Here is a 57,671-nt window from a genome sequence, read left to right on the forward strand (position 1 = left end):
CACCCCCCGGATCATCAACAACAGGAGGGGGAAGTCATGCCGGACCCGAAGGCCGGTAGCCCCATTGCGGAGCCACGAAGAAGGTAACGGGGGGGGCAGGCGCCGGATCGCGCTGTCGTCGCCGGCTCGATAGCGAGGTCGGCCTGGACGCTCGATATCAGCGCGGCTGCCCGCGCCTGCCCTGCGGCCCCGCCGCCACGGCCCGCCGGTGGCCGGCCTTCCACACGAAGAACCCCGTCACGGTGCCGCCCGAGATGACCGGCCCGGCGGCGATCAGGGCGATCCCCCACTCACTCATACAGCCGATCCTCTCACCCGTCCCACCTGTCACGACGGCTGGATTTACGCCCTTGTGGCCGGACTTGGGGCCCCGCCACATTCGGTAGCGACATCCGTGTCGATCGCGAGGGGGACCCGTTGGCCAATCCGACCGCACCCGCACCCCGACCCATCACCCTCTGGACCGGACGCATGCTCCTGCACTGGGCGCGTCTTCTTCAGCGCACGGTCGCGTCCCGTGATCGTCGCCGGGCTCTCGTCGCCCGCCGGAACTCCTTCATGCGTGCCGCGCACGCGCGTGGTGTCGACAGGGACACGATCGCCCGCGCGATCGGGCTGAGTCCGGCCCATGTCGGCCAGGCGCTCCGCGGGGAACTCACCCCGGAGTAGCTGCGGGCACGTTGCCGGTGGTGGTCTCGTGCCTGACGGGCGGGGCCACCACCCCCGCGTCGGCGTCACTGCTCCGGCCCCGGCACGTCAGGAGCGCATGACCGACCCCCTCGAGTGCCACGAGCTGCTCCTCGGACCCGAGGCCATGGCGTACGTCCAGGCCGAGGCCGCTACCGCTCCGCCACCGCCGCCCGAGCTGGTCAACGAGCTCCGCCGGATCTTCCCCAGCCCGCCGCCCGCAGCGCCGTCATGCTCCGAAGCGTCGGCACGGGCCGCTGCCTCCACCAGCAGGACAACGGCTACTACCGCACTGTCCGCCGCGACCGAGGCGCCCAGAACCAGCGCTTCGCCATCGGCTGAACGGATCTCTCGACCGGTGCTTCGGTCCGGACGGCCTTGGAGCCCGCCCTGACCGAGAAAGCCTCCCAGCGTCACCGGTCCAGTTCGTCATTCTGCGCCCGACGCCAGAAACCGATCCGCGGCTACTACGAGAGAGGCAGCAGCCGCTTCGAGCGCGGCCAGTCCGTCCACCCGCCTGGTACCTGCGTGAGGAAGCCACCGCCCGCACCCGGCCCGTGCGCCTGAGAACAAGATCGGCCCGCGGGAACGGAGACCTCGGCGATCCGTTCCGTCGCCAGCACCACGGCGGTCAGGGCGATACCCGATCAGCGTCGCCGATCCGAACCGGTCGGCCTGACGGCGCCGAGCTCCTCTGCGTCGAGGCCGAAGAGATCCGCGCGGAGATCGACCGCCGGGACGCCGAGATCGAGTCCATCGTCTCCGCGTCGCTCAGTCGATTCGGTGAAGACCCTCGGTCGGGGAACGTCCCCCTGCGCTAGCCTCGAGGGCGTAACCGAGCAGCGAGGAGGCCGCCGTGGCGCACCTGATCTTCGACGAGGACGAGGCGCAGCAGCTGCGCGATTCCGCCCGCGAGCATGCCGCGGCCGGCGAGGGCATGCTCGCCTACGCCCTCGCGCAGCTCGCCGCCGAGGGCATCGACCTGTCCAAGGCCACCCCGTACGCCGACATCCAGGCCCGGTACGGTCTCGGCGACCAGGATGCCGACCGGACCCCGGGCGCCGCCTGATGCCGCCCAAGCACGGTCCCTGGCGGGCGCACATCGTTCTCCACGACGTCGCCGAGCGGCAGATCGAAGCGATGAGCGACGCCGACCGTGAGGTACTCGACGCCGCGATCGTCCGGCTCTCCCTCGACCACCGGGTCGGCACCCGCGTGGAGGGCAAGCTCGAGTGGGAGTACCGCGACGATCGGGTCCGGATCGTCTACATCCCCACCGTCGTCGGCACGATCATCCTCGTCGCCTACGTCGAGGTCGACTGAACTCGGACCCCTCTCGTCGACGTGCTGGTCACCATCGGCGTTGCTCGGTGACTCCTCCTGGTCATCCTCTCGTCGACCCAAGCCACGGTGCCGCGCAGGCCCTACGGTGGTGGTTCCTGGTGAGCGTGCCGACCGGTCGTCGGCCGTCCCCCGTGTGACCCGTCTCGACCGGCGGAGCACAGTCAGTTCCAGGAGCCCACGGCTACGGGGCGGGGGAGGAGTGGACGACGGTCGACTCGCAGGCGTCCGCACTCGTCGCGATCGCCCGGCACGACCGCGGTGACCAGCGCGGCGCACATCGCTGGTTCGCCACCGCGCAGCGGGCCGCCCGTGAGTCCGGGGACCGGCGGATGACCGCCTGGCTCTCCGTCCGTGATGACCCGGGCGCTCCTGGCCGTGGTCACCGCCGCGTGTCTGCGCGCGGACGGCGACCCCATGCCGGCGGCCGAGACGGCCGCCGGCGTACTCGACCGGCTCCCCGGCCCCTACCGCGACGGCCTGGTCCGCTCCCGGGTCGAGGCCCTGCACCGGCAGCTCACCGGCCCCCACCCACACGACCACCTTGGCCGGGCCCTCGCATGGCGGTGCCTCGGGTCACAGGGCCTTCGGCCCCGCATCCGTCCCGCGACATGCCGGTGCCCCTCCCCGCTCGGCGGGGACGAGGAGGGGCGCCGTGGGCGAACCGGTCCGTCCGATGCACGGACAGCGCTCAGGCAACGTGGTTGTAGGAGCGGCCCTGGTACTTGTACAGGCTCGTCGTTCGACGGCTGAAGGGGGCGGTGACACTGCCCGTCGAGCGGTAGACGTACGCGCCGTACTCGCCGCTCGTCCCGTACGCGATCAGGTCCGGGCGCCCGTCGTTGTCGAGGTCCCCGGCACCGACGAGCTGGGAGAAGGCACCCCAACCGCCGCCGATCTTCACGCGGGGGGCGAACCCGCCGCGGCCGTTGCCCTGGTAGAGCCAGAGGGTGCCGGCGGTGTCGCGGGCGACCATGTCCCCGGCGGCCGTGCCGGCGATGTTCCCCACGGCGGTGATGTGGTTGTAGATCTGCCAGCCGCCGCCGAGGCTCACCCGGGGCGCGTACGGCTTGGCGTAGTTCCCGGTGCCCTTGTAGAACCACAGGGCGCCGGCGCCGTCCGTGGCCACCAGGTCGGGGCGGCCGTCGCCGTCGAGGTCCGAACCGCCGGCGATCTTGTTGTAGATCTGCCAGCCCGTGCCGACCTTGACCCGGGGGGCGAAGGTGCCGTCGCCCTTGCCGAGGTAGAGCCACTGCACGCCGGAGCCGTCGACCGCGATCAGGTCGCCGGGGGCGGCGCCGCCGGCGTTGCCGACGGCCTCGATCTGCTTGTACACCCCCCAGCCCGAGCCGAGACGAGTGGTCTTGGCGGTCCAGATCTCGCCGTAGTACGGCCGGTCCTGCAGGTCGTCGCGCCACAGCACACCGTTGGAGTCCCGGGCGAGGACGTCGGTGGAGCCGTTGTCGTTGAAGTCGTGCGGGTTGTACGTCCGGGTGATGTCCATGAACCAGCCCTGGTGGACGGGCTCGCCCGTGCCGTCGAGGAGCGTCGCCTCGGCCTCGACGGCGTACTTGCCGTTCGGCGCGTCCACGAAGCTGATCTCATCCGGCGTCGCCTCCTCGAAGACGGCTTCCCAGTCGAAGGAGAACTCAGTGCCGCTCGTGGGTGCGGCCAGACGCTTGGCGAACTCCTTGCCGGTGGCGATGTGCGTGAGCGTCACGTCCACGTAGGCGTCGGCACGCGACAGCGTCCAGCCCAGGGTCACCCGGCCGTGGGACTTGTCGAGGTTCGCCACGCCGGGAACGTGGACCTCGTCGATCTCCAGCGGGATCACCGGCTTGCCCGGCTCCGCGACCTTGGTGACGGTCGGGGTGCCGTCCTGCCCGGCCGCGACGCGGAACAGCCCGTCGTCGGAGGCGGGATTGCCCTGCAGCAGCGCGGTGTTGTCGGCCGAGGACGCCCAGGCCGAAGCGGTGATGCCGAGGTCGCGGGTCTCGCCGCTGGTCAGGGAGACGGCCCGGACGGGCGTCCAGGGTTCGCCGTACACCAGCCAGTCGCCGACGAGCACGTAAGACCACTCGCCGTAGAGGTCGCCGAGAAGGGTCCGCCTCTGCTCGCCCGTCCTGCGGTCGACGGACGAGATGTACAGGCCGGTGCTGTCCGTCTGGTCGGGCCAGGCCACGTGCGAAGCGGAGAACACCAGGCCGGCAGAGCCGTACCAGGACGGGACGGCGGAGTAGGTCGCGGACACCGTCCCCGCCGCCACGTCGATCAGTGCCCGGCCGTAGGTCCGCTCGTCCTCCGGGCCCGTCACGTACCCGACGAGAACGGAGCCGTCGTGGACCGTCGAGCCGGCGAAGTCGGTGGCCCCCTCCGGCAGGCCCGCGATCTCGCCACTGGTCGTCGTGGTCCCTGCCTTGGTCACGACGTGAAGTTCCGACGTGCCGTCGTCCTTCCTGATCTGCGCGAGCACGCTCGTCGGGCTCACGACGGCCAGGTAAGTGCCGCTCAGCGCACCGAGGTCGATGTCAACGGCCGGCGCGGAGGGGTCGGCCATGTTCCGCAGGGTGAGCTTGCTCATCTCGTCGGTCCGGTCCGCGTCGCCGATGACGACCACGTCACTGCCGGCCACGGTGGAACCACCGTTCTCGGGTACCTTCAGCCGGGTCGACATCCCGCCGTCGAACGGCGTCCACAGCACGGTCTTCGTCCCGACCCGGTCGTAGGAGTAGCTGAGGAAGCCGGAGGTGCCCGCGCCCGCGAGGTCGGCGCCCTCGGGGAAGACGGGAAGAGCGGCGTCGGCCTGCCCGGACGGGGCCGACGTCGCCGCGAACGCGGCCGGGGCGGCCGCCGGCGCGCCGACGCCGAGGGCGGTGACCGCGAGGACGGCCGTGACGGCGGTGGCGAGACGGCTGCGGTTGGTGCGGAGTTGCAAGGTGGAGCCCCCACGAGTCTGAGTCGGCACGGAAAGGCCGTGTCCGACTCGGACTCGCGAGCAGCTCGAATGGTTGTACGGGAAGCTCGGGGGTTGGGTCAGTGCCCAGCCGGGCCGTCTTCGCCCCTCCCGCAGCGTGTGCTCGACCATGCCGTCATGGGCAGGGCGTCGATCGCCCGGTGCCCCCCTCGAAGCCCCGGGCGACGGCGGCCCCGTCGGGCCGGGAGTCGAGGATGCCGAGCCCCGCCACCTCCTTCACCCGGTCGTCGGTCCCCTCGCGGTCCCTGGCGAGTTCCAGCAGCGTGCAGCCGGTGAGCGTCGCGACCGCGAGCGCGGTCGCCAGAGCAGGGACATAGGGCGGGTCACACCTGTCCGCAGGGGCAGAGCGGACTCCATGGTGAAGGACGGGGCGGAGGAAGGGCGGGGCCACCAGGCAGGAGGGTCATCCGCGCCGGCTCCGGAGCGGGCACGGCCCAGTTTCTACCAGCAGCCATTCGACCAGGACGGTCTGACAGGTCCTGGCGGGCTGCCCCCGGAGCTTCTGCGGACGGGCCGCGGTGAGCGGATCGGCCCGGTTTCCGATTCCCCTTCGGGTGCGCGTGAAATGCGTGGCGGTCCGGGTACGCGCAGCATTGCCAGGGACTTGGAATCCCTCACGAAGGAAGTGTTCCCATGCCCAGAGGAAGCAGCTCCAAGCGCGAGCGCCAGTACGAGCACATCAAGGAGTCCGGTGAGAAGCGGGGCATGTCCGAGGGGCGTGCCAAGGAGATGGCCTCCCGCACCGTGAACAAGGAGCGGGCGCGGTCGGGCGAGAGCAAGTCGGCCGGCCGCAGCTCGACCTCGGGCAAGTCCGCCTCGCAGCGCGGCGGCGAGAGGTCCGGGGGCGGCGACTCGTCCGAGCGCACCAAGGACGACCTCTACCAGGAGGCGAAGAAGCGCGGCATCGAGGGCCGCTCCACCATGACCAAGCAGCAGCTCAAGAACGCCCTCGGCCACTGAGACACCAGCGGTACGGCGCTCGGAGAGCCGATCGCTGGTGACGAGGAGCGAGGCCTTGCCGGTTCTTTCCAGGAGGACACGATGAGCAAACCCCAGCAGCCCGAACAGCGGCGCAGCGGCAGGGGAGCGGCCACGCCGGAGGATGTCGCGGCCCTCAAGGCGCGGCAGAAGCAGGAAGGCGCGGAGAAGTCCTCCGGCCCGGCCCACGGCACCGACAAGGGCGACCGGGGCGGCGGCGAAGGGGGCGGCACCCCGCCCGACCAGAAGGGCGCGGGCGCCTGACCGAAGGGCCACGACGACAGGCACGGACGACAGGAACGGGCGGCAGGCGCGCCCGACAGGCACGGCCGCAGCCCCGCTGCCCGCTCCTCGGCGGGCGGGCGCGGGTTCTGCGGCCTGGTCGTGCGCCCGTGACGGAGGACTCCACGGTGACCCCACGCCGTGGCGCCCGTCTGTCGACGTGGAGTGCCGGATGACGAGCCGAGAGTCCTGAGGAGCGCGAGTGTCACAGATACCGGAGTCCCTGTACGCCCGTATCAGGCAGGAGGTGGCGGCCCGTGCCGACCGGTTGTGGGAGGTGAGCCTGGCGCTGCACCGCGACCCGGAGACGGCGTACGAGGAGCACCGGGCGGCCCGGCTGTTGGCGGGTGAGCTCGAACAGGAGGGCTTCGAGGTGCAACGGAGGGTGGCCGGCCTGCCGACCGCGTTCGTCGCCCGCACCGGTTCGGCCGTCAGCGCCCGGGAGGGGCCTTCCGTGGCCCTTCTGATGGAGTACGACGCTCTGCCGCTCCTCGGGCACGCGTGCGGCCACAATCTGATCGCGGCGGCGGGCCTCGGTGCCGCGCTCGCCCTGCGCGCCGCGCTCGGCGTGGTCGAGGGGACGCTGCTGGCCGTCGGGACGCCCGCGGAAGAACGCGGCGGTGGCAAGGTCGCGGAGGTGGCGGCGGGACTGTTCGAGGGAGTGGACGCGGCGCTCATGTTCCATCCGGGCGTCCACGACTGGACGTGGGCGCCGCTGACGGCCAGCGCGCAGGTACGGGTGGGGTTCCACGGCCGCGCCGCGCACCCGACCGGCAGCCCGACCGAGGGGATCGACGCGCTGGGCGCGCTGATCCAGCTCTTCAACACGCTCGGTGTCCTGAGCAGGCGGCTTCCCATGGGGTCGCACATCCAGGGCATCGTGACGGAGGGCGGCCGGGCGACGAACCTCGTCCCCGCCTACGCGGAAGGCCTCTTCGGGCTGCGCGGGGAGACCACGTCGGCCCTGGAGCAGCTGGTGGAGGAGCTGCGGTCGTGTGCGCAGGGCGTTGCTCTGGCCACCCGTACCGGAGTGGAGGTGACCGACGTGGGAGGGCGGTACGAGCACTTCCGTGACAACGAGGTGCTGTCGACCCTGTTCGCCGGGCACCTCGACCGGGCCGGCATCCGTCTGTCGGAACCCACGGCGGGCGTGTACCTGGGGTCGTCCGACATCGGAAACGTGAGCACGCGGGTGCCCGGCATCCACCCGTGGATCGCCATCCTGGGTCCGGAGGCCTCCGACCACACGCCCGAGTTCGCGGAGGCGGCGGCGGGGCCGAGAGCCCGGCGCGTGATGTCCGCCGCGGCGGAGGCGCTGGCCTGCACGGCGGCGGACGTCCTGCTGCGTCCGGACGTGCGCGAGCAGGCCTGGGCCCGTCTGCGGGCGAAGGCCGCAGCGGGGCGGTAGGGGCCCGCGTCAGGGCAGTGGCGACAGGACCTCCGCCGGGCGCCGGTGCGTCGGTGACCGGAGAGTACGGTCGATCCGATGGGGGCGCGGATCCAGGGGGCGATCCGACGGCCGCCGGTACCGAGCGTGCTGACGTCGATGACGGCCGGGAGAAGGACGAGACGACGGGCCGCACGGCCTGGACCCCGGGATCCGTCGCGCCCGTGGGCGTACGGCCCGTCGGCCCCGCCGGTCCGCGCCCCGCCCCTGCCTGTGGCCCGGCCGACCTCGCCTCAGCCGAGGAGCCACCGCTGCATCCACGCCGCAGCGGTGCGGCGGAACAGCCGCCGGTTGTCGGCACGCCGGAAGTCATGGCCCTCGCCGCGCAGCAGCAGCAGTTCCGCCACCAGCCCCCGTGCACGTGCGGCGTTGACGATCTGCTCGGATTCCCCCGGGGGGACATTGGTGTCGTGCTCCCCGTGCACCGCGAGCAGCGGGACGCGCAGCTCGTCCACGCGGCTCATGGGCGACAGCGCGCGCAGGAGGGCCCGGTCCCGTTCGGGATGACCGTATTTGTGAGCGGCCGATTCCGCGAGCCACGGCTCGGTGCCGGCGAAGAAGGTGGCGAAGTCCGACATCCCGCACACGGTGATGCCCGTGCGAAAGAGGTCCGGGTGCCACACGAGAGAGGCCAACGTGAGGTAGCCGCCGTAGGAGTGCCCCATCACGGCCAGGCGACGAGGGTCGGCGAGGCCTGACGCGACCGCGTGCATCGCACAGTCCGCGACGTCGTCGATCGCGGCGAAACGGCCCTCGCCCAGGTCGGCGTCGACGAAGGAACGGCCCCAGCCGGAGGAGCCGCGGACGTCGGGGGCGAAGACGTCCAGGCCCCGGCCGAGCAGTTCCTGGAAGAGCGGGTCGAAGACCGGGCGTTCCTGCTCCTCCGGGCCGCCGTGCAGATGCAGGACGCAGGGCGCCGGTTCACCGGGCCCCCGGCCCGGGGCCCGGTGGTACCAGCCGCCCAGGAGCAGTCCGTCGCGGGCGGTCGCGCGCAGGGGAACGGGCCGGACGGGATCCATCCCCTGCGGTACGGAGTCGCGGTCGCGCGCCGACCACGGGGTGCGGGCGGGCGGCGCGGAGGGCGTCACGGTCCACACGCCGGGACGGCGGCGGGAACCCGAAAGCGCGATCATCATCCCGCCCGGCCCCGCCGGCGTGACACGGGTGACCACCTCGTGGGCCAGTTCCACCCGGCGGGGCGGCGGGCTGGCCCACCCGTCGGTCAGGGGAATGGTCTCGAGCCGGCTCACTCCGCCGTCGTTCCAGGCCAGGGCCGCCCGCCGGCCGTTCTCCACGACAGCGAGCAGTTCGAGGTCGTACGCGTCGTGTGCGGCCACCACGGAGAGCTCCTTCTGCCCGTCGGCGCCGTCCAGGCGGAGCGCCAGCAGCGCCGCGAACTCCCGGTCGTGGTCGCTGCGCAGCCACACCGTGCGGGCGTCGGACGAGAAGCGGCCGATCCAGGGATCGCCGTCCGCCACCCGCAGGACGCACGTCGGTGTCCGGTCGGCCCGACGCATGACCACGGCCTCGCGCCTTCCCCGGGGTCCGCGGCGCAGCAGGGCCAGGCGCCCGTCCTGGCTGAGGTCGCACACGCGGAGCGTCGCCGCCTCCGTCTCGTCCGCCAGGAGTTCGGGCGCGGTCGTCCCGGCGGGATCGAGGAGATAGGCCGTGAGCCGGTCACGGGCCGGCGGCCGGTCGCCCGCCGCCGAGCCGGGACGGGGAGCGTCGAGGAGGGTGGCGTGCCCGTCGCGTTCCGTCCAGCCGGCGGGTGGGTCGGCGTCGACGAACGGGTCCCCGTCCTGCCGGAGGGGCTCGGCGACCGTCACCGCCAGGGCCGATCCGTCCGGCGCCCAGCACCCCAGATAGGCCGAGCTCCCCGGCTCCGCGCCCGCCAGGACCCTGCGGTCCGAGCCGTCGGGGCGGACGCAGAGCACCCGGGTGTGGCCGCTTCCGCCGGGGGCCGCGGTGTACGCGATCCACCTGCCGTCCGGGGACCAGGAGACCTCCGTGACGTGATCCGGGCCGGTGTCCAGGAGGTGGGCGTCGTCGGCGGCGACCGGGCCGGTCCAGAGCTGCGGTGCGCCGTCGCGGTCGCAGATGAACGCCACGTGCTCGCCCCGCGGGTCGGAGGACGGGTACCAGCAGCCGTGGGCCACCCGCGGCCGCGGGGCGTCCCGAGGGCCGGCGGCGTCGGCCAGCGGCTCCACCAGGGGAGCCGCCGGCGCGAGGGCCGCGTTCAGTTGATTCCGTGCGTCTGCAGCCATATCTCCAACAATGCCGCCTGCCACAGGGCGTTCGCCCCTCGGTTCGTGCGGTGTTCGTCGGGTGCCGCCAGCAGGGAGGCGACGTACTCGTCGCGGAACAGCCCGCGTGCCCGGGCCTCGGGCGCGGACAGGGCGTCCCGTACGCGTTCGAGGACGGGACCCGCCATGTGGCGGACGGCCGGGACCGGGAAGTAGCCCTTGGGCCGGTCCACGACGTTGCGCGGCAGCACCGTGCGCCCCGCTCGCTTGAGCACGCCCTTGCCCCCCTCCGCGAGCTTCAGATCCGGCGGGCAGGCGGCCGCGAGTTCGACCAGTTCGTGGTCGAGGAACGGCACGCGCGCTTCGAGTCCCCAGTCCATCGTCATGTTGTCGACCCGCTTGACCGGGTCGTCCACGAGCATGACGTGGGTGTCGAGGCGGAGTGCCGCGTCCAGCGCGGTCTCGGCCCCCGGCGCGGCCATGTGCGCGTGGACGTACTCCGCGGACACGTCGTGGTCGGGCAGCATGTGCGGTTGCAGGATCTTCGCGAGATCGGCGTGCGAGCGGTCGAAGTAGACCTCCTCGTAACGGCGGGGCTCCTGGTCCCGCTCGACGGACGCCAGGTCGGGGTACCAGCCGTATCCGGCGAAGACCTCGTCCGCCCCCTGGCCGCTCTGGACGACGCTGACCTCCTTGGAGACCAGCTCCGACAACAGGTGGAAGGCGACGGTGTCGTGACTCACCATCGGTTCGCTCATGGCGGCGATGGCGTCGCCCAGGGCGGTGGCGACCCGGTCCGAGGGCACCATCAGCTGGTGGTGGTCGGTCCCGAAGTGCCGTGCGACCTGGTCGGAGTAGACGAACTCGTCGCCCTCCTCACCCGCCTCCGACTCGAAGCCCACGCTGAACGTCGCCAGGTCCTTCTGCCCCTCCTCCGCCAGCAGGGCGACGATGAGGCTGGAGTCGAGGCCGCCCGAGAGCAGGACGCCGACGGGCACGTCGCCCACCATCCGTCGCCGCACCGCCGTGCGGAGCGCGTCGAGGACGGCGTCCCTCCAGTCGTCCGGCCCCATCCCCGCGAACGCGCTGCGGCGCGTGTAGGAAGGCTGCCAGTAGCAGTGGTCGCGATGGGTGCCGTCCGGCTGCACCACGCGTACGGTGGCCGGCGGAAGCTTGCGCACGCCGGCCAGGACGGTACGGGGCGGAGCCACGGTCGCGTGCCAGCTCATGTACTGGTGCACCGCCACCGGGTCGAGGGCCGTGTCCACCCCGCCGCCCGCGAGGAGCGCGGGGAGCGTCGAGGCGAAGCGCAGCCGGCCGGGCAGTTCGGCCAGGTAGAGGGGCTTGATGCCCAACCGGTCGCGGGCGAGCACGAGCCGCCCCGTCTCGTGCTCCACCAGCGCCACGGCGAACATGCCCACGAGGTGCTGGACGAAGTCGCATCCCCACTGGCGGTAGGCCTTGATCACCACTTCGGTGTCGGAAGTGGTGTCGAAGTGGTGGCCGAACCCCCGCAGTTCCTCGCGGAGCTGCCGGTAGTTGTAGACGCAGCCGTTGAAGACACAGGTCAGCGCTGCCTCGCTGTCGGTCATCGGCTGGGCGCCCCGCTCGGACAGGTCGATGATCTTCAGACGGCGGTGCCCGAGGGCGACCGCCCCCTGTGACCACACGCCCCGGCCGTCGGGGCCGCGGGCCGCCATCCGGTCGGTCATGCGCTCGACGGCGGCCACGTCCGCCGGTCTCTTGTCGAAGCGGATCTCACCGCTCAATCCACACATGCACAATCTCCTTGACGATCGGACACAGGTACGAAGTTCGTCATGCTCGGGCGGCCTTACGCCGGCACGCCCCACGCCCGGAAGCGGGGCGTCGTGAGAGCGGCGTCCGCCCGCCTGCGTCCGCTCCGGTTCTCACCGCGAGTCTCGGCCAGGAGCAGGTCCACGGCCGCGAGCAGGTCGGCCCCGGCCGCCGCGCGGCGGAGGCGGTGGGCGGCGCTGCCGCGGGCCAGTGCCTCCTCGGCCAGGCTCCGGGCGGTCTCCCAGTCCCCGTACGCCTCCAGCGTCGGACGCAGGTGGCGGAGCATGGCGCGTACGACCTCCGGCGCCGGCGCCGGCCTGCGGGTGACCGGGTCGACCAGGTCCCCCTCGAGGCCGGAGCGGGCTGCCCGCCACGTCGCCGCCCGCAACCACTCGTGTCTGTCGGCGCAGCGCTCGCCGCCCGCGGCTTCGACGCGCGCGCAGGCGTCGACGACGAGCGCCCGGAAGAGGACCGCGACCAGCACCACCGTCTCGACGCGGGGACAGGCGTCGCAGACGCGCAGTTCGAGCGTCGACAGGTGCGCGGAGGGGCGGACGTCGTAATAGATCATCCCCGCGTCGCTGATGACGCCGGAGCCGATCAGCTCGTCGACGGCCGCGTCGTAGTCCGCGGCGCCGGTGAAGCATCCGGCGGGGCCCGAGGTGGGCCAGCGCTGCCAGATCATGCTGCGCCAGCTCGCGTAGCCCGTGTCGGTCCCGAGCCAGTAGGGCGAACTCGCGGACAACGCCAGGAGGGGCGGAACCCAGGGGTTCAGCACGCAGAGCGCCCGGACCGCGGTGTCCCTGTCGGGGACGTCGACGTGCACCTGGGCGCCGCAGATCAGCTGCTCGTCGGCAACCCGGCGGTAGTCCTCCGCCATGGCGAGGTAGCGGGGGGAGTCCGTCGCCCGTACGGCGCCGAGGCGGGCGATCGGGGGCGTCCCCGCCGCCAGGACCGCGAGGCCCTGGGAGGAGGCGGCCGCGTCCAGGAGCCGTCGCGACGCGGAGAGGTCCGCGTACAGCCCGTCGGGGGAGGCGTGCACCCCGCTGTTCGACTCGACGACCGATCGGGGCAGCTCCCGCGTGAACTCGTCCCCGTGCCGGGAAAGCCGTCTGAGGACGGCGTCCGCCCGAGGGGTGAGTGCGCCGCTCTCGGCGTCGATCACATGGAATTCCTCTTCGACGCCCATTCGGACGACCACGGTGACTCCTGGAAAGCTCGACGATTCTCGGACCGGTCGCAATCTGGCTGACGACTCTGCTGGTGCGGGTTCCCCGACGGTCGCGATCTAAGCAAAATCGCTCTCATGATAAGTCAGCCGCTCATTCGAGCATCTCTATCCATGGTGCGGCGTCGGGGGCGGCCCGGCCACTCCGCCCGGTCTCGACGGCCGCGTGACGGGCCGACGGGCCCGGCCCTCGGACACCCGGGTCGGCAGGAGGCCGGGGATCGCGTGGCGACGTCCGGGGGCAAGGCCGAGAATGAGAGTCGGACGGGTTCGCTACGGAACCCCGTGGAGCAGTGGGAGGAGCGACGTTCCCTGCAGGAGCTCTTGGAGCGGCACCGGTGTCCGGCCACGACGGCGGGGTGGACGCCGGCCGGTGCGGCGCCGAAGGAGCGGGAACGTCCCTCTTCGCCGCGCCACAGGGACACAGGTGATCACGCATGTGTCGATGGCTCGCGTATTCGGGAACACCAGTGCTGCTCGACACCATCCTGTACAGACCGACGCATTCCCTGATCGATCAGAGCCGGTTCGCCAGACTCGGCCTCGAGACCACGAACGGCGACGGGTTCGGCGTCGGCTGGTACACGAACGAAAGCAGCACCCCGGCGCTCCTGAGGGACGTCGGCCCCGCCTGGAACAACCGGAACCTGCGGGAACTGGCGGACCACGTCCGGTCCCCGCTCTTCTTCGCCCACATCCGGGCGTCGACCGGGACGGCCGTGCAGCAGTCGAACTGCCACCCCTTCCGGTACGGCCGCTGGATGTTCATGCACAACGGCGCCATCACCGGCTTCCACCTCATGCGCCGCGACCTCATCCTGCTGATAGACCCCTCCCTCTTCGCCCATCTCGAAGGCACGACGGACTCCGAGGTGATGTTCTACCTGGCCCTCACCTATGGCCTGGACCGGGACCCGCCCGCCGCCGTGGCGCGCATGGCGGGGGAGGTGGAACGGGTCGGCCGTGAGCACGGGGTGGAGTTCCCCCTCCAGATGACGCTCGCCATCACCGAGGGGGAACAGCTCTGGGCCTTCCGCTACTCCACCGAACGGGCGTCACGCTCGCTGTTCTACGGCAGCCGGGTGGAGGACTTGCGAGGGCTGCACCCCGACGTCTCCTTCCTGCGGGACATCTCCCCGGAGACGCGCCTCATCGTGTCCGAGCCCCTCGACAACCTGCCCGGCGCGTGGAACGAGGTACCGGAAAGCAGCTACAGATTCGTCCGACCAGGCTCCGACGAACTGCATCCCTTCGCCCCCGCGCCCGCGTAAGGCTGAACCGCGCACGCGGACGGTCCCTACGGCCGCCGGTCCGGTCCGGGCCCCAGGCCCGCGGCCATCCTCACGACCACGCAGAACCCAGAGCCGCGCCCTGGGGTCCTCACCCCCCGGAAGGCGCGAACGGCAGCCCTGGTCCGCGGTGAGGGTCGTCGCGTCCGGGCTCGGGATCGACAGGGCCGAGACGCCGCGCAGGTGAGTGCGGCAGGACCAGATCGTCCCCTGATCCACCTCTTACCCGCGGTGTGACGGCCTCCTTCTCCCGGAGGGGTCGTTCCGTCGGCCTGGCAGAGGAGGCTCTTTGTCCTGGGAGTGGAAGAAGTCTTGTCTGTTTCCTGCTCAAGTAGTTCCCAGGTCGGCGGAGCACTGCTACGTTCCTCTCGAAAGCCCGACGGATCAGCCGCCGCAGACAGGTATTCGGGCCCCCAGCCGGAGGCGGGGGAGGGGAGGGATTCGTGAGACGGATGACTGCTCGACCCGCGAACGTGCACCAAGCGCGGCTGCTGCGCCTGTTGCGCGACGGGGGGCCCAACTCCCGTGCGCAGCTGGGAGATCTGGTGGACCTGTCCCGTTCCAAGCTGGCGGTCGAGGTGGACCGGCTGCTGGAGACGGGGCTGGTGGTCGCGGACGGGCTCGCCGCCTCACGCGGCGGACGACGCTCGCACAACCTCCGCCTCGCCCCGGCGCTGCGCTTCCTCGGGGTCGACATCGGGGCCACCTCGATCGACGTCGCCGTCACCAACGCCGAGCTGGAGGTCCTGGGACACCTGAACCAGCCCGTGGACGTCCGCGAAGGGCCCGTCGCCGTCTTCGAGCGGGTGCTGGCCATGGCGGACAAGCTGAAGGCATCGGGGGTCGCGGAGGGTTTCGACGGCGCGGGCATCGGCGTGCCCGGTCCCGTCCGCTTCCCCGAGGGCGTGCCCGTCGCACCGCCGATCATGCCCGGCTGGGACGGCTTCCCCGTCCGCGAGGCCCTCAGCCAGGACCTCGGCTGTCCGGTGATGGTCGACAACGACGTGAATCTCATGGCGATGGGGGAGCAGCACGCGGGCGTCGCCCGCTCCGTCGGCGATTACCTCTGCGTCAAGATCGGTACCGGCATCGGCTGCGGCATCGTGATCGGCGGCCAGGTCTACCGCGGTACGACGGGCAGCGCCGGCGACATCGGACACATCCAGGTCCAGCCGGACGGACGGGCCTGCGCCTGCGGCAACCTGGGCTGTCTGGAAGCGCACTTCAGCGGTGCGGCGCTGGCCCGCGACGCGGAGGACGCGGCGCGCTCGGGCCGGTCGGCGCAGCTCGCCGCTCGGCTGGAGGCAGCCGGGGAGCTGACGGCCGCGGACGTCTCGGCGGCCGCGGCGGCGGGCGACACCGTGGCCCTGGAGCTGATCCGCGAGGGCGGACAGCGGCTGGGCCAGGTCATCGCCGGGCTCGTCAGCTTCTTCAACCCGGGGCTCGTCGTCATCGGCGGCGGCGTCACCGGGCTCGGCCACACCCTGCTGGCCAGCGTCCGCACCCAGGTCTACCGCCAGTCGCTGCCGCTCGCGACCGGCAACCTCCCCATCGTGCTGGGCGAGTTGGGCCCCACCGCCGGAGTGATCGGCGCGGCCCGCCTCATCAGCGATCACGTCTTCTCACCGGCCTGACCCCGCCGGGCCCCGCCCGGCCCCACCACTCCTTCGGCAGCGGTACGCCGCCCGCCGAAGCACGTACCACCGCATCACCCGGCATCACCGCGTCACCGCACAGGCAGCGTCACCGCACCCCCGCACACCGCACCCCTCGAGACTCACCGCACCACCACACCCCCACACCACGCAACGGTCCCGTGGCTGTCAGCCATGCCCGCTCACCCCGCACGCGCCGGCACGTCCAAGGCCGCGGGGCCCCGAGCCCTTCGCCCGTTCCCTCCCATCTCACGCCGCTCACCGTGTCCCGCTTCGCCCTGCCCGCTCACGGCCGTATCCGCCGAGGGGATCCCGATGGCATCACGCCCACCGCTGCTCACGATGAACCGCATCACCAAGTCGTTCCCAGGCGTCCGCGCCCTGGACGGCGTGGACCTCGAAGTCCACGCCGGGGAGGTCCACTGCCTCCTCGGCCAGAACGGCGCCGGCAAGTCGACCCTCATCAAGGTCCTCGCCGGAGCCCACCAGCCCGACGACGGCGAGATCACCTGGGGCGGCGAACCGGTCTCCCTGACCTCTCCGATCGCGGCCATGCGGCTGGGGATCGCCACCATCTACCAGGAGCTGGACCTGGTCGGCGGGCTGTCCGTCGCCGAGAACGTGTTCCTCGGGAACGAGCCGACCTCCGCCGGGTTCGTCGTGCACGGTGCCCGGGCCCGCGCGGCCGCCGGACGTCTCCTCGAGCGCCTCGGGCACCCGGAGATCGATCCGGCCCGACTCGTCGGCGAACTGTCCGCAGCCCAGCAGCAGATCGTCTCCATGGCCCGCGCCCTCTCCCACAAGGTGCGGCTGATCGTCATGGACGAGCCGTCCGCCGCGCTCGACCCCGACGAGGTCGACAACCTCTTCCGGATCGTCGCCGAACTCACCGCCGACGGCGTCGCCGTCGTGTACATCTCCCACCGACTGGAGGAGATCCGCCGCATCGGCGACCGGGTCACGGTCCTGAAGGACGGCCGCTCCGTCGCCGGCGGCCTGCCGGCGGACACCACCCCGACCCGCGACATCGTCGCCCTCATGACCGGCCGCACCGTCGAGCACGTCTTCCCCGACCGCCCCGACGGAACCGACGGCGCCGCCGCTGCCCGGGACCCCGTCCTCAGGGTCGAGGGCCTCACCCGTGGTGGCGAGTTCGCCCCCCTCGACCTCGAACTGCGGCCCGGAGAGATCGTCGGCCTCGCCGGACTGGTCGGCTCCGGCCGCAGCGAGATCCTGGAGACGATCTACGGGGCACGCAAGCCCGACGCGGGCCGTGTCCTCGTCGACGGCGTCCCGCTGCGCCCGGGCAGCGTCCGCGCCGCCGTCCGGGCCGGGATCGGACTGGCCCCCGAGGAGCGCAAGGCGCAGGCCCTGCTGATGCTGGAGTCCGTCGGCGGCAACGTCTCGGTCTCCACCCTCTCCCGCTACTCCCGCGCGGGCTGGCTCGACCGGCGTGCCGAGCGTGCCGCCACGCACCGGGCGGTGCGCGAGCTGTCGCTGCGGCCCGACGACCCGGACGCGGCGATCAGGACGCTGTCCGGCGGCAACCAGCAGAAGGCCGTGCTCGCGCGCTGGCTGCTGCGCGGTTGCAAGGTGCTGCTCCTCGACGAGCCGACCCGGGGCGTCGACATCGGCGCCCGGGCGGAGCTCTACGCCGTGATACGCCGGCTGGCCGACGAAGGACTGGCGGTACTGCTCGTCTCCAGCGAGGTTCCCGAGGTCCTCGGGCTCGCCGACCGCGTGCTGGTGCTCCGCGAAGGCTCCGTCGTGCACACGGCGCAGGCCCGGGAGCTCGACGAGCACCGCGTACTCGATCTCGTGATGGAAGGGAACCCGACGCCATGACGCAGCCGGCCTCCGCCGCCCGGAAGGACGCGCCGATGTCCGCCGCCACCTCCGACACCGGCGGGAAGGGGATCCACCGACCGGCGCTGATGCGGTGGGACGTGCGCAGCATGTCGCTGCTCGGCGTCCTCGTCGCCCTCGTCGCCGTCGGCGGCGTCACCCAGCCCGAATCCTTCCTCGCCACCAGCAACCTCCAACTCGTCCTGACCCAGGCGTCGGTCATCGGCGTCGTCACCGTCGGCATGACGTTCGTCATCACCAGCGGCGGCATCGACCTGTCGGTCGGTGCGATCGTGGCCCTCGCGTCCGTGTGGGCGACGACCGTGGCCACCCAGGAGTTCGGCTTCGCGGGCGTCCTCTTCACCGCGGTGCTCGTCGGCGTCGGCTGCGGTCTCGTGAACGGGCTGCTGATCGCGTACGGCGGCATGGTGCCGTTCATCGCCACCCTGGCCATGCTGGCCTCCGCCCGGGGGCTCGCCCTCCAGATCACGGACGGCAGGACCCAGATGGTGACCGTGACCGACGTCCTCGACCTCGGCGTCAAGGACGCCTACGTCCTCGGCGTCCCGCCGCTCGTCCTCGTCTTCGCCGCCGTGACCGTCATCGGATGGCTGCTGCTCAACCGGACCACGTTCGGCCGCCGCACCGTCGCCGTCGGCGGCAACGCGGAAGCGGCCCGGCTCGCCGGCATCGACGTGCGCCGGCAGCGCCTCTACCTGTACCTGCTGTCCGGCCTGTGCTGCGGGATCGCCGCGTTCATGCTCATCGTCCTCGCCGGATCCGGCCAGAACACCAACGGCAACCTGTACGAACTCGACGCCATCGCCGCCGCCATCATCGGCGGCACCCTCCTCAGCGGCGGACGCGGCACCATCGTCGGCTCCGTCCTCGGCGTCCTGATCTTCACGACCATCACCAACATCTTCGCCCTCAACAACCTGGAGACGGCGGTCCAGCAGATCGCCAAGGGCGCGATCATCGTGGCCGCCGTCCTCGTCCAGCGCCGCACCCTGCGCGGCGGCGACGCCTGACCCGCCTTCCCGCGCACCCCTCCTCGACCCGACCCGACCCGACCCGACCCGACCCGACCCGGCCCGACCCGGTCCGGTCCGACCCGCCCAGCCGAAGGGTTGATCCGCCATGTCCCGAACCGCCCCCAGCCGCAGAGGACTCCTGTTCGGCACCGCCGCCGTCTCCGCCGGGGCCCTGCTGACCGCCTGCACCAGCAACGAGCCCAAGCAGCAGGAACAGCCGGCCGGCAACGCCCCGGCCGCTGACGAGAAGCCCGGCAAGCCCGTCACCATCGGCTTCGCCGGCCCCCAGGCCGACCACGGCTGGCTCAACGCCATCAACCAGAACGCCAAGTCTCGCGCCGCGAAGTACTCCGACGTCACCCTGGAGATCACCGAGGGATCCAACGACACCGCCGCCCAGATCGGTCAGGTGCAGACCCTCATCAACAAGAAGGTCGACGTCCTCGTCATCCTGCCCGCCGACGGCAAGGCGCTCACCCAGGTCGGTCTCCAGGCGATGCGGGCCGGCATCCCCGTCGTCAACCTGGACCGCGTCTTCGCCTCCCCGCAGGCGTACCGCTGCTGGATCGGCGGCGACAACTACGGCATGGGGCTCAACGCCGGCACCTACATCGGCGAGCAGCTCAAGGACAAGCCGAACGCCAAGGTCGTCGAACTCGCCGGCCTCGACAGCCTCGAACTCACCCGGCAGCGCACCCAGGGCTTCGACGACGCCCTGAAGAACTACCCCAACATCACCAAGGTCGCCCGCCAGGCCGCCGACTTCACCGTCGAGTCCGGCCAGGCCAAGATGGCCCAGCTCCTCCAGGCGCAGCCCGCGTTCGACGCGCTGTGGAACCACGACGACGACCAGGGCGTCGGCGCGCTCCGCGCCATCGCGCAGGCCGGCCGTGACGACTTCCTGATGGTCGGCGGCGCCGGGGCCAGGTCCGCGATGGACGCCATCAAGGCCGGCACCGGCGTCCTCAAGGCCACCGTCCTCTACCCGCCGACCATGGCGGCCTCCGCCATCGACCTGGCCCGCGCGCTCGGCCAGGGCAAGGGCGTGGGCGGTCTGGCGGAGCTGGAGATCCCGTCCTCGCTGACGCTCTACTCCGCCGTCGTCACCAAGGAGAACGTCGACGACTACCTGCCCACCGGCTTCAACTGACCGGATCCGGGCTCCCGGGGGGACGCCCGGCCTCGCAGCACACCGACGAGTCAGTGACTCTCCGACCAGGAGGAACCGTATGGAACAGCGGGACAGCGATGCGACCGCGCCGCCCGCGCTCGGCGTCGGCATGGTGGGGTACGCGTTCATGGGCGCCGCGCACTCCCAGGGCTGGCGCAACGTGAGCCGTGTGTTCGACCTGCCGCTGCGGCCCGTCCTCGCGGCGATCGCGGGCCGGGACGCGGGAGCCGTCTCCGCCGCCGCCCAACGGCACGGCTGGGCGGCGGCGGAGACGGACTGGCGGGCCCTGATCGCCCGGGACGACGTGCAGCTCGTCGACATCTGCACCCCGGGGGACAGTCATGCGGAGATCGCGATCGCGGCGCTGGAGGCCGGCAAGCACGTCCTGTGCGAGAAGCCGCTCGCGAACTCGGTGGCCGAGGCCGAGGCCATGGCCACCGCCGCCGAGGCCGCCCGCGCCCGCGGCCAGGTGGCGATGGTCGGCTTCAACTACCGGCGCGTGCCCGCCCTTTCGTACGCCCGCCGCCTCATCGCTGAGGGCCGGCTCGGCACCCTGCGCCACGTCCGGGTGAGCTACCTCCAGGACTGGCTGGTCGATCCCGACTTCCCGCTGACCTGGCGGCTGGAGCGCGAGCACGCCGGGTCGGGGGCGCTGGGTGACCTCGGGGCGCACATCGTCGACCTCGCGCAGTACCTGGCGGGAGAGCCCGTCGTCGGGGTGTCCGCCCAGACGGAGACCTTCGTACGGGAACGGCCCCGGCTCGCCGCCGCGGCGGCCGGCCTGGCCGCGCCGTCCGGGCAGGCCGCCACCGGCGCCCCGCGCGGGCCGGTGACCGTCGACGACGCGGCCGTCTTCACCGGGCGGCTCGCCTCGGGGGCGCTCGCCGCCTTCGAGGCGAGCCGGATGGCCTCCGGTCGCAAGAACCAGCTCCGGCTGGAGATCAACGGGGAGCGGGGCTCGCTCGCCTTCGACCTGGAGCGGCTCAACGAGCTCTCCTTCCACGACCACCGCGAGCCCGCCGCCACCGCGGGCTTCCGGCGGATCCTCGTCACCGAGGCCGAGCACCCGTATCTGGAGGCGTGGTGGCCGCCCGGCCACACCCTCGGCTACGAACACACCTTCACCCACCAGGCCCGCGACCTGGTCGTCGCGATCGGCGCCGGCACCGACCCGTCGCCGTCCTTCGCCGACGGGCTGCGGGTGCAACGGGTGCTCGCCGCGGTCGAGGAGAGCGCCCGGAAGAACGCCGTCTACACACCCGTCCAGGAAGTGCCGGCCGAGGTCCGCTAGAAGAACGCCCGCACACCGTTTGGAGGCTTCATGCCGCGTCCGTTCACCCTCTTCACCGGCCAGTGGGCCGACCTGCCGCTGGAGGAGGTCTGCAGGCTCGCCCGTGACTTCGGCTACGACGGCCTCGAACTCGCCTGCTGGGGCGACCACTTCGAGGTCGACAAGGCCCTCGCCGACCCGTCGTACCTGGCGGGCCGGCACGCCCTGCTCGACAAGTACGGCCTCACGTGCTGGGCGATCTCCAACCACCTGGTGGGCCAGGCGGTCTGCGACCATCCGATCGACGAGCGGCACCAGGGCATCCTGCCGGCCCGGATCTGGGGCGACGGCGAACCCGAGGCCGTGCGGCGACGGGCCGCCGCCGAGATGCGGGACACCGCGCGCGCCGCGGCCGCCTTCGGCGTCGACACCGTCGTCGGCTTCACCGGATCCTCCATCTGGCACCTGGTGGCCATGTTCCCGCCCGTGCCGGAGCGCATGGTCGAGCGCGGGTACGAGGACTTCGCCGAGCGGTGGAACCCCGTCCTCGACGTCTTCGACGCCGAAGGGGTCCGCTTCGCCCATGAGGTCCACCCCGGGGAGATCGCCTACGACTACTGGACGACGCGCCGCGCCCTGGAAGCGGTGGACCACCGTCCGGCCTTCGGGCTCAACTTCGACCCCAGCCACTTCGTCTGGCAGGACCTCGATCCGGTCGGCTTCCTGTACGACTTCCAGGACCGGATCTACCACGTCGACTGCAAGGAGGCGCGCAAGCGCCTCGACGGGCGCAACGGCCGGCTCGGCTCCCACCTGCCGTGGGGCGACCCGAGGCGCGGCTGGGACTTCGTCTCGGCCGGACACGGGGACGTGCCCTGGGAGGACGTCTTCCGCATGCTGCGGTCCATCGGCTACCAGGGCCCCGTGTCCGTCGAGTGGGAGGACGCCGGGATGGACCGGCTCACCGGCGCGCCCGAGGCGCTGGCCCGGCTGAAGCGGTTCGACTTCGACCCGCCGGCCGCCTCGTTCGACGCGGCGTTCTCCGGCGGCGACCGGTAGGACCTCCCGGTCAGGCCCGGTGGCGAGGGGCGCCACCGGGCGGTCCGGCCTGCCCGCACACGGCTTTGTCCTGGTGCAGGAGAAAGTTCGACCGATCTGCTGCACAAGGGCTTTCCGTCGAGGACGAACGCGGCTACGGTCCCCTCACATCACCACCGCGGCCCCTCGCCCCACCGCACGGCCGGCTCACCGCACAGCCGGCCCGGGAGCGACCCCCCCCCCCCCGCCCGAACCCGTCGGGACCGGGCAAGTGCCCCGCCCCGTACAGTGCCCCGCCCCACACCCGCCCCTCGCACCTCACCGGCGGGCGGCCCGCGCCGCCCGCCGCCGCTGCCCCCCCCCCCCCCCCCCCCCCCCCCCCCCCCCCCCGGGGGGGCGCCCCCCCCCCCCCCCCGCCCGCACCGCAGAGGCACCGCACCCCACCCCCAGCCCTCCACCCCACGCACCCAACGACCTGGCAAGGAGGCAGCCCGTGACTGACACCCACGCACGCACCGGAGTCTGGTTCGCCGGAGCACGCGGCTCCGTGGCGACCACGGCCGTCGCCGGATGCGCCGCCGTCCGCGCCGGCCTCCACCCGGCGACCGGCATGGTCACCGAGACGTCCGCGTTCGCCGGCACCGGGCTGCCGTCCCTGGCCGCGCTCGTCTTCGGCGGCCACGACATCGCGTCCTGCCCGCTCCCCAAGCGCGCCGAGCAACTCACCGGCGCCGGCGTGCTCCCGCACGGGCTCGCCGCCGCCGTCCATGCCGAACTCGCCGCCGCCGACGAGGAGATACGCACCGGCGGCCCCCTCCCGGACGACCCCCGCACCGACGCCGAACTCATCGCCGACCTCGCCGCCGACCTCGTGTCCTTCCGCGGCCGCCACGCACTGGCACGCGTGGTCGTCGTCAACGTCTCCTGCACGGAGCCGCCGCCCGCACCCGACGCCGAACGCCTGCCGCCCAGCTCCCTCTACGCCGCCGCGGCCCTGCGGGCCGGCTGCCCCTACGTCGACTTCACCCCGTCCACCGGGCTGCGCACCCCGGGCCTCTCGGCGGCCGCGACCGCCGCCGGACTGCCCCACGCGGGCCGCGACGGCAAGACCGGCCAGACGCTGCTGCGCTCCGTGCTCGCCCCGATGTTCGTCCAGCGGGCCCTGGAGGTACGGGCCTGGTCCGGCACCAACCTGCTGGGCGGGGGAGACGGGGCGACACTGGCCGACCCCGCCGCCGCGGCGGCGAAGAACGCCGGCAAGGAACGCGTCCTCACGGACACCCTCGGCCACCGGCCGGAGGGCCGGGTCCACATCGACGACGTCCCCGCGCTCGGCGACTGGAAGACGGCCTGGGACCACATCGCCTTCGAGGGCTTCCTCGGATCGCGGATGGTCCTCCAGACCATCTGGCAGGGCTGCGACTCCGCACTCGCCGCACCCCTCGTCCTCGACCTGGCCCGCCTGGTCGCCCGCGCCCACGAAGCCGGGATCTCCGGGTCGCTCCCGGAACTCGGCTTCTACTTCAAGGACCCGGACGGCGGGCCCGCCGGCCTCCCGGAACAGTTCGCCGGGCTGCTGGCCTTCGCCGACCGACTGCGGGAGGCGGAGTGATGCGCCCCGGCCGTCCGGACCGCGCCGAGCGGAGCGGGCCCGAGCCCGAAGACGGAGGCGGCCGTACGGTCGCACCCGTGCTCGGCCCCGAGCCCGCGCCCCCGTCCGGCCCCGCGCCTGCCGTCGGCTCCTTGCCGGTGCCGGTGCCGGTGCCGGTGCCGGTGTCGGTGTCGGCGCCCGCCCCCGAGCCCGGCCTCGTCCCAGGCGGCGGTCAGATCCGGGCCTGGGCCGAACTGCTCCGCCTCCCCGCGCTGTTCAGCGTGCCCGGAGACACGCTCGCCGGCGCCGCGGCCGTCGGCCTGCGACCCGGCCGGGGGACGGCGTACGCGGTCGGCGCATCGCTCTGCCTGTACGAGGCGGGCATGGCGCTCAACGACTGGGCCGACCGCGAGGAGGACGCCGTCGACCGCCCCCACCGCCCCCTGCCCTCCGGCCGGATCGCTCCGGCCGCGGCACTGGGCGCGGCCGGCCTGCTGACCGCCGCCGGCCTCGCCCTCGCCTCCCGCGCCGGCCGCCCGGCCCTCACCGCGGCCACTGCCCTGGCCGGCACGGTGTGGGCCTACGACCTCCGCCTCAAACACACGCCCGCCGCCCCCGCCGTCATGGCCACCGCCCGCGCCCTCGACCTCGTCCTGGGCGCGACGGCCACGGGCCCCGCACCGAGACGGACCGCCGCGGCGCCGGTCCGCCGCGCTCCCGGCCCCGTCGCGTCAGCGCCGGTCGCGCGACGCGGTGCGGCGACCCGCACCGGACTCCGGGTCGCGGCACCCGCGGGCGCGCTCGCCGTGCACACGTACGCCGTCACCGCCGTGTCCCGGCACGAGGCACAGGGCGGTTCGACGCTCGCCCCGCTCGGGGCCCTCGCCGCGACGTCCGCGCTCGGGGCCGTCACCGCCCTCCGGGCGCTCCGGAAGCCGGGCGGCGCGACGGCGCTCGTACCGCTGTTGCCCGCCGCCCTGTACGTCGGCACCACCGCGGTGCCCCTGCTCCACGCCGCGCTCAACCCGTCCCCGCCCCTCACCCAGCGCGCCGTCGGCAGCGGGATCCGCGCCATGATCCCGCTCCAGGCCGCGCTCGCGGCCCGAGCCGGGGCGGTCGGCACCGGGATCGGCGTGCTGGGGCTCGCCCCCCTCGCCCGCGCCCTCGCACGGAAGGTGAGCCCCACATGAACGCACGGCAGCGACTCCGCCTCGGGTACGGCACCAACGGGCTCACCGACCTCCGTCTCGACGACGCCCTCGGGCTGCTCGCGGAGCTGGGCTACGACGGCGTGGGGCTCACGCTCGACCACATGCACCTGGACCCGCTCGCGCCCGGCCTCGCCGCCCGTACCGCCCGGGTCGCCCGCCGGCTCGGCGCGCTCGGACTCACCACGACCATCGAGACCGGGGCCCGGTACGTGCTCGACCCGCGCCGCAAACACGGCCCCTCGCTCCTCGACGCCGACCCGCGGGACCGCGCCGCCCGGGTCCGCCTGCTGCTCACGGCGGTCGGGGTCGCGGCGGACCTCGGGGCGCACGCCGTGCACTGCTTCAGCGGTGTCGCCCCGCCGGACACCGACGACACCACGGCCTGGCGGCGCCTGACGGAGGCGCTGGCGCCCGTGCTCGACGCCGCCGCCGACGCGGGCGTGCCGCTCGCGATCGAACCCGAGCCGGGACACCTCCTCGCCACCCTCGACGACTTCCACCGGCTGCGCGCCGCACTCGGCGACCCCGCGCCCCTCGGCCTCACCCTCGACATCGGCCACTGCCAGTGCCTGGAGGCGGCACCGCCCGCCGCGTGCGTCCGAGCGGCGGCACCCTGGCTGCGCCACGTGCAGATCGAGGACATGCGGCGCGGTGTGCACGAGCACCTGCCGTTCGGCGAGGGCGAGATCGACTTCCCGCCCGTCCTCGACGCCCTCGCGGCCACCGGCTACCAGGGCCTCACCGTCGTCGAACTGCCCCGCCACTCGCACGCAGGCCCGCAACTGGCCGCGGAGTCCGCCGCGTTCCTGCGCGAAGCGGCCACAGCCGCCGCGAAGGGAGCGCCGGCATGCTGACGCCACCACAGCCCTGGACCCGTGCTGACATCGCGGCCCGGCTGCCCGACGACCACGCCCGCGTCTGGTTCGCCGAGGCCCTCGCCGACGCCACCCGAGCCGCGACAGCACCCCAGGCACCACCCGCCGCCGACCCCGTCCGTACGGCGACAACACCACAGGCACCGTCCGCGCCCCACCCGGCGCATCCCGCCTGGCAGCTGCGCTTCGTCACAGCCGGCCGGCACTGCGGCCAGGACGCCGCGGACGCCGTACGGGCCCTGCTGCTGATCGAGGCCCGGCCCGGTACGAAGACACTGACCCGCCTCTACCGGGAGGGCAGCGCCGCCGAGCGTCGCGCGGTGCTGCACGCCCTGCCCTCCCTCGTGGACGGCCCGCAGGCCACGCCCCTCGTGGACGACGCCCTGCGCACGCACGACACCCGGCTGATCGCCGCAGCCGTCGGCCCCTACGCCGCAGCCCACCTGGCCCCGCACGCCTGGCGGCACGCCGTCCTGAAGTGCCTCTTCACCGGCGTCCCGCTGAGCGCCGTGGCGGACCTGGCGCGGCGGGCCGCAGGCGACGCGGAACTCGCCCGCATGCTCGCCGCCCACGCCGCCGAACGCACCGCGGCGGGCCGGGAGGTCCCCCGCGACCTCCGCCACGCCCTGACCCTGACCGGCACACCGACCGAGGAGCCGTGATGCGCATCTTCGACCCGCACATCCACATGACGTCGCGCACCACCGACGACTACGAGGCGATGTACGCGGCGGGCGTCCGCGCCGTGGTCGAACCGGCCTTCTGGCTCGGCCAGCCGCGCACCTCTCCCGCCAGCTTCTTCGACTACTTCGACGCGCTGCTCGGCTGGGAGCCGTTCCGCGCCGCCCAGTACGGCATCGCCCACCACTGCACCCTCGCGCTCAACCCCAAAGAGGCCAACGATCCGCGCTGCACGCCCGTCCTCGACGAGCTGCCCCGCTACCTCGTCAAGGACTCCGTCGTCGCCGTCGGCGAGATCGGCTACGACGCGATGACCCCCGCCGAGGACACCGCGCTCGCCGCCCAGCTCCAGTTCGCCGCCGACCACGGCCTGCCCGCCCTCGTCCACACCCCGCACCGGGACAAGCTCGCCGGGCTCCACCGGACCCTCGACGTCGTCCGCGAGTCGGCCCTGCCCGTCGAGCGGACCCTCCTCGACCACCTCAACGAGACGACCGTCGCCGCCGCCGCGGACAGCGGCTGCTGGCTCGGCTTCTCCGTCTACCCCGACACCAAGATGGACACGGACCGCATGGTGACCGTCCTGCGGACCTTCGGCACCGAGAGGATCCTCGTCAACTCGGCCGCCGACTGGGGCAGGAGCGATCCGCTGAAGACCCGCGAGGTCGCCGACGCCATGCTCGCCGCCGGCTTCACCGACGACGACGTCGACCGGGTCCTGTGGCGCAACCCCGTCGCCTTCTACGGACTCAGCGGCCGGCTCCGGCTCGACGTCCCCGCCCCGGACGCCCTGCACGAGGGAAACTCCGTGCTGCGCGGCGGGGAATGAGGAGGGACCGTGCGCTTCCGCCACCCGGACGGCACCCTCGTCCATCTCTCCTACTGCACCAACGTCCACCCCGCCGAGACCCTCGACGGCGTCCTCGCCCAGCTCCGCGACCACTGCGAGCCGGTGCGCCGACGCCTCGGCCGCGACCGGCTCGGCATCGGCCTCTGGCTCGCCAAGGACGCCGCCCACGCCCTGGTCGACGACCCGGTGGCGCTGCGCGGGCTCCGGACCGAGCTGGACCGCCGCGGCCTCGAAGTCGTCACCCTCAACGGCTTCCCCTACGAGGGCTTCGGCGCCGAGGCGGTCAAACACCGCGTCTACCGCCCCGACTGGACCGAGCCGGAGCGCCTCGCCCACACCACCGACCTCGCCCGCCTCCTCGCCGCACTGCTCCCCGACGACGTCGCCGGGGGAAGCGTCTCCACCCTGCCGCTCGCCTGGCGCACCGGCTTCGACGAGCGCGCCGCCACCACCGCCCGAGCCGCCCTCACCACCCTGACGGAACGGCTCGACGCACTGGAGGAGCTGACCGGCAAGTCCGTCCGCATCGCCCTCGAACCCGAACCGGGCTCCGTGGTGGAGACCACCACCGACGCCATCGGACCGCTCACCGCCCTGCCCGGCGACCGCGTCGGCGTCTGCGTCGACACCTGCCACCTCGCGACCTCCTTCGAGGACCCGGCCACGGCGCTCACCGCACTCGACGCCGCCGGCGTCCGCGTCCCCAAGGCCCAGCTCTCCACCGCCCTGCACGCCGAACACCCCCACCGGCCCGAGGTACGCGCCGCGCTCGCCGCCTTCGCCGAACCACGCTTCCTGCACCAGACCCGCACGGCCACCGCCGAGGGACTCCGCGGCACCGACGACCTGCCCGAAGCGCTCGCGGGGGACACCCTGCCCGACACGGCCCCCTGGCGCGCCCACTTCCACGTCCCCCTGCACGCCCCGCCCGCCCCGCCGCTCACCTCCACGCTCCCCGTCCTGAAGGACGCCCTGACCCACCTGGTCGGCGGCGCCCACCCCCGCACCCCACACCTGGAGGTCGAGACGTACACCTGGCAGGCCCTCCCGCCCGGAGCGCGGCCCCGCACCCGCGGCCACCTCGCCGACGGCATCGCCGCCGAACTCACCCTCGCCCGCGACCTGCTCACCGACCTCGGCCTGAAGGAACTCCCGTGACCGACGCGAAGCCCCCGGCCGACGGACGCCCCACCCCCCTCCTCGTCCTCGACGTCGTCGGCCTCACCCCCCGCCTCCTCGACCACATGCCACGCCTCCGCGCCCTCGCCGACTCCGGCTCGCGGGCGCCCCTGTCCACCGTGCTGCCCGCCGTCACCTGCACCGCCCAGTCCACCTTCCTCACCGGCACCCCGCCCGCCGAGCACGGCATCGTCGGCAACGGCTGGTACTTCCGCGAACTCGGCGACGTCCTGCTGTGGCGCCAGCACAACGGCCTGGTCGCCGGCGACAAGATCTGGCACGCCGCCCGCCGCGCCCACCCCGGCTACACCGTCGCCAACATCTGCTGGTGGTACGCGATGGGCGCCGACACCGACATCACCGTCACCCCCCGCCCCGTCTACTACGCCGACGGACGCAAGGAACCCGACTGCTACACCCGCCCTCCGGCCCTCCACGACGAACTCACCGCGGAGTTCGGCACGTTCCCCCTCTTCCACTTCTGGGGACCGGGCGCCTCCCTCGCCTCCAGCCGGTGGATCGCGGACGCCACCCGCCACATCATGCGCACCCGCCGCCCGGACCTGACGCTCTGCTACCTCCCGCACCTCGACTACGACCTCCAGCGGTACGGCCCCGACGACCCGCGCTCCTTCCGCGCGGCCGCCGAACTCGACACGCTCATCGGGCCGTTGCTCGACGACGCCCGTGCCGAGGGCCGCACGGTCGTCGCCCTGTCCGAGTACGGGATCACCCGCGTCAGCCGCCCCGTCGACATCAACCGCGCCCTGCGGCGCGCCGGACTCCTCGACGTCCACACCCAGGACGGCATGGAGTACCTCGACCCGACGGCCTCCCGGGCCTTCGCCGTTGCCGACCACCAGCTCGCCCACGTCTACGTCCGCCGCCCCGAGGACCTCCCGGCCGCCCGCGCCACCCTCCAGGACCTGCCCGGCGTCGAGCGACTCCTCGACGACGAGGGAAAGAAGGCACACGGCCTGGACCACCCCCGCTCCGGCGAGCTGGTCGCCGTCGCCGAACCCGACGCCTGGTTCACGTACTACTACTGGCTGGACGACGCGCGCGCCCCCGACTTCGCCCGGCTCGTCGAGATCCACCGCAAACCCGGCTACGACCCGGCCGAACTGTTCATGGACCCCCAGGACCCGTACGTACGGCTCAAGGCCGCGGCCGCCGTGGCGCGCAAGAAGGCCGGCCTGCGCTACCGCGTGGCGGTCGTGCCCCTGGACCCCTCACCCGTCCGCGGCAGCCACGGCCGCCTGCCCGCGAGCGACGCGGACGGCCCGCTCATCCTCTGCTCCGCCCCCGGCGCCCTGCCCGGCCGCACCGCGGCCACCGAGGTGAAGCCGCTCCTCCTGCGGCTCGCCGGCCTCGCCTGAGCCGGCACGCCGCTCCCCGTACCGCCGCGCCCTCTCCAGGGCTGCTCCCCGCCGCTCGGCCCCGAGCTCTCCGGCACCCAGGACGTACCCGTACCCCCGTCACGACGAAAGCGAGAACGCCATGACCATGTCCCCCGAAGAGACCACCGCCGGCGACGAGCTGCGCCGCACCCTCGGTGTCAGTCGCCGCCGCTTCCTCAGCACCTGCACGGCCACCGCGGCCGTGGCGATCGCCGCCCCCGTCTTCGGCTCCTCGCCCGCCCTGGCGCAGACCGAGCCCGGGACGGCCGACGACCGCGGCCGCTCCGCCCTCGTCCCGCCGGACAGGCGCGGACTGATCCTCTACACCGTCCGGGACGCGGTGGCACGCGACCCGCTCGCCTCCGACCTGCCGTCCGGTTTCCGCGAGGTGTTCCGGCAGCTGGCCCGGTACGGCTACCGACAGGTGGAGTTCGCCGGGTACCGCCAGCACGCCAACGCCCCCGGCGGCGCGGACCTCGGCACCGTCGAGGGCGCGCGGCTGATGCGCTCCTGGCTCGACGAGTACGGACTGCGCGCCCAGGGCAGCCACGGCTTCATCCCGAGCTCCTGGCCGCTCACCCCCACCGACCTGGACGCGTTCCGTCGGGCCCTGGAGATCGCGAACATCCTCGGCATGGAGCACATGGGCACCGGCGGCGACCCCACCGGCAGCCCCTACCGCGCCGACTGGGACGTCGCCGCCGACAAGTGGAACACCCTGGGCGCCCTCGCCGCCCGGGAAGGGATCAAGCTCTACACCCACAACCACGACAGCGCCTACGACTTCCTCCTCGACGGCGGCCCGCTCGACGCCCAGGGCCGGCTGACCCGCAGCTCCGGCATCCGGAAGCTGGAGTACTTCCTGCAGGTCAGCGACCCCAGAAGCGTCTACCTGGAGCTGGACGTCTTCTGGGCCCACGTGGCCCGGTACAAGTTCCACACCTACACCGCCCACGACGGCACCCGGCACGAGCAGGTCTTCGACCCGGCCGGGCTCGTGGCCCGCCACACGCCCCGCTTCCCGCTCTTCCACGCCAAGGACGGCGTGATCAATCCGCAGAGCGGCATGGGCTACGACATGGTGCCGTTCGGCACCGGCGACATCGACTACCGGCGGTTCTTCACCCGAGTCGGTGCGAAGAACCGCCACCACCCGATGGTCGAGCAGGACACCGCCCCGAGCACCACCGACCCCGGGCAGTCGCTGGAGTACGCCCGCATCGGCTACGACAACCTCGCCGCTCTCCGCGCCCACCGCTGACCACGACGCACCGCCCCGAACCAGTAGCGAAGGAGTTCCGCGTGCGCAACAGACGGACCGTCACCCTCCTGGGCACGGCGGCGCTGGCCGGCGCCATCGGGCTGCTGCCCCTGGCCCCCGTCCAGGCCACCACCGCACCGGCCGCGACCCCACCGGCCGCGCCGGCCTTCCAGAAGGTCACCCTCAACGACCGGCCGGGCGAGCCCATGGCCCTCGCCGTCCTGCCCGACCTGCGCGTCCTGCACACCGCGCGCACCGGCGAGATCCGCATCCACGACCCGAAGAGCGGCGTGAACTTCCTCGCCGCCGACATGAAGAAGAGCCCTGCCGGCCTCTACCAGCACGACGAGGAGGGCGTCCAGGGCATCGCCGTCGACCCCGACTTCGCCAGGAACCACTGGGTCTACCTCTACTACTCGCCCCGCCTCACCACCCCCATGGACGACCCGGCCACCCCGGGCGTCAACGAGGGCGACGCCCCGCAGACCGGCACGCCCGCGGACTTCGCCCCGTACAAGGGCTACACCCGGCTCTCCCGGTTCAAGCTCACAGGGAACACGCTGGACTACGGCTCCGAGCAGAAGATCATCGACATCCCCGCCGACCGCGGCATCTGCTGCCACGTCGGCGGCAAGATCGACTTCGACCACCGGGGCAACCTGTTCCTGTCCACCGGTGACGACTCCAACCCCTTCTCCTCGGACGGCTACGCCCCGATCGACGACCGCCCCGACCGCAACCCCGTCTACGACGCCCGCCGCACCTCGGGCAACACCGACGACCTGCGCGGCAAGGTCCTCCGCATCAAGGTCAAGCGCCACGGCGGCTACGCGATCCCCGACGGCAACCTCTTCGCGCCCGGCACACCGAAGACCCGCCCCGAGATCTACGCCATGGGCCTGCGCAACCCCTTCCGCTTCGGGGTGGACAAGCGGACCGGTGAGGTCTACGTCGGCGACTACTCGCCCGACGCCCGCACCGCCCGCCCGGACCGGGGCCCCGCCGGGCAGGGCCGCTGGATGGTCATCGACCGCCCCGCCAACTACGGCTGGCCGTTCTGCGTGACCCGCGACCAGCCGTACCAGGACTACGACTTCGCCACCCAGAAGTCCACCGGAGCCTTCGACTGCTCCGCTCCGGTCAACGACTCGCGCCACAACACCGGTCTGACCGAGCTGCCGCCGGTCACGAACGCCGAGATCGTCTACGGCTACGACGCCTCCGCCCAGTTCCCGCAGCTCGGCACGGGCGGCATCGGCCCCATGGGCGGCCCGGCCTACCGGTACGACAAGCACAACACCGCCCAGAACCGCTGGCCCGCCTCCTTCGACGGCAAGCCGCTCTTCTACGAGTGGACCCGCGACCAGATGAAGGCACTCACCCTCGGCAGGCGCAACGAAGTCCTCGCGATCGAGGACGCCGTCCCCACGATCCGGACGGACGGACCGATCGACGCCGAGTTCGGCCCCGACGGCGCGCTCTACGTCCTGGAGTACGGCACCGGCTACTTCGCGGAACTGCCCGAGGCCCAGCTCTCCCGCATCGACTACGTCCGAGGCAACCGTACGCCGGAACCCAAGGCCGCCGCGGACGTGGTCAACGGCGTCAATCCGCTGACGGTGCGCTTCTCCGCCGCCGGCACGAAGGACGCCGACGGGGACGCGCTCCGCTACGCGTGGGACTTCGACGCCGACGGCACCGTGGACTCCACCCAGACGGACCCCACGCACACGTTCACGACGAACGGTGTCTTCGAAGCCACCCTGAAGGTCACCGACAGCACCGGGCGCTCGGCCTCCACCGCCGTCCAGGTCGTCGTCGGCAACAAGGCGCCGGTCGTCTCCCTCACCACCGACCCCGCTCCGCACGGGGGCACCGCGTTCCACTGGGGCGACACGGTCACCTGGAAGGTCGACATCACCGACGACCAGCCGGTCGACTGCTCGAAGGTCACCGTCTCGTTCATCCTCGGCCACGACTCCCACGGCCACCCGCTGTCGTCGAGCACCGGCTGCTCGGGCTCGTTCCGGACGTTCGTGGACGGCGGCCACGCCGGCGCGGGCAACCTGAAGGCCGTCTTCAACGCCTCGTACAAGGACACGCCCCCGGCGGGACTGCCGTCCCTCTCGGGTAGCGCGGAGGTGGCCCTGACACCTGCCGACTGACACGCACCACGTCTGTGCGGGACCCTCGGGGCGGATTCGCCACCCCGAGGGCCCCCACGCGTGTGACGACGGGCGCCGCGCGGGTCTGTCGATCGAGCCGTGTGACCCGGGGGACGTGGCTGCTGACGGGCTGCGGAGAGCCGGCCGCCAAAGGCGATGGCGAAGACGTTCAGGTGCGCTTCTTGCGCAGGTGACGCGAACCCGCTGGTGGCTGCCCTTGTAACCGAGCGGCACGCTCTCCTCCCACAGCTTCCACGCGTTGGTGAGGCCCTCGTTCCAGGGCGGGCCCGGGCCCGGGTTCGCGGGTGGCGCACTCGTCGACGCCGGCCACCCGCGGCGACGAAGGCACGGCGTGCACGGTCCGAGTTCTCGCAGGCGAACCGGCAGACCCTCAGTCGGAGAACGACGCTTCGGCCACCGCTCGGCACATCAGCGGGAAACCGCGGGGAGGAATCATGCACCCGGGTCGACCAGGCTCCGCGGACCGGGCACACGGCACCGTTCGCGACGCCGTGGACATCCATACGCACCGTCTCGACGTCCACGTCCACCGACAGCACCGCGACGTCCGCGATCGACGGGAACAACAACTCCTCGAACCGGGGCACGACCTCTTCCACGCCCCGAACCGTCAACCCAAGCGCCGGGTCGGCAGTCCATCTTAGGGCGACTTCGTCTACGGCTCGTAGCGGTCCAGCCGTCACGCAGAGTGGCCGCGTCACAGCCCTGCCCGCACGGCGCACTCCGCGTCGTGCGCGCGGCACGGGCCGGACGGATCGCCCTGGACCTGTCGGGGGTCGCCTTCGGCGACTCCTCCTTCCTCCAGGAACTCATCGCAGCTCACCGCCGGCCCGGTCGTCTGCTTCTCGTCGGCCCGCTGGCCGGCCAGATCAGACGACCGCTGGAACTGGCCGGGACGGACCGTGTCCTCGACCTCGCCGAAGACCGCCACAACGCCGGCCTCGTGTGCCCACCCACCGCACCGGCCGGCGCGAGCGTCCGCGCTCCTGCGGGCCCGCGCCGAATTCCGGCTGGGCAGGAGACCTCCCACAGGGCACAGAGCCGGAGCGGCTCCGGCGGGAGCTGTGTGATTCGTAGAACCGGGCCGCTGAGCAGCCGGCCACCCTCGGTCCCGCCTGGGCCATGAAGGGCCGGCTGCCGTTTCCTGTGGAAACGGCAGCCGGTGTGCATCAGCCCTGCCGCGCCGGCCGCGCGGGCACGGAACGCGGCGGCTGGAGACCGTAACTGGTCGGCTCCTCGTTCATTCCCCCATGTGTCATGCGGTCATCATGCCCGCTCGGTCCTCTGCCAGGGGCGCCGAAGCCCGCTCCCTGTGGTACGCGACCCGAACAGGTGGGTGGACTGCTTCGGAGAGCGCTGACCCGGATCGCTGGGGAGCGGTTGGGAGCCGGGCCGCGGGCGGTCGGTCCGCCTCGGCTCTGCAGGAGGGAGCGGCGGACGAGAACGAGGTGCCGCCACCGCCCGTGGACGGTGGCTTCGCCGTCGATCCACCGGGCGGAGGTCGTTGAGGTGGGCCGGTCGGTCATGAAAGCGGCCTGCGCCTGCTGGTGCAGCCGTTCCCGGGGCTCGTCAGCCGACCGACGACGACGGCCCTCGTGGACGGTCTTCCACGACACGTGGAGGGTCGGGGGAGATGCTTGCTTCGCATCAGGGTCTGCCGGGGCCCGGGTGCCACTCGGCCAGCACGATGGTGGCGTCGTCCCGGAGGTGTTGGTCCTGATGGCTCAAGAGCTCCTGCAGCAGGCGGCGCAGGGCTTCCGGAGCCGGATCGCCCGCGGCCATCGCACGGATGACGGTCTGGGCGAGCCGTTCTTCGCCGAAGAGGACTCCTTGGGAGGAGCGGGCCTCGGTGACGCCGTCGCTGTAGATCAGGACCCGGTCGCCGGGCTGCAGACGCGTTTGGTGCACCGTCGGCGGGGAGGCGGTGTGGAAGGCCCACCCGAGGGGCAGCTCGGGCCCCCGTTCCAGCATGCGCGGCAGCACCCGGCCGTCGCGGATCAGCAGCGGCGGCGGATGGGCGCAGTTGACCCAGGTGAACGTGCCGTCGAGGACGTTCAGGTTGGCGATGACCGCGGTCATGAGCCGGTCGGTGAACCACTCGTCCAGGATGGTGTCGATCGCCGGAATGATGTCCGCGAGGGTGCCGCCGGAGCGGCGTGTGGCCCGGCAGGCGGCGAGGCCGGCCGCGCTCGCGCCACCGGAGGCGAGGTCGTGCCCCATCGAGTCCAGCAGCGTCAGGTGCAGCGCGTCCTCGGTGAGGCTGTGGTCGAACGCGTCCCCGCCGATGTCGTACGCGGGCTCGAGCACCGCGGACGACGTCACGCGCGCGGTCCCGATCGTGCGCGGGGGCAGGAACGCCCACACCAGCTCGCCCTGCACCGTCATCTTCCGGCGCCGCTCCGCCTCGGTCAGCAGGTCGTTGTGCGATGACTTCGAGACCAGCAGCAGAGCCGCCACATCCGCCAGCGCCTGGCACCACCTGATCAGGTCCTCGTCGAGATCCGGTGCGGTGGCCTTCAGTACGCCGAGACGTTCGATGCCGTCGATCATCGGCACCCAGACGGTGCCGCCGTCCCGCGAACGCTGCGTCCGCTCCGTGCGGTAGGCCAGGCCCGCCAGCGAGCCGTCGATGCCCAGCATCTGCGGCTCGGCCGCCACGGGCTGCGGCAGCGCCACCAGGCCGGTCTGCTGCAGGTCGGTCACGTACATCCAGGTGCCGTCCAGGCCCATGCGCCGGCCCGTCCGGGACACGAGTCCGGCAAGGTCCCGCCCCGCCACCAGGCGGGAATCGGTGATCAGGTCCGACAGCACCGTCTCGCCTGGCTCCATGGCAAAGCCCTTCCGCCGACGCACAGGGCACGGCCCACCAGGTACCGAGCGTAGCCGTCCCCACGAACGCCGGCCCGGTCACACGCCCGGCGGCAGGTCACCCGGCTCCCTGAGATCAGCGCAGCCGCCCCATTGTTCCGCGTGCATCCGACCCTTACCGCAGGATTCAAACCGCCCACCCCCCGCTCGGCAACTCCGGCAAGACGATCACCCCATGAACCGCGTTCCCTGTGGGTCCCTGGGAGGCGGACGAACCTGGTCCCGTCGGCCTCTGCGCCTCCACCACTCCTGCGCATCCTGATCTCCTCGTTCGAAAGAAAACGGAAGACGATGAGCTCTTTCAGAGCGGCCACTGATCGAGTGACCCAGGCCGAGTCAGGATGAGGACCGCAGCGCACAAGGCTCCCGCGCCGTTGAGGGAGGTGCTCGACATCTCAGCTCATCGACACAGGAGCCTCGTTGGTTCGCCGCCCTGCCGCACGCCCTGGTCGAGTGGGTAACCATGCTCATCGTCACCCGTGAGGGTGACCGCCGCTGCGAGCTCCCGCCTCACCAGCGTGCCCTCGTCGGCCTGGTCCACCTCCGCCGCCACGACACGCTCGCACAGATCGCCGCCGGCTTCGGCACATCACCGCACCGGATCCGGATGGACCCTGCGCGTCGACGAGTCCACCCCGCTCGGCGCCGCGGTGCCCCCGGAGGACGGCATCGTGGGCCTCACGCCGGCCTGGGACGGCAGGGACTGGTTCGCCGCCAGCGGCGGTGTGATCGGGACCGTCGACACCGGCACCGGCACGGTGCGCAGCATCAGTACGGGCGAAGACGTCCAGAACAGCGTCTCCACCGTCCCGGGGCGCACCGCGGTCGCCACCGACCACACGCTCCACCTGCTGTCCGCCGCTCCCGACGGCACGCCCGTCGTGGAACGGCGGGCCTCTACGACCGGGGGCCGGCCCGCAAGCCCGGTCAGCTGAGCTGGGGCACCGGCACCACCCCGAGCTTCTTCGGGCCGGAGCACGGCACCGAGTTCGTCACCATCGTCGACAACGCCGCCCCTCACGGATACCTGCTCGCCCACCGCGTGACCGGTGGGACCGAACCGGTCTGCCGCGTTCCCGTGCCCACGCAGTACGCCCGCAGCGGCACCGAGGACGCCGTGATCGCCTCCGGCCGCAGCGTCCTCGTCACCAACACGTACGGCTACCCCCACCCGGCCCTGCCCGAGGACGCTCCGGCGAGTCAGCGCTCCTCCGCGAACCTCGACGGCGGTCTGAGCCGGATCGACGTCGACGCACGGGGGACGGGAGGCTCGGTCGTATGGAACAGCCCCCGTGAAGTCCGCCGCGCTGCCCCGCCTCTCCCTGGCCGACGGGGAGATCTACACCGTCTCCGTGACCGGCCCGACCGGCAGCGCCGGTCCGAACACCTTCGCCCAGTACCACCACGCCGTCGTCGATCCGGCCACCGGCAACCAGCTGAGCGGCTCCTGCCCGGGCATCGGGCTGGTGCACGACCCCCTCCAGATGCGGGGGACCGCCGCCCTGGACGGCACCCCCTACCAGGGCACGGAGACCGGGGTGGTCCGCATCGCCCGACGATGGTCCAGGGACGCGGTGCGACGGCCCCGTTCCCGGCGGGGTCCGCCGGGAACGGGGCCGTCCCCCGGGCCGGGGACCCGCGTCACGCGGGAGGCCGCCGGGTCAGAACTGGAGCGACCAGGCGTTGATGTAGCCGGTGTCGTTGGTCCAGTTGTCGGTGGCGCGGAGCTTCCAGGTGCCGTTGGCGGACTCGCCGGAGGCGTTGACGGTGAAGGTGCCCTGGATGTCGTCGGCGCTGTCGTTGGAGTTGTAGTCCTTGAGGAGGAAGGCGGTGCCGTCGGGGGCGACCAGCTCCAGCCTCACGTCGCCGCGGTAGGTGTGGCGGACGTCAACGGTGACGGCGAGGTTCGAGGGGGCGTTGCCGGTGACTCCGGTGACCGCGAGGGGGGAGTCGACGGTGGCGTTGTCGCGGATCTGGTAGTCGTCGGTGTTCTCGAACTTCTTTCCGGTGGGCGGCGGGGTGGTGCCGCCGGCGCCGGTGTAGAGGAGCTTGTTGGGCGAGCCGGTGCGGGCGTCGGTCACCTTGTCGGGCGTGGCGTCCGCGACCAGCCTGTCGCGGACCTGGGCCGGGGTCCAGGTCGGGTTCGCGGCGAGCAGCAGGGCGGCCGCGCCCGCGACGTGGGGGGAGGCCATGGAGGTGCCGCTCATCGTCTGGGAGGCGGTGTCACCGGAGTTGGACGTGGAGACGATGCTGTCCCCGGGGGCGAAGATGTCCAGGCAGGTGCCGTAGTTGGAGCCCTGCCCGTTGGACCAGCCGGAGGCCCGGGCGTCGCGGCTGTTGGTGGCGCCGACCGTGATCGCCGACGGCGTGGAGGACGGGGAGTAGGAGCACGAGTCGGCGTTGTTGTTGCCGGCCGCGACGACCCAGGTGACACCGGAGGCTATGGAGGCCGCGACGGCGTCGTTCACCGACTGGGTCTTCCCGCCGCCGATGCTCATGTTGGCCACGGCGGGCTTGACCGCGTTCTTGGTGACCCAGTCGATGCCCGCGAGGACCGGGGCCCAGGTGTCGCCCGAGGTGCCCTGGCAGTTCAGCACGCGGACGCCGATGAGCTTGACGCCCTTGGCGACGCCGTAGGAGCTGCCCCCGACGGTGCCCGCGACGTGGGTGCCGTGCCCCTGGCAGTCGGAGGCGTTGGAGTCGTTGTCGACGAAGTCGTAGCCGCTGACCGCGCGGTTGCCGAAGTCGCGGTGGGTCATCCGGATGCCGGTGTCCACGATGTACGCGTTCACGTTGGAGGCGGTGGTCGCGTAGGTGTAGCTCGAGTCCACGGGAAGGCTGCGCTGGTCCACGCGGTCCAGGCCCCAGGAGGGCGGCGAGGGCTGGGTGTCGACCGCGTACGCCACGCCGTCGGCCTCCACGCGGGCCACGGTGGGCTCGGCGGCCAGCTTCTGGGCCTCGCTCTCCGTCATGCGGACGGCGAAGCCGCGCAGGGCGGTGGTGTAGGTGTAGCGCAGGCTGCCCGCGTGGCGCTCGGCCAGGGCCCGGGCGGAGGCGGGCACGTCGGCCGAGGGGACCGAGCCCTTGAAGGTGACGATGTAGGAGCCGTGGACCGCTCCCGGCCGGTCCGCGCCGACGATGCGGTTCTCCCCGCCGCTCGGCGGTGTCGGCGCGGCCGTGGCCGCGGCGGTCGCGGAGGCCACGGCGAGCAAGGCGGCACTGGTACTGATGGCGAGCAGGCGCCGGAGGGCGCGAGCGTCGAACTCCATGACTGCTTCCTTCGTGGGAGGTGTCCGGACCGGGGTCGATGTCCGGAGGGCGGCATCCGCCCCGCCGGTGACTCCGGGCGCGCTCCGTCAGGGGTGGGAGGGCGCGCCCGGAGGATGGCCGCCGGCCGGCCGAGACGGCGGTCCGGGTGAGGACCGTGACGATCCGTCGGCCGAAGGCGGTCGTACGGGCGCCACTGGTGGCGGCGCCGGGACGGCGGGACGGGGTGACGTGGCGTACGGAGCGGGCTCCGCGACGCACGGATCCGGTCACGCCGTACGGCTGCGTGGGGTGCTGCCGCCCCGTGCCTCCAGCGGCTGGGGACCGTGGTGGACGGGGACGGCGCGACCGGACCGCCCAGAGCTTCGGTCACCCGGGAGGAGGCCAGCAATGCGTAGCGCTACCCAAAGAGTGGGGACGGGACGTCGCCGCCCGGCACCCGGCGGAGACCGTGCCGGGCCGACGAATTCCGTGGGTAGTCGCCCCCTATTGCGACGGCGGCCCCGCTGCCGGTAGACCACCTGCGGGTGGACCCACCTGCCCGGCGGACACCGCGGCCACGCCCGCGGCGCGACGCGTGGAGTCCGGTCCCCGGGGGACCTCCATGACGTTCGACGGAGCCACCGGGCGGGTGGCCGGTGAAAGGCGGAGCCGTGGAGAGACGTCCCTTCGATGCGCCACACGACGAAGTGCCCTCCGACGGGGCCGGGTTCGTCGGCCGGTACGAGGAGGCACGACGGCTCCGGGCGGCCCTGCGCGCGGGACGCGGTGTCGTCGTCGTGCGCGGGGAGGCCGGGGCCGGGACGTCACGGCTCGTGGACGAGGTGCTCGGCGGGGCGGAGTTCGCGGAGTGGACGCAGCTGCGCGGGACATGCCCGGACGACGCGGAACCGCCGCCCCTCGAGGCCGTCGCCTCGGCCTTGGCCCAACTCCCGTACCGTCCCGGCCTGGCCGACCTGCTGCCACCGGTCACCGGAGTCGTGGGACTCGTCGTGCCCGAACTGGCCGACCGCCTGCCGGAACCGCCCGCGTCGGCCTCGGACCCGGAGGTACGTCGAGGACTGCTGCCCCGCGCGGTGGCGACCCTGCTCGCCTCGCTCGGCGACACCGCGCTGGTCCTGGAGGACGTCCACCTCGCCGACCCCGCGACGCTCCGGCTGCTCGACCGGCTGACGGACGACCTGCCCGCCGGGCTGCGGCTGGTCGTGACCGAGGACGCCGCCCCCGGGTTGCCGGTCCTCGGCGTCCGTACCCCGGCAGCGGGACGATGCGAGGAGATCCGCGTACGGCCCTGGACACCGGAGGAGACGGAGCAGTGCGTCCGCCGGTGGGCGGCGGGGTGCCCGCAGGTGCGGCCGGAGGAACTGCCGGAGCTCGCGGCACTCGTGCACGAACTGTCCGGTGGACTGCCCGGAGCCGCCGGAGCCCTCCTCGACGACGCCGGGGAACTGCTCTCGGCCGGCGCGGAGGACGGCACGGCTGGGCCCGCGGTGCTCACCGCCGTACGGGAGGCGGAGGTGCCGGGGCGGGTGGCCCGGGAGTTCGCCCGGCGGTGCGCGCCGCTGGGGGAGGAGGCCCGGCGGATCGTCGAGGCGGCCGCGGTCCTCGACCGGCCGGCCCCCGTCGGCGTCCTCGCCGAGGTGGCGGAGTGTCCGCCCGGGGCGGCCGAAGCGGCGGTCGACACGTGCGTACGACGGTCCGTGCTGCGCGCCGAGGGGGCATCGCTGTCCTTCCGGCACCCGCTGGACCGCCGGGCCGCGCTGGCGCAGGTCCCGGGGCCCCGGGCGGCACGGCTCGGTCTGCGCGCGGCCCGCGTCCTCCACCGCGCGGGTGACGGACCGGTGCCGCTCGTCGACCTCGCCCGGCTGTACACGGCCGCCGGACACGTCCGCGAGGGCCTGCGCTGCCTGGTGGCGGCCGCCGACCGGGCGGCGGCCACCGGCGACTACGCCGCCGCCACCCGCCTGTACACCCGGGCCGTCGTCGAGGACCCCCGGGCCGAGGGCCGGGTGCGCACCGCCGCGAAACTGGCCCGCACCGCCCAACTGGCACGGGCCGGCGAGCAGGTGGTCGCCGCCGTGCGCACCGTCCTCGACGAGGACGACCCGCCGCCCCGGCTGCGCGGCGAGATCCGCCTGCACCTCAGCGTGGTCCTGCGCAACCAGACCGGCGGAGCGCTGGACAGCCTCGAAGAGGTCGCCCGCGCCATCCCCGACCTGGAGGCGTCCGATCCGCAGACCGCCGCACGGGCCATGGCGGTCGCCGCCATCCCCTCCATCCAGGGCTGGCCCGTCGACCGGCACCGGCACTGGCTGGACCGCGGCGAGACGCTCACGGAGCAGGTCACCGACCCGGTCGCCCGGGCCGCCATCGCCGCCAACCGGGCCACCGCCCTGATGCTCGTCGGCGACCCGCGCGCCTGGCACGCGGCGGAGGCGCTGCGCGGGCCGGCCGGATCCGCCATGGAGGCCGCGCACCACGCCCGGGGCTGGACCAACCTGGCGCACGCGGCCAGCGCGCTCGGACACGGCACGCGGGCGCGGGACTTCCTCGACCGGGCCGTCGCCGGTCTCGCCGACAGCAGCAGCCCGTACCTGGAAGGCCTCGTCGGCACCGCCCGACTGGTCCTCGCCTGGCACGGCGGCCGCTGGGACGGTCTGCACGCCGCCGCCGACCGCACCACCCGGCTCTACCAGGAGATACCCGACCTGACCGCCGAGGCGATGCTGGTGCGCGGACTGACCTCGCTCCACGCGCTCGGCGACGTCCCCCGGGCCCGCCACGACCTCGCCGAGGCCGCCCGCACCACCTGCTACGACACCGGCTTCATCCTCACGTCCTCGGCCGCCGCCACCGCCCGCGTCCACCTGGAGGCCGGGCGCCCCGGGCAGGCGTGCGAGGCCGTGGAGGACGTGCTGCGCCGGATCGAACGGACCCGGGGCTGGATGTGGGCGAGCGAAGTCCTGCCCGTCGCGGTGGAGGCCCTCCACGGCGACGGCCGCACGGCGCGGGCCCGGCGGCTCGTCGCCGACTTCGCCGCGGGCTCCGCGGACGCCGACGCGCCCGCCGCCCGCGCCGCGCTCACCATGTGCCGCGCGCTGCTCGCGGAGGCCGCGGGCCGCCCCGACGACGCCGTCGCCCTGCTGACGGACGCCGAGGAGCGGTGGCGCCTGCTCGACCGCCCGCTCGATGCCGCCCGCGCCGCGGAGGCCCGCGGACGGTGTCTGCTCGACCTGCACGGAGAGGCCGCGGCCCAGGGGGTCCAGGACGTCGTCGAGGTCTACCGGCACCTGGGCGCCCGCTGGGACGTCGCCCGCTGCCAACGGCTGCTGCGCCGCCACGCCATCGTCACCACCCACCGCCGGGGCCGCCTCGGCTACGGCGACCGGCTGTCCCCGCGCGAGGAGGAGGTGGCCCGACTCGTCGTCCAGGGCCGCGCCAACCGGGACATCGCCGAGAGCCTCGTGCTGTCCACCCGCACCGTGGAGCACCACGTGGCCCGCATCATGCGGAAGCAGCACGTCGCGTCGAGGGGTGACATCGTCCTGCCGTGAGGGAGGAGGCCGCCTCGGACCGGGGCACCCGCGCGACCGCGCCGTCCCCAGTCCTCCAGCCGGCCGGTGATCGCGGTTCGGCGGAGTCTGTGACGGCGGCGACCGGACGGGACGATACTGGCAAGGGCAGCGTGCCCGATCCGCAACGGCCTCCACGGCCGGGAGGCGGGCGGGGCGCGTCTTCGTCGATGCCTCCGAGGGGAGCCGTTCATGACCACGGCGAGAGACCTGTTCATCATCGCGATGGACTCCGGGCAGGAGCACGCCGTCGGACAGGGAGACCTGTCGCTCGCGCTCGCTGGCGCCGAGCTGATCGACCTCCTCGGCGCCGGAGGCCTCACCCTGGAGGCCGACGTCCTCGTGCCGGGTGTGGCGCCCGCCTCCGACGACCGGCTCCTCGGCGAGGCGGGGGCGCGGATCGTCCGGCAGGCGCCGTACGAGAGCGTCGAGGACTGGCTGTGGCGTCGGGGCACGAACCTCGCGGCCACGTACCAGACCGCCCTGGAGGCGGACGGCGAGCTGACGCCGAAGGCCGCGGGCCGCCTGTCGTTCGGCGCGCGACGCGTGGAGGCGGTCGACACGCCGGCCCGTCACGCGGCCGTCGAGCGCTGGGAGCGGCGGGAACCCGTCCTGACGGCCCTCGCCTCGGTCGTGGGCATCGGCGCCGAACCGTCCGACGAGGAGCCGGGCCTCGACGACGACGCGGCCACGGCCGTGGTCGCCGCCGTGCACGACGCGGTCATGGAACTGGAGGCCGTCCGCCAGCGGCGCACCATCGAGAACGCGGCCTTCGCGAACCTCTGGCGCGGGCCGTGACGCGGGTGGGCCATGACCGAAGCGCACCACGCGACGGACGTCGTACGGGCGGTGGCGCGGCGGCCGTCTCCCGCCGGCCGGCCCCTTCGTCCCCTGGGGCGGCTCAGGAGCCGACGTGCACGTGGTTCGCCCAGAGCAGCGGGTTCAGGGAGTAGGCCGCGCGCTTGCGCAGGAGGGCGTCGCGGAGCCCGGACGCCACCCGGGAGACGTCGAGTCCGCCCTCCGGCCCCGCCATGTTCCGGTAGACGTCCTCGGCGATCTGGCTCTCGGCGAGTTCGGTGACCGGCCACAGGGTGGCGATGACATGACGGAACCCGGCCCGGTGGAACGCGGCGGTCAGGTTCGGCGACTCCTCGGGCGCGATCACATACGGGTGACCCGTGCCGCACGCCGTCAGGACGACCAGTTCACCGAGGACCGGTGGCCACCGGATGTCCGCCACCGACAGCCGGGCCGTCTCGGGCGGCCCGGCGAGGACGAGGTGCCCGGTGAAGGGGTCGTCGGAACTGCCGACCGCGTGGCAGGCGAAGTGGACGACGTCGTGCGCACCGAGCGCCCGGAGGACGGCGGCGGGCACGGCCGTCGTCGGTGAGCACGGTGAACCGGGGCAGCAGACGCCGCGTCTGCTCCCCGAGGTGGTCCAGCGCGCCCGCTCCGGCCGGCGCGTCGACCAGGACCACGAGACTGGCCCGCGCCGGCCTTCGGCCTGTGTCCGTACGCCGAGGTGGCCTTGTACCGCCGACCGGACCGCCTCGCTCGCTCACCGCGCGGGCGCCCGGTGTTCTGCCGGGTGCCGAGGAGCCCCGGCCATAGATGGCCGGGGCTCCTGGTGGGCCCGCACGCAACCACCATCGGTGCGGGCCGGTGTTCACCCTGCCGGGCTCTGGGGGCGGGGGAGTCCCCAGGCCCGGCCAGTGAGCGGGTCCCATCCGCTCGACTTCCGTGTGCCCTCGATGCCGGCCCTCACACACCCCGCACCTTTCTCGAAAAGCCTGGTGTGAGGTGTGACTTCGGGGGCAGGCGGACGTTGGCGCCGCCGTCTACGGATATCCCCCCGAGTCGTGGACGGCGGCGACGGAAGCACGCCCTGCCCGCGGTCCCCCTTCCCGCGGGCAGGGGCGCATGAGGCGTCCGGCACGTACGGGCGGCCACGGCCTGGAGCCGGTCCACGGGCTTGGGGGCGACGCCGGCCACCGAACCGGAGAAGCTGTTCGTCCAGGGCAACCTGCCGCACGACCGAATGCGAATGAATCGCACAGGACGAGAGAGGGGACTTTGGATGGTTTGCCGGTTTCGGTGAAAGCAGTTCAGCCGAAGCCGTACGTACGGTAGAACTGCAGGTCACAGCGTTTGCTCCCCGCACCCGCGGGGATGGTCCCTACGACCCGACCGCCACCTCGCACACCGCGCTTGGCTTTATCCACGAGAACAGGGTTCTGGTACGACTTCCGCGAAGTCGGACCGATCCTCAATGCGCGAGGTCGACGCCCCCTGGTGAACCGGCAGCCCGGCGGCTCGTCCAGAGGCGGACACGAGCCCTGTTGGCGTGGTTTCACAGAAGTTGTGCCAGAACCCTACCCGTGAACAAAACCAGGCCGGGCCTCGCCGAACCGCTCGGCGGTCTTCCCGACCGCGACGCCGTGGCTGTGGCCAGTGTTCGGACTCGTGAGCGGCACACAGCCCTCGATGCGAAACGCGCCGCTCTGTCGAATTCCAGTCCTCACTCATGCGAGCACCCTATAGAGGGTCCATGCCCGGCAAGTCCGTGATGGCAACGCTTGCCTCGCGCACTGTGCGGCTGGACTCAGCGCCTGTTGCCCCCGGGCGCGAGCAGACTGGGGACCTCAGCAACCGCCCCCGCTGACGGACGGCAGGAGCGCCCCGGCTCCTCCGGTTCCCCGGGCCTGCGAGGATGGTCCCGAGGGGTTGAATCGCCTGTTCGAAGGGGGGCGGGGTGGAAGAGCCGGAGATCACGATCAAGCTCACCCGCGACGAAGCGACGGTCCTGTCGGACTGGCTGGAACGGTTGCAGATGACCGATCTCGGCAACACGGTCGACGATCCGGCGGCATGGGCACCGATCCATCGGATCGCCGGCCAGTTGGACAAGATGCTGCCCGCTCTGTTCTTCCCCGACTACGGCGTGCGGCTGGAGGAGGCCCGGCGCCGCCTGCGTCCGCTCGATGACGACAGCCAGAACTGAGCCGATCGAATCTCCCGGCGGACGGGCACTGCCCGCAGACCACGCCGGATCGCCGCGTACAGCTCGACCTTCGACATCCGCGGCATGACCAGTACCTTTCACCAGGAGCATGTCGATGCTGCCCTGGCCAGAACCCCGGTGCCTCCCAGACTCGTCGATATCACTCATCCGGAGAACAGGGCACCTCCCAAGCCCATCGGCAAACGACGTCGCTACTGCTCGCCAAAGCCGGCACGGCATGGTCGGGCAGCGGGTGAGCCCCCGGAACGCAAATGCCCCCGCGCGGAACCAGCACCCTCCCATCGCACTCTGTCTATGTGACGGCAGAGCATCGTGAATGGGGGGCTGTCATGAACCGGCGCGCGTTGCTGGCGGGGAGTATCGGCTACACGGCGGCCGCCGCCTGGACGATGGGCTGGGGCAGCGGCCAGGTGAGGGCCGCTCCCGGCAGTGGTTCCGCCCCTGCCGCCGGTGGACAGCGGTCCCTGGGCCCCGCGTCCGCCGCGGCCGGCAGGCATGCGGGCGTACCGCGTGCTGCCGACTGGTCCGCGCTCGGCAGGAGTCTCCAGGGCGGTCTGATACGTCCGGGTGATGCCGACTACGCCGTCGCACGCCAGCTGTACAACACGCGCTTCGACACTCTGCGTCCTGCCGCTGTCGCCTACGTGGCCAACACCGCGGACATCGCCGAGTGCCTGGCCTTCGCGCGCCGCCACGCCACCCCCGTCGCCATCCGCAGCGGCGGGCATTCCTACGCCGGTTGGTCCAGCGGCGACGGACGGCTGATCATCGACGTCTCTGCGCTGAAGTCCATTCGTACGGACCCCGGCAGTGCCGCCATCGGGGCCGGCGCCAAACTCATCGACGTCTACAGCCGACTCGGCGCCCGAGGCGTCACCATACCCGGCGGATCCTGCCCCACGGTCGGCATCTCCGGCCTGACGCTCGGGGGCGGGCACGGCGTGGTCTCCCGTGCCTACGGGCTCACCTCCGACAACCTCACCGGCGCCCGCATCGTCACCGCCGACGGCAGGACCCTTGAGGTGTCCAAGGACCGGGAGCGCGACCTGTTCTGGGCACTGCGCGGCGCGGGAAACGGAAACTTCGGCGTCGTCACCGAACTTCGGTTCCGTACCCACAAGGCCGCCGACGGGGTCACCGCGCACATGACCTGGCCCTGGTCCAAGGCTGCTGCCGCACTCCGCTCCTGGCAGGAGTGGGGCCCTGCCCAGCCTGACGAGATCTGGTCGGCACTGCACCTGTCCGCCGTCGCCGGCCGGACGCCCACCGTCTCCATCAGCTGCTTCTCGCTGGGCACGTACGGCGCCTTGCAGAACGCCGTCGACCGGCTGGCGGACCGTGCCGGCGGCCCCGGCGCCGCCTCCCGCATCATCATGCGCCGCCGCGGCTACCTCGACACCATGCGGATGTACGCGGGCTGCGCGACGAAAACCACCACCCAGTGCCACCTGCCCGGCACAACCCCGGGGCGCCAGCCCACCGGCGCACTCCAACGGGAGACGTACGCGGCACGCTCGGACTTCTTCAACCGCTCACTGAACACCGGCGGCATCCGCTCACTGCTCGACCAGGTCGAACGCCACGGACGCGGCAACAACAGCGGCGCCGTCTCCATCGCGCTCACCGCCCTGGGCGGCGCCGTCAACCGCGTTCCCCCACAGGCGACCGCCTTCATACACCGCAACTCACGCTTCCTGGCGCAGTACACCGCATCCTGGCCCGCCGGTCACACCGCCGGGCCGGCGACGGCCTGGCTGGACAGCACGCACACCGCGATGCGCCGGCACGCCTCGGGCGCGGCATACCAGAACTACACGGACGCACACCTGAGCAACTGGCGCTCCGCGTACTACGGCTCGGCCGCTCACCGACTGGCCGAGCTGAAGAGTCGCTACGACCCGGGGAGGATGTTCGACTTCCCACAGGCTCTGTGAACCGACGCGAGGCACCGTCACACAGCGGCATCGCGAACCACCGCCACCGGACGCGTGGTGCGCGCTGCCCCCTGCGAGGTCTGCTGTGTCCCCGGAGAAGACACGGGCGCGGGGACGGTGCCGTCGAGACGGCGAGCAACTCCCCGAAAAACTCCTAGAACGCGGAAGCAAAACCCAGGCTTGGCTTTTGGGTGGTTTGCCGGCTTCGGTCCAGCTGGTTCTGTGAAGAGGTGCGCTGGTGACATCGGATGGCCTCGCCCCCTCCGCAGGACGCGAGCCGGGTCGTGCAGCGCGACGTGCAGGGCGATCGTGGGATGGAAGCCGGAGAGTCCTTCCTGGCAGAAGTCGACTGTGCGCCCTGAAAGGGTCCACTCTCCGCAGCCGTCACCGCGACCGTCACCGTCGCAGCGCCGGGCCAGGTCGGCCTCCTCGTCCAGCCGTGCGCGCAGGAACGTCACAAGGTCTTGGCCCCTAGGGTCATCCTGGATGATGCGTCAGGCCCGGTCGCCTGATTTCCGTGCTGCGGGCAGAGCCCGACCGGCAGGCCGACAGCGGAATGATCTTGCCGTGGCTGGTGTGATCACGGCGTTGGAACCGTCGTGGATGGTCCCGTTCGCGGGGCTGAGCCCGCGCGCCTTCGGGAGGCTGGTGACGGTGCTGCGTCGCGGGGGTGCGGACGCGGTCCACAAGGGCCGACCCTGGAAGCTGTCGTTGGAGGACCGGGTGCTGCTGGTCACCGCTTACTGGCGCACGAACCTGACCATGCGCCAGCTCGCCCCGCTGTTCGGGGCCTCGAAGTCGGCAGCGGACCGCATCATCGACCAACTCGGGCCAATGCTCGCACTCCAGCCCCGCAAGCGGTTCGCCAAGGACACCGTGCTCATCGTGAACGGCACCCTGGTCCCCACCCGGGATCACAGCGTCGCCGAGCGGCCGAAGAACTACCGGTACTCCACCCACCACCAGATCGTCGTCGACGCCGACACCCGCCTGGTCGTCGTGGTCGGCCGGTCGCTCACCGGGAACCGCAACGACTGCAAGGCATGGGAGGAGTCCGGCGCCAAAGCCGCCGTCGGCAACACGATGACCATCGCCGATGGCGGCTACCCGGGCACCCGCCTGGTCATCCCGCACCGCAGAGAGCGCGGCCAGACCGAACTCCCGGACTGGAAAGAGGACCACAACAAGTCCCATGGGGCGCCCCGGGCACCCCGGTGACCCTGACCACCACCTGGGACAGCGTCAGCAGGCCGACAGCGCAGAGCCTCACCGCCGGGACCGCCTCCACGCCCGTCGTGACGCGCGACTACACCTACCGGGCCGACGGCTTCCCCCTCACCATCGGCGAACAGGCCGCAGGCGCCGAACGTGGCACCAAGCGGATCACCCTCGACCCATGGGCAGGCCACTGGCCGTCACCGGTACCGGCTGGGAGGAGAACTACGGCTACGACCGGGCCGGAAACCAGGCCACGGCCACCTGGCCGGCCCGAGCCGGACACGGCGAGGCCCGCGGCCCCAGGACCTACTCCGGCACCCGCCTTCTGGCGGCAGGCTCCCTCCACTACGAGCACGACGCGGCCGGCCGGGTCGTCGTACGCCGGCGCACCCGCCCCTCCCGCAAGCCCGACCAATGGCGCTACAGCTACGACGCACGGGACCGGCTGACCTCCTGCACCACCCCCGACGGCACCCTGTGGACCTACGCCTACGACCCCCTCGGCCGCCGCATCGCCAAGCACCGCATGGCCGACGACGGCCTGACTCCGCTGGAGACCATCCGCTACACCTGGGACGGCACCCTCCTCGCCGAGCAGGTAGACGAAACCACCGCCACCGCCCTGACCTGGGAGTACGAAGGGCACCGCCCCCTCGTCCAGTACGAACGCAGGATCCTCGACGAGGCCGAGACCGATGCCCGCTTCTTCGCCATCGTCACCGACCTCGCCGGCACCCCCACCGAACTCGTCTCCACCAGCGGCGAGACGGCTTGGCGCAGCCGCTCGACCACCTGGGGAACCACCGGGTGGAACCGCGACGCCACCGCCTACACACCCCTCCGCTTCCCCGGCCAGTACGCCGACCCGGAAACCGGCCTGCACTACAACTTCTTCCGCCACTACGACCCCGACACCGCCCGCTACACCAGCCTCGACCCCCTCGGCCTCTCACCCGCCCCCAACCCGGCCACCTACGTCGCCAACCCCTGGGCCTCCGCCGACCCCCTGGGGCTCGCCCCCAAGCGCTGCAGCTTCGACGCCTATGACTGGGGCGATGCGACGAGCGGGTTCGGAGGCAGCGTGCGCTACGGGCGCCTGGACCACCTGGGGCGCCCCACCGGCGTCTACGCCCAGATTCGGCCCGAGATGCTCAACACGGGAACCGAGGCGGGAACGCTCCGGACACCGGGCTGGCGCGGGGACGGCGTCGCCTTCAACGAGGCCCGCGGCCACCTCTACGCCAACCGGCTCGGCGGCCACGGGAAGGGGAGATTCGCCCATCAGAACCTGGTGACCGAGACTCAGAACCCCACCAACACGCCCGAGCAGCGCGTCCAGGTGGAGGCGGTGATCTACGACCAGGTGAAGAACAACGACGAGATCGTCCAGTACAACGTCGTCCCCAAGTACGCGGGCAACAACCCGATCCCGCACGAGATCCACTTCACGGCGTACGGGAACAAGGGGTTCACCTTCACCTACATTCTGGAGAACCCCGCCGCCTACGTCCGAACCGGCGTCTAGCGCCCACGACGACTCGTTCCGGAGAACCGCATGACTCGCACCACGCCCCCCCGCCCCTACGATGTTGAAGCGCTGTTTCCCGCCCTCGCCGATTACCGGCGTACGGCGACGCGACTGCACCCCCGCCCCGCCGCACCGAAGGCACATGACAGCTCCGTCGCCGGCCCCATGCTCTGGCCGGCCGACGAACCCTGGCCGGTGTGCACCGCCGTCCACCCCAAGGCGACCGGACACCTGCTGACCGACGTCCGCCACGCGCGCCGCATCCACGCCGCCTCGGAGGGACGGAAGAAGACCGACGAGGAGATCGCACTCCTCGCCACCTTCCAGGCCGGTCCGCACGACCTCCCGATCGGCGACGCGGACCCCATCCCCATGTTGGCCGTCGCCCAGCTGTGGGCACGCGACATCCCCGACCTCACCGGACCCGAGGGAAACGACCTCCTCCAGGTCTTCTGGTGCCCCTTCGAAGCACACGGACCCGACCAGAGCGTCGACGTGGTCCTGAAGTGGCGCCGCAGCGAAGACGTCGGAACCGTCCTCGGAGATCAGCCCGAACCGCTCGTGGTCGGCTCACCCGAGTGCGTGCCCCAGTCCTGCGAGGTCCACCCCGAGCAGGTCGTCGAGCACGAATACCTTGGCCTGCTCCCCGAGGACCTTCAAGAGTCCATCGCAGCGTGGGAGGAAGGGCTCCTCGACGAGAGCGAGGAAGAAGCGGAGGCGGACTTCCCCACCGAGTACTCCAGCGATCTGTCCCTCGCACCCGGTTGGAAGGTCGGCGGCTTCGCCACCTGGCACCTCACCGACCCCCGCCCGATCGACTGCACCGTCTGCGGTACCCCCATGCCACCGCTCCTGACAGCGCACTACGTCGAGTGGGACCCCGCATCGGAGAGCTGGGCCCCACGGGAAGACCTCCGCCCCGACCTGTTCCGGCACGTCATCACCCCCACCGGCGTGTACCTGGGGCGCGGCTACCTGCGGATCCACACCTGCCCTGCAGATCCCTTCCACCCCCACCGACTCAGCTTCCAGTAACGGGTGGCTTGGTTCATGAGAGCGGGTTCTGGCACAGCTTTCGTGCAGCGGCCACGGTGAGTGACGGCTGAGCGTCTCCGGACGGTATGCGAAGTCGCCCGAAAATGGATGGTGGGCAGTGCCGCTGGGCTGACAGTCCGGGCCGTGGAAGACGTTGCACTCCGGCTGAAGGCGCTGTTGTTCCCGGCGATCGCGGACATCGCGGTGCGGTCGGTGGACGCGGACAGCGAGAACGTGCGCCTTAACGCGCGGTGCACCACGGCCGGCGCCGCCTGCCCGGAATGCGGAGTCTGCTCGATCCGGGTTCACAGCTCCTACCTGCGGTTTCTCGCTGATGTCCCGAGCGCCGGACGAAGCGTCGCCCTTCAGCTGCAGGTCCGGCGGTTCCGGTGCGGGAACACCAAGTGCCCTCGTCGGACGTTCGTGGGGCAGATACTCGGTCTCACCCGCAGACACGGCCAGCGCACCGAACGACTGCGTTCCATCCTGACCGCAGTCGGCCTCGCCCTGGCTGGTCGAGCCGCCGCCCGCCTGGCTGCCGTGCTTGGCATGTCCATCAGCCGGAGCACGGTCTTGCGCCTGGTCGAGGCGCTGCCCGAGCCGGAGGTGCCGATGCCTCGCGTGGTCGGCGTCGACGAGTACGCCACCCGCAAAGGCCGCCGCTACGGCACTGTCCTGGTGGACGTCGAGACGCGCCGTCCCATCGATCTCCTGCCTGATCGAGAAGCATCAAGCCTGGCCGCCTCGCTCGCCCAGAAGCCAGGGATCGAGGTCGTCTGCCGGGACCGCGCCGTTCTTCGCGGAAGGCGTCACCGCCGGGGCACCCCAGGCGACGCAGGTCGCCGGCCGCTGGCACTTGTGGCACAACCTCGGGGAAGCCGCTGAGCGGGCGGTCGCCCGCCACCGTCAGTGCCTTGGCGTCCTGGTCCTCGATCCCGAGGCGAAGGCCGACGAACCGGCGCCGCCCGAGGAGAAGACGGACTCGCCATGGCGGAGCGAGCAGTTCGCCAACCGTGTCCGAGCCCGGCACGCCACGGTCCACGCGCTGCTGGAAGCCGGCCACAGCCGCTCCATCGGGCGACAGCTCCAGATGACCCACCGCACCGTCAAGAGCCTCGCCGACGCTGCGCAGCCGGAAGACCTCTTTCGCGATCAGTGGCAGCACAACCGGACCTCCGTCCTCGACGAGTACAAGCCCTACCTGGACGAACGCTGGGACGAGGGCTGCACCAACGCCTGGAAGCTCTGGGAAGAGATCGTCCCCTTGGGCTATCGCGGCAGCTACGGCCGGGTCAGCGCCTACCTGCGAGAGAATGGAAGCAGTGGTGAGCCATACTGACGCGCCTTGGCGCAGTACTTGCCCCGCCACTCCCTTCCATCGCTCTCTTCGACGTCCAGCCGTAATGGAGCGTCACTCAGCACGGAAGCTGAGCCAGAACCGTTCTCAGGTTCTGCCTCACTTTCCGTGAATGTGGAAGGCGGGTGCTCACGAGGCGGAGTGGTGCTGGGACACGATGAGGCGAGCACATCTTTCATGCACAGATCACTTCTGTCCTGCTGGCGGAACTGCGGCGGGAAACGGCAGGTCCTGTGCTGAGGTAGGGGAACTCTTGGTGGCTCCACTGGACTCGCTGGTCAAGCAGCATGTGGTTCCGGTGATGAAGGCAGCGGGTTTCAGGAGGTCCGGTCGGACTTTCCGGCTCATTGCCGCCAATGGCGATCAAGCGATTCTCGGGTTCAGCCGGCACTACGTGGACCCCAACGCCTGTGTCTTTGAGGTCGGACACGACATCGTTCCGGCCCTGTACGGGGAGTGGATCAACCGGCACGCGGCCAGTGACGACAGACGTGGCCCTGCCGCCTCCAGCATGGCCGCGATGGTGTCCGGCAGAGCTGTTCCGCCACCTCACGCAGCACATGCTCCCGGCAGCGACGCTCCGTACTTCCGTGCGCACTGGGCTCTGCGTGAGGACAACAGTCTTACCTGCGGTGAGGCACTCGCGGCGGTTCTGCGCGACGAGGTGGTTCCGCAGATGGTCCACCTTCTCGACCGTTCCCGTCTTCTGGAGGAGTGCCGGCACCCTGCCTTGCCCGTTACGCGGCTCGTGCCGCTCGCGAGGGTGGAGATTCTCCTTCGGCTCGATGCCGCACCGAGCAGGGAGATCGAGTCTCTGCTGGCGGATGTGGTCCCCGTAGACCCCTATGACACGTTCATCGACTGGGTGCGTCAACGGGGGGCGGAGCGAGACGGACGGCCTGTGCGGGCCGTGCGAGAGGGAGCACTTCGCCCGGTCCAGAGCCGAACGCGTCGTGCGGCGCGAGGCGGAGGAAGCCGCGGCGCGGGAGGCGGCCGAAGCGGAGGCGAAGAAGAACCGCGGCCTGTTCCGCCGTCGGTAGCCGCGGGCTTGCCCAAGGGGACCCTGGGCAAGCCCCCAGGAACGGTGGGCAAGCCACCCTCGGACGGCGGCTTGCCCACCCCGGCCGGGGCGCGCTGAGGTGGGTAAACCGGTCCGGGACATCCCGGCCGGGGACGCCAGGGAGGATCCGGTGCGCAGTTTCGAGACGGGCCAGACGGTCGTGCGACGCGATGTCCACTGCTCCGGCCGGGTGTGGAGCGAACAGGCGCTGCGGGTCCTCACCGACACCGGCGAGGCTCTGGTGACCGCCTGTGCGCCCGGAGCACAGGCCCGCTGGCCCGCCCTGTACGCGAAAGCCCGCGACGACGCAGACCGCTCCGTGCGCATGGAGGCGTTCGACGCGATGGCGTCCGGCCGGTGGGAACTGGCGGCCGCCGTGTGGCGGGAGACCGACCTGCTGCTGTGGAAGCCTCCGGCGGCCTGGTTCAGCATCAACGCCTTCTTCGTCCCGGACGGGGACGGGCGTCGGCTGCGGAACTGGTACGTCAACTTCGAGCACCCCACCCGCCGCACCGAGGACGGGTTCGACACCTTCGACCTCGCCGTGGACCTGCTCATTGAGCCCGACCTCACCGGCTGGGAGTGGAAGGACGAGGACGAGTACGCGCACGTGCGCCGCCTCGGCATCGTCTCCGACACCGAACACCAGGCCGTCGACGACGCCCGCGCCCAGGTCCTTGCGATGCTCGCCGAGCGCTCCGGCGTGTTCGCCCACGCGGAACAGTGGACGGCCTGGCGCTGGGAGCAGGCCTGGCCCACGCCGTGCCTGCCCCGGCCCACGGCCGCCGCGGAGAGGGGTGCACCGGGGGGGAGGCTGAACGGTTGCATGCGGTGAGGACCGGAGGGGTGAGCGCAGGTGGGAGGCAGGCAGAACGGACACGCCTCGTTTTCGCAGGTCACTTCGGGCGGGCAAGCCGGTCACGTGCGCGCACACCTCTTTCCCACGCGATAGTCATGGGGGAGAGGAACCGCTTCGTCGACGAGCCGGGCTCGCGGACCGTCTCGGACCGCACTGTCGGTGGCGGCTGGAAGACTGGTCGGCATGAACGGTGACGAGCAGCTGCTGCGTGGCCGGGTCTACGGCCGTGACCACGACGACCCCGACCCGGGCCCGCGTCCGGAACGGACCTGCGCCGAACTCGTCGGCGGCCCGCTGGACGGTCTCCTGCTGGACATCCACGGCCGGCTGCCGGAGGAGGTCGGTGACGGCGTCGCCCTGACTACCGAGCTGTCGAAATGGCCCGGCGGCCGCGCGCGTGCCGTGGACCGGACTCCGGACCAGGGGGCGTCCGTGGACGCGGCAGGCGAGCACCCTTCGGTGGCCGTCGGAAGGCGCGGTCTACCTCTCGACGGGCACCGCTGCCGCGAGCTCGGCCAGATATCCGGCCGGCTCCGCCTCCAGGATCAGAGCGATCGGCACAAGCTGCTCCACCCCGTGGAGCAGCAAGCCGACGTGCTGGCCCGCCCTCTCGCCGCGGGCAGGTCAGTCAGCATCTGCGTAGTTCGATTCCCCCACAGTCCACACGCCTTCCGGTCTCGGGTCCTGGCGCAGCTTCTGTGGACCTGCCGTCTCGCGCCAGGTCCACAGAAGCTGCGCCAGAACCCGTTCTCGTGAACAAAGCCAGACAAGGAAGACGTCACAGTCTCCCCAACCCGTACGGCTCTCCTTGCATCCCTCATCAGCCGAAACCGTTGCTGTCCTGTGCCGTTGACCCCTTGGAGTGACGTCGGACCCGGTCAGCCGCGTTGCCGCCATCGCCGTACCCGGCGACGCAGCCCCATGCTTCCTCGGCGGGGTCCAGACACAGAAGGTCCACGGCTTCGCCCACGCGGCCTCGCTTCGTGCCGGCTGTTCGGCCCGTAGCCGTCAGGCGACAACACCGGCGCCTGACGCTCCGCCTGCGCCTTGATCTCCCAGTGGGCTTCGTGAGCAGTCACCCGCCACGCTTCCTCCCACGAGGCCAACGCCGCACCGACCGCCGCGCCCGCTGTGCCCCGGCGCCGAACGTGGCGCGCCAGCCACACGAGGGCAGCGAGCACCGTGGCCAGACCACCGAAGATCGCCAGCAGCGGAAGAACGTCACCCATGTCGTCGAGGGTACGCGCACCCCGGCCGCGTCACTCAAGGAGCCGATGGCATGCGCCCGACCTTCAGCGGCACAGGGCAGCTGTCGCGCACCGCACCGTAAGGCGAGGAATTGTCAGGACTTGTGGATGAGGAGTGGTTGCCTGCCGGCAGGCGAAGGGACTTGAGTCTCCCGTAGGGGGAGACACGAAGGTGGGGACATGGACGGCGACACGCTCTACTCGATCGGTGAACTTGCTCGACGGACCGGTCTCACGGTCAAGACCATTCGGTTCTACTCCGATCGCGGAATCGTGGCGCCGACCGGCCGCAGCCCGGCCGGCTACCGCCTCTACAGCACCGACGCCGTCGCACGTCTGGACCTCGTGCGGACCCTGCGCGAGCTGGGACTGGACCTTCCCACGATCCGCAAGGTCGTGGACTGCGAGCTCTCGCTTCCCGAGGTCGCCGCAGCGCACGCCGAAGCACTGGCAGTGCAGATCCGCGTCCTGCGCCTGCGTCGTGCGGTGCTGACGGCGGTGGCCGAGCGCGGGTCCACACCTGAGGAGACGGAACTCATGCACCGGCTGGCCCAGCTTTCCGAGGACGAACGCAGACGCCTGATCGGCGATTTCCTCGACGCCGTCTTCGGCGGTCTCGACGCCGCCCCCGCATTCGCGGGGGTCATGCGTTCGATGACCCCCGAGTTGCCCGACAACCCGGAGGCGGAGCAGGTCCAGGCGTGGGTGGAGCTGGCCGAGATGTCCCTGGACCCGGGTTTCCGCGACGCCGTGCGGCGGATGGCCGAGGACCAGGCGGCCGAGCAGACCCGAAGCGACATGACGGTCCCGCGCCGCGACATCACCGCAGCCGTCCGTGACCAGGTCGGCCCGGCCCTGACCGCCGGCATCGACCCGACCTCGCCCCGGGCCGATCCGATCGTCGCGGCCTTCACCGCGCACTACGCGCACCTCCTCGGCCACCCCGACGACATCGAGCTTCGCCGCCGGCTGGCGAGTCGGCTGGAGAGCGTGAACGACCCCCGCAGGGAGCGATACCTCCAACTGCTCGCAGTGGTCAACGGCTGGCCGGCCCCGGAGAGTCTGGCTCCAGTGTTCGACTGGTCCGTCCAGGCTCTGCGTGTCCGGACACGGCAATGACGGGGTGGACGCGGTCGGCGTAGGGTAAAACGCCGCCGCATGTCCCCGGCTGGTGAGTGCCCGGTCGTACGT

41 protein-coding genes and 3 pseudogenes are annotated in these 57,671 nt (G+C 72.3%); 34 read left to right on the plus strand and 10 right to left on the minus strand.

What is annotated here, in order from left to right; translation table 11 throughout:
• Positions 1–157 precede the first annotated feature (157 nt).
• On the minus strand, positions 158–298 hold the full coding sequence (locus ACIGW4_RS34495; protein WP_399585371.1) for a hypothetical protein: 141 nt from the start codon (positions 296–298) through the stop codon (positions 158–160).
• Between the two features lie 1,245 nt (positions 299–1,543).
• Here ACIGW4_RS34495 and ACIGW4_RS34500 point away from each other — a divergent pair.
• Both ACIGW4_RS34500 and ACIGW4_RS34505 read left to right on the plus strand, forming a co-directional pair.
• The gene (locus ACIGW4_RS34500) at positions 1,544–1,756 is read left to right on the plus strand and encodes a hypothetical protein (protein ID WP_399585373.1); all 213 of its coding nucleotides are present in this window, start codon (positions 1,544–1,546) and stop codon (positions 1,754–1,756) included.
• Positions 1,756–2,010 (plus strand): hypothetical protein, encoded by a 255-nt coding sequence (locus ACIGW4_RS34505; protein WP_123459372.1) that lies wholly within the window; start codon positions 1,756–1,758, stop codon positions 2,008–2,010. Before ACIGW4_RS34500 ends, ACIGW4_RS34505 begins: the two co-directional genes overlap by 1 nt.
• Positions 2,011–2,719: 709 nt before the next feature.
• Here the strand turns inward: ACIGW4_RS34505 and ACIGW4_RS34510 are convergent.
• Positions 2,720–4,963: an FG-GAP repeat domain-containing protein gene (locus ACIGW4_RS34510; RefSeq protein ID WP_399585377.1), complete on the minus strand. Its 2,244-nt coding sequence runs from the start codon at positions 4,961–4,963 to the stop codon at positions 2,720–2,722.
• Between the two features lie 672 nt (positions 4,964–5,635).
• Between ACIGW4_RS34510 and ACIGW4_RS34515 the strand changes: the two genes are divergently transcribed.
• The 3 genes from ACIGW4_RS34515 (at position 5,636) to ACIGW4_RS34525 (ending at position 7,670) form a co-directional block, all read left to right on the plus strand.
• A complete protein-coding gene (locus tag ACIGW4_RS34515) occupies positions 5,636–5,962 on the plus strand; it encodes a plasmid stabilization protein (protein ID WP_399585380.1) in 327 nt (108 codons plus the stop codon).
• A gap of 81 nt (positions 5,963–6,043) precedes the next feature.
• The gene (locus tag ACIGW4_RS34520; protein WP_123459378.1) at positions 6,044–6,244 is read left to right on the plus strand and encodes a hypothetical protein; all 201 of its coding nucleotides are present in this window, start codon (positions 6,044–6,046) and stop codon (positions 6,242–6,244) included.
• 220 nt (positions 6,245–6,464) lie between these two features.
• Complete coding sequence (locus ACIGW4_RS34525) at positions 6,465–7,670, plus strand: amidohydrolase (RefSeq protein WP_399585382.1); 1,206 nt, start codon at positions 6,465–6,467, stop codon at positions 7,668–7,670.
• Positions 7,671–7,942: 272 nt separating this feature from the next.
• Here ACIGW4_RS34525 and ACIGW4_RS34530 read toward each other — a convergent pair whose 3' ends face one another.
• From ACIGW4_RS34530 to ACIGW4_RS34540, 3 genes are read right to left on the minus strand one after another with little or no spacing between them, the layout of a single operon-like run.
• Positions 7,943–9,973 carry an alpha/beta fold hydrolase gene (locus ACIGW4_RS34530; RefSeq protein WP_399585385.1) on the minus strand — a complete coding sequence of 677 codons (2,031 nt, stop codon included), beginning with the start codon at positions 9,971–9,973 and terminating at the stop codon, positions 7,943–7,945.
• On the minus strand, positions 9,946–11,730 hold the full coding sequence (locus ACIGW4_RS34535) for an N-acetylglutaminylglutamine amidotransferase (RefSeq protein ID WP_123459381.1): 1,785 nt from the start codon (positions 11,728–11,730) through the stop codon (positions 9,946–9,948). Before ACIGW4_RS34535 ends, ACIGW4_RS34530 begins: the two co-directional genes overlap by 28 nt.
• Before the next feature lie 56 nt (positions 11,731–11,786).
• The gene (locus ACIGW4_RS34540) at positions 11,787–12,950 is read right to left on the minus strand and encodes a glutamate--cysteine ligase (protein WP_260174877.1); all 1,164 of its coding nucleotides are present in this window, start codon (positions 12,948–12,950) and stop codon (positions 11,787–11,789) included.
• 464 nt (positions 12,951–13,414) lie between these two features.
• Between ACIGW4_RS34540 and ACIGW4_RS34545 the strand changes: the two genes are divergently transcribed.
• From ACIGW4_RS34545 to ACIGW4_RS34620, 16 genes are all read left to right on the plus strand, one after another.
• On the plus strand, positions 13,415–14,248 hold the full coding sequence (locus ACIGW4_RS34545) for a class II glutamine amidotransferase (RefSeq protein WP_399585389.1): 834 nt from the start codon (positions 13,415–13,417) through the stop codon (positions 14,246–14,248).
• A 470-nt stretch (positions 14,249–14,718) separates the two neighbouring features.
• The gene (locus tag ACIGW4_RS34550; RefSeq protein WP_123459384.1) at positions 14,719–15,900 is read left to right on the plus strand and encodes an ROK family transcriptional regulator; all 1,182 of its coding nucleotides are present in this window, start codon (positions 14,719–14,721) and stop codon (positions 15,898–15,900) included.
• Positions 15,901–16,236: 336 nt separating this feature from the next.
• Positions 16,237–17,766, plus strand: coding sequence for a sugar ABC transporter ATP-binding protein (locus ACIGW4_RS34555; RefSeq protein WP_399585392.1), 1,530 nt, complete (start codon positions 16,237–16,239; stop codon positions 17,764–17,766).
• Positions 17,763–18,797: an ABC transporter permease gene (locus tag ACIGW4_RS34560; RefSeq protein WP_399585394.1), complete on the plus strand. Its 1,035-nt coding sequence runs from the start codon at positions 17,763–17,765 to the stop codon at positions 18,795–18,797. The genes ACIGW4_RS34555 and ACIGW4_RS34560 overlap by 4 nt, the downstream gene beginning before the upstream one ends.
• A 109-nt stretch (positions 18,798–18,906) precedes the next feature.
• Positions 18,907–19,950: a substrate-binding domain-containing protein gene (locus tag ACIGW4_RS34565; RefSeq protein ID WP_359588022.1), complete on the plus strand. Its 1,044-nt coding sequence runs from the start codon at positions 18,907–18,909 to the stop codon at positions 19,948–19,950.
• Between the two features lie 79 nt (positions 19,951–20,029).
• Positions 20,030–21,262: a Gfo/Idh/MocA family protein gene (locus ACIGW4_RS34570; protein WP_399585398.1), complete on the plus strand. Its 1,233-nt coding sequence runs from the start codon at positions 20,030–20,032 to the stop codon at positions 21,260–21,262.
• A gap of 30 nt (positions 21,263–21,292) precedes the next feature.
• Positions 21,293–22,300 carry a sugar phosphate isomerase/epimerase family protein gene (locus tag ACIGW4_RS34575; RefSeq protein WP_399585401.1) on the plus strand — a complete coding sequence of 336 codons (1,008 nt, stop codon included), beginning with the start codon at positions 21,293–21,295 and terminating at the stop codon, positions 22,298–22,300.
• 472 nt (positions 22,301–22,772) lie between these two features.
• Complete coding sequence (locus ACIGW4_RS34580; protein ID WP_399585403.1) at positions 22,773–23,891, plus strand: inositol-3-phosphate synthase; 1,119 nt, start codon at positions 22,773–22,775, stop codon at positions 23,889–23,891.
• Between the two features lie 77 nt (positions 23,892–23,968).
• Entirely contained in the window at positions 23,969–25,060 is a 1,092-nt protein-coding gene (locus tag ACIGW4_RS34585) for an SCO3242 family prenyltransferase (protein WP_399585405.1), read from the plus strand.
• Positions 25,057–25,935, plus strand: a complete 879-nt coding sequence (locus ACIGW4_RS34590) for a sugar phosphate isomerase/epimerase family protein (RefSeq protein WP_359588019.1) — start codon at positions 25,057–25,059, stop codon at positions 25,933–25,935. Before ACIGW4_RS34585 ends, ACIGW4_RS34590 begins: the two co-directional genes overlap by 4 nt.
• Entirely contained in the window at positions 25,929–26,618 is a 690-nt protein-coding gene (locus ACIGW4_RS34595) for an EboA domain-containing protein (protein WP_399585408.1), read from the plus strand. The genes ACIGW4_RS34590 and ACIGW4_RS34595 overlap by 7 nt, the downstream gene beginning before the upstream one ends.
• Positions 26,618–27,466 carry a TatD family hydrolase gene (locus tag ACIGW4_RS34600; RefSeq protein WP_399585411.1) on the plus strand — a complete coding sequence of 283 codons (849 nt, stop codon included), beginning with the start codon at positions 26,618–26,620 and terminating at the stop codon, positions 27,464–27,466. The genes ACIGW4_RS34595 and ACIGW4_RS34600 overlap by 1 nt, the downstream gene beginning before the upstream one ends.
• Before the next feature lie 9 nt (positions 27,467–27,475).
• Positions 27,476–28,645 carry a metabolite traffic protein EboE gene (gene eboE, locus ACIGW4_RS34605; protein WP_399585413.1) on the plus strand — a complete coding sequence of 390 codons (1,170 nt, stop codon included), beginning with the start codon at positions 27,476–27,478 and terminating at the stop codon, positions 28,643–28,645.
• Positions 28,642–30,045: a nucleotide pyrophosphatase/phosphodiesterase family protein gene (locus tag ACIGW4_RS34610; RefSeq protein WP_399585415.1), complete on the plus strand. Its 1,404-nt coding sequence runs from the start codon at positions 28,642–28,644 to the stop codon at positions 30,043–30,045. Before eboE ends, ACIGW4_RS34610 begins: the two co-directional genes overlap by 4 nt.
• 127 nt (positions 30,046–30,172) lie before the next feature.
• Positions 30,173–31,327, plus strand: coding sequence for a sugar phosphate isomerase/epimerase family protein (locus ACIGW4_RS34615; RefSeq protein WP_399585478.1), 1,155 nt, complete (start codon positions 30,173–30,175; stop codon positions 31,325–31,327).
• 41 nt (positions 31,328–31,368) lie between these two features.
• Positions 31,369–33,492 carry a PQQ-dependent sugar dehydrogenase gene (locus ACIGW4_RS34620; RefSeq protein WP_399585418.1) on the plus strand — a complete coding sequence of 708 codons (2,124 nt, stop codon included), beginning with the start codon at positions 31,369–31,371 and terminating at the stop codon, positions 33,490–33,492.
• A 718-nt stretch (positions 33,493–34,210) separates the two neighbouring features.
• On the opposite strand, the gene ACIGW4_RS34625 is transcribed toward ACIGW4_RS34620, so the two are convergent.
• Together ACIGW4_RS34625 and ACIGW4_RS34630 are read right to left on the minus strand one after the other, a co-directional pair.
• Positions 34,211–34,444, minus strand: coding sequence for a hypothetical protein (locus ACIGW4_RS34625; protein ID WP_399585421.1), 234 nt, complete (start codon positions 34,442–34,444; stop codon positions 34,211–34,213).
• A gap of 716 nt (positions 34,445–35,160) precedes the next feature.
• Positions 35,161–36,342 (minus strand): PP2C family protein-serine/threonine phosphatase, encoded by a 1,182-nt coding sequence (locus tag ACIGW4_RS34630; RefSeq protein ID WP_399585423.1) that lies wholly within the window; start codon positions 36,340–36,342, stop codon positions 35,161–35,163.
• A 502-nt stretch (positions 36,343–36,844) separates the two neighbouring features.
• Between ACIGW4_RS34630 and ACIGW4_RS34635 the strand changes: the two are divergent.
• Positions 36,845–36,973, plus strand: a pseudogene (locus ACIGW4_RS34635) (transposase family protein); the annotation flags it as partial.
• A gap of 1,069 nt (positions 36,974–38,042) precedes the next feature.
• Here the strand turns inward: ACIGW4_RS34635 and ACIGW4_RS34640 are convergent.
• Entirely contained in the window at positions 38,043–39,650 is a 1,608-nt protein-coding gene (locus ACIGW4_RS34640) for a S8 family peptidase (protein ID WP_399585426.1), read from the minus strand.
• A gap of 651 nt (positions 39,651–40,301) precedes the next feature.
• Here ACIGW4_RS34640 and ACIGW4_RS34645 point away from each other — a divergent pair.
• Positions 40,302–43,202, plus strand: coding sequence for an ATP-binding protein (locus ACIGW4_RS34645; RefSeq protein WP_399585428.1), 2,901 nt, complete (start codon positions 40,302–40,304; stop codon positions 43,200–43,202).
• A gap of 210 nt (positions 43,203–43,412) precedes the next feature.
• A complete protein-coding gene (locus tag ACIGW4_RS34650) occupies positions 43,413–44,018 on the plus strand; it encodes a GPP34 family phosphoprotein (protein WP_399585431.1) in 606 nt (201 codons plus the stop codon).
• Positions 44,019–44,121: 103 nt separating this feature from the next.
• On the opposite strand, the gene ACIGW4_RS34655 is transcribed toward ACIGW4_RS34650, so the two are convergent.
• The gene (locus tag ACIGW4_RS34655) at positions 44,122–44,595 is read right to left on the minus strand and encodes a CHAT domain-containing protein (RefSeq protein ID WP_399585433.1); all 474 of its coding nucleotides are present in this window, start codon (positions 44,593–44,595) and stop codon (positions 44,122–44,124) included.
• Positions 44,596–45,972: 1,377 nt separating this feature from the next.
• Between ACIGW4_RS34655 and ACIGW4_RS34660 the strand changes: the two genes are divergently transcribed.
• Positions 45,973–46,221 carry a hypothetical protein gene (locus ACIGW4_RS34660; protein WP_399585435.1) on the plus strand — a complete coding sequence of 83 codons (249 nt, stop codon included), beginning with the start codon at positions 45,973–45,975 and terminating at the stop codon, positions 46,219–46,221.
• A gap of 350 nt (positions 46,222–46,571) precedes the next feature.
• Positions 46,572–48,176: an FAD-binding oxidoreductase gene (locus ACIGW4_RS34665; protein WP_399585437.1), complete on the plus strand. Its 1,605-nt coding sequence runs from the start codon at positions 46,572–46,574 to the stop codon at positions 48,174–48,176.
• A gap of 17 nt (positions 48,177–48,193) precedes the next feature.
• Here the strand turns inward: ACIGW4_RS34665 and ACIGW4_RS34670 are convergent, their stop codons facing one another.
• Entirely contained in the window at positions 48,194–48,634 is a 441-nt protein-coding gene (locus ACIGW4_RS34670) for a DUF6221 family protein (RefSeq protein WP_399585440.1), read from the minus strand.
• A 109-nt stretch (positions 48,635–48,743) separates the two neighbouring features.
• Here ACIGW4_RS34670 and ACIGW4_RS34675 point away from each other — a divergent pair.
• The 8 genes and pseudogenes from ACIGW4_RS34675 to ACIGW4_RS34710 all read left to right on the plus strand — a co-directional run.
• Positions 48,744–49,385, plus strand: a pseudogene (locus ACIGW4_RS34675) (transposase family protein); the annotation flags it as partial.
• Positions 49,386–49,572: 187 nt separating this feature from the next.
• Positions 49,573–50,919, plus strand: a complete 1,347-nt coding sequence (locus ACIGW4_RS34680) for an RHS repeat-associated core domain-containing protein (RefSeq protein ID WP_399585441.1) — start codon at positions 49,573–49,575, stop codon at positions 50,917–50,919.
• A 30-nt stretch (positions 50,920–50,949) separates the two neighbouring features.
• A complete protein-coding gene (locus ACIGW4_RS34685; protein ID WP_399585444.1) occupies positions 50,950–51,957 on the plus strand; it encodes a hypothetical protein in 1,008 nt (335 codons plus the stop codon).
• 144 nt (positions 51,958–52,101) lie between these two features.
• Complete coding sequence (locus tag ACIGW4_RS34690) at positions 52,102–52,842, plus strand: transposase family protein (protein ID WP_399585447.1); 741 nt, start codon at positions 52,102–52,104, stop codon at positions 52,840–52,842.
• A complete protein-coding gene (locus ACIGW4_RS34695; protein ID WP_399585450.1) occupies positions 52,814–53,296 on the plus strand; it encodes a hypothetical protein in 483 nt (160 codons plus the stop codon). Before ACIGW4_RS34690 ends, ACIGW4_RS34695 begins: the two co-directional genes overlap by 29 nt.
• Before the next feature lie 1,208 nt (positions 53,297–54,504).
• Positions 54,505–55,209, plus strand: coding sequence for a DUF402 domain-containing protein (locus tag ACIGW4_RS34700; RefSeq protein ID WP_399585451.1), 705 nt, complete (start codon positions 54,505–54,507; stop codon positions 55,207–55,209).
• A 207-nt stretch (positions 55,210–55,416) separates the two neighbouring features.
• A pseudogene (locus ACIGW4_RS34705) lies at positions 55,417–55,629 on the plus strand (hypothetical protein); the annotation flags it as partial.
• Between the two features lie 1,031 nt (positions 55,630–56,660).
• Complete coding sequence (locus ACIGW4_RS34710) at positions 56,661–57,599, plus strand: MerR family transcriptional regulator (protein ID WP_359587988.1); 939 nt, start codon at positions 56,661–56,663, stop codon at positions 57,597–57,599.
• Positions 57,600–57,671: the final 72 nt, after the last annotated feature.

This window comes from Streptomyces sp. NPDC053513, assembly GCF_044544765.1.
GTDB classification, from domain to species: Bacteria; Actinomycetota; Actinomycetes; order Streptomycetales; family Streptomycetaceae; genus Streptomyces; species Streptomyces litmocidini.

Coding starts and splice junctions, on each gene's coding strand:
- ACIGW4_RS34600 (WP_399585411.1), top strand. CDS start 26,618: ATGCGCATCTTCGACCCGCACATCCACATGACGTCGCGCACCACCGAC.
- ACIGW4_RS34575 (WP_399585401.1), top strand. CDS start 21,293: ATGCCGCGTCCGTTCACCCTCTTCACCGGCCAGTGGGCCGACCTGCCG.
- ACIGW4_RS34565 (WP_359588022.1), top strand. CDS start 18,907: ATGTCCCGAACCGCCCCCAGCCGCAGAGGACTCCTGTTCGGCACCGCC.
- ACIGW4_RS34505 (WP_123459372.1), top strand. CDS start 1,756: ATGCCGCCCAAGCACGGTCCCTGGCGGGCGCACATCGTTCTCCACGAC.
- ACIGW4_RS34495 (WP_399585371.1), bottom strand. CDS start 298: ATGAGTGAGTGGGGGATCGCCCTGATCGCCGCCGGGCCGGTCATCTCG.
- ACIGW4_RS34545 (WP_399585389.1), top strand. CDS start 13,415: ATGTGTCGATGGCTCGCGTATTCGGGAACACCAGTGCTGCTCGACACC.
- ACIGW4_RS34550 (WP_123459384.1), top strand. CDS start 14,719: ATGACTGCTCGACCCGCGAACGTGCACCAAGCGCGGCTGCTGCGCCTG.
- ACIGW4_RS34535 (WP_123459381.1), bottom strand. CDS start 11,730: ATGTGTGGATTGAGCGGTGAGATCCGCTTCGACAAGAGACCGGCGGAC.
- ACIGW4_RS34650 (WP_399585431.1), top strand. CDS start 43,413: ATGACCACGGCGAGAGACCTGTTCATCATCGCGATGGACTCCGGGCAG.
- ACIGW4_RS34570 (WP_399585398.1), top strand. CDS start 20,030: ATGGAACAGCGGGACAGCGATGCGACCGCGCCGCCCGCGCTCGGCGTC.
- ACIGW4_RS34615 (WP_399585478.1), top strand. CDS start 30,173: ATGTCCCCCGAAGAGACCACCGCCGGCGACGAGCTGCGCCGCACCCTC.
- ACIGW4_RS34530 (WP_399585385.1), bottom strand. CDS start 9,973: ATGGCTGCAGACGCACGGAATCAACTGAACGCGGCCCTCGCGCCGGCG.
- ACIGW4_RS34515 (WP_399585380.1), top strand. CDS start 5,636: ATGCCCAGAGGAAGCAGCTCCAAGCGCGAGCGCCAGTACGAGCACATC.
- ACIGW4_RS34595 (WP_399585408.1), top strand. CDS start 25,929: ATGCTGACGCCACCACAGCCCTGGACCCGTGCTGACATCGCGGCCCGG.
- ACIGW4_RS34520 (WP_123459378.1), top strand. CDS start 6,044: ATGAGCAAACCCCAGCAGCCCGAACAGCGGCGCAGCGGCAGGGGAGCG.
- ACIGW4_RS34640 (WP_399585426.1), bottom strand. CDS start 39,650: ATGGAGTTCGACGCTCGCGCCCTCCGGCGCCTGCTCGCCATCAGTACC.
- ACIGW4_RS34665 (WP_399585437.1), top strand. CDS start 46,572: ATGAACCGGCGCGCGTTGCTGGCGGGGAGTATCGGCTACACGGCGGCC.
- ACIGW4_RS34630 (WP_399585423.1), bottom strand. CDS start 36,342: ATGGAGCCAGGCGAGACGGTGCTGTCGGACCTGATCACCGATTCCCGC.
- ACIGW4_RS34680 (WP_399585441.1), top strand. CDS start 49,573: ATGGGCAGGCCACTGGCCGTCACCGGTACCGGCTGGGAGGAGAACTAC.
- ACIGW4_RS34710 (WP_359587988.1), top strand. CDS start 56,661: ATGGACGGCGACACGCTCTACTCGATCGGTGAACTTGCTCGACGGACC.
- ACIGW4_RS34560 (WP_399585394.1), top strand. CDS start 17,763: ATGACGCAGCCGGCCTCCGCCGCCCGGAAGGACGCGCCGATGTCCGCC.
- ACIGW4_RS34555 (WP_399585392.1), top strand. CDS start 16,237: ATGGCATCACGCCCACCGCTGCTCACGATGAACCGCATCACCAAGTCG.
- ACIGW4_RS34590 (WP_359588019.1), top strand. CDS start 25,057: ATGAACGCACGGCAGCGACTCCGCCTCGGGTACGGCACCAACGGGCTC.
- ACIGW4_RS34685 (WP_399585444.1), top strand. CDS start 50,950: ATGACTCGCACCACGCCCCCCCGCCCCTACGATGTTGAAGCGCTGTTT.